This window comes from Pelomonas sp. Root1444 (assembly GCF_001426885.1).
Taxonomy (GTDB): Bacteria; Pseudomonadota; Gammaproteobacteria; order Burkholderiales; family Burkholderiaceae_C; genus Pelomonas.
In genome coordinates this window covers 363,125-419,121 of record NZ_LMFP01000028.1, presented here as the reverse complement: position 1 = coordinate 419,121, position 55,997 = coordinate 363,125, and the positions used below count along the sequence as shown (strand labels likewise).

Genomic DNA, 55,997 nt, shown 5'->3' with positions numbered 1-55,997 from the left:
TCGGCGTTTGACCGCGGCCAGCACGTTGCGAGGCCAGAGCGGCTCGCCAATTGAGCTGGTGCACGATGTTGTTCAAGTGCAGCATCCGCCGTGAACGAGCGAGGGTATGGCCGTCGCCGTCGATCAGCGCCACGTTACAGAGGATGTTCATCGGATCGAACAGGGCAACGACATCAGGCTGGATCTCAGTCCACTCCCAAGCGATCTGGATGGGTTCACCCCCATCGCTCGTAGCCCAGACCTCCTGACCACAGCGCAGGCCAGAACGTGCGTTGTCCACTCGCACGCTGCTGCCGATTTGCCGCAGCTCATGGGTCACCAATTCAAACTCGTTTACAGTCTTCACGACCGTCTCGCACGCCATCAGTTGCCACGCAGCCATCTGCATTCGGTTTCTCCAGTCAATTGGATGGTTCGCAGTTTGCGTTTGTTGGCGCTGCGCTGCGCCTACCAACCCTTGTAGCGCCCGGTGCTTGGATGAATCTCCAGCGGTACGAACAAGTCAGTCAAGCCTCAGATCTCACGACATTTCGGCAGGGGCTGATCGACTTCGCGAACGATCTGGATTTCGGCCTCGTCGTCGGGGTGCTGGCCATCGAACACCGTGGACCGGGCGCGAAGCCCGAATACATCGCGGTCGGCAACACGCCCGAAGCCTTTCTGGAAACGTCCAGGGACAACAGCCTTGCCAAGCGTGATCCCGTCCATCAGCGCCTGACCCATCTCACGAAGCCGCTGATCTACGACCAGGCCTTCTACGTCGAGGCTGGGGCAGGGGAGCTGTGGGAGATGTATGCGCCGTTCGGCTACCGGACCGGTATCGCGGTCGGGGTTCAGATGCCCGGCTATCGCCGACTGCTGCTTGGGGTGGACAGGGAGGCGCCTCTGCCGACCGATTCGATCAAGCTGAATCGGATGATCGCCGACCTGCAGTTGCTCGCCGTTCATGCTCAGGATGCCGCAGCGCGACTGCTGTTGTCTAAAAACCCGGCCCAGCCTGAGGCTCGCCTCCCGCCGCGGCAGTTGGAGATCCTGAAATTGACGATGGAGGGCAAGAGCGCCTGGGTTGTCGGGAGTTTGCTGGGCATCAGCGAGAACACCGTCAACTACCACATGAAGCAGTTGTTCAAGCTGCTTGATGTCTCAACCAAGCACCAGGCGGTGCTCAAGGCGATGGAGCTCGGACTCCTCTAACGTCGCGCATCCGCGCTCCGGACTACCAGGGTTTGTAGTTCCCCATCGCGCGTCGCCACCCCAAACTGCGCGTCATCTCAACGCTGCTTTGTGGATGACGCAAATGGAAAACTTCTCCTTCTGGCAAGTTGTCGCGGAACTGCTGGGCTTCCCTGTTACGGGCAGCTGATAGTCGAAAGATCACCAGGAAAAGCGACTCCTCCATCGCTTTCGTTCGGCGCCCCCCGAACGTCTTGCACCCGCGACCGCCCTGACTCAGGGCCCTCGCGGGTTTTTTTTGGGGGTGGCCGGTTCAGGCGCGGCTGCCGCCTTTGAGCAAGGCCATCGCCGTGCCAATCAGGCCGCCGACTTCGCTCATGTTGCCCGGCACGATCATCGTGTTGTTCTTCTGTGCGAGCTGGGCATAGGCGTCGACAGCCTTTTCCGCGACCTTGAGCTGCACGGCCTGCTCACCGCCCGGCTGCTGAATCGCGGCCGCAATGCGGCCGATGGCATCTGCCGTCGCCACGGCCACGGCGCTGATGGCGGCCGCTTCGCCCTGGGCCTTGTTGATCTCTGCCTGCTTCTCGCCCTCCGATCGGGCAATCGCTGCTTCACGCTCGCCGGTCGCGATGTTGATCTGCTCCTGGCGCCGGCCTTCGGAGGCGGCGATCAGCGCACGCTTCTCGCGCTCGGCGGTGATCTGCGCCTGCATGGAATGCAGGATGGCCGGCGGCGGTGTCAGGTCCTTGATTTCGTAGCGCAGCACCTTGACGCCCCAGTTCAGCGCTGCCTCGTCGAGTGCTTCGACGACGGAGGTGTTGATGAGCGCGCGTTCCTCGAAGGTGCGGTCCAACTCCATGCGGCCGATGACCGAGCGCAGCGTAGTCTGGGCCAACTGGGTGATGGCGACGATGTAGTTGCTGGAGCCGTAGCTGGCTCGCATCGCGTCCGTGACCTGGAAGTAGAGGATGCCGTCGACCGTCAGCTGCGTGTTGTCCTTGGTGATGCACACCTGGCTGGGCACGTCGAGCGGGATCTCCTTCAGCGAATGCTTGTAGGCCAGCCGGTCGACAAAGGGCACCAGGAAGTTCAGGCCCGGTGTCAGCGTCGCGTGGTACTTGCCCAGCCGCTCGACGACCCAGGCGTTCTGCTGCGGCACGACCTTGACCGCGCGGATGATGAAAATGATGGCGACGACGAGGACAACGAGGGCGATCTCAAATCCCATGAAGGGTCTCCTGAAGGTCAGTGGATGGGGTCAACGGTCCAGCAGCAGGCAGCTGCCTTCGACGGCACGGATCACATGCCGGCCGCGCTCCGCCGGTGCGCTGCCGATGAAGCGCGCTTGCCAGGTGGCGCCGCGGTATTGCACCTGTGCGCGTCCATCGGCCGACCAGGCGTCCACCTGGACGCTCTGGCCGATGTCGAGGTTGACGTCGGGGTTGCTCGCCGCCGGTGCTGCCCTGGGTGCCATGCCACGTTGCCGATGCCATGCCGCGACGGCTGCGCCGCCGATGACGGCTGCGACCAGCATTTGCGACGTCAGCGCAAGACCGAAATGAGCCGCCAAGGCGCCCGCCGCTGCACCCACGGCCAGCATCAGCAGATAGAAGGTGCCAGTGGCCAGCTCGACTGCAATCAGCACGCCCGCCACGATCCACCAGACGGTGGCCCAGTTCCAATCCATCTTGCCTCCCGGGGATTTGTTGTCGGGGCAGTTTAGATCGCGGCAGCGGTGGTGACGACGCTGTCGAAACACGCTGCGGCCCTACACTTCGCCGCTTCGATTTTTGATGCCCGCCCGCTGGAGGCCGTGATGATCCGTTTTCACTTTCCCATCGTCATCATCGACGAGGACTACCGCTCCGAGAACACCTCGGGCCTGGGCATTCGCGCGCTGGCCGAGGCCATCCAGAAGGAGGGCATGGAGGTGCTCGGCGTGACGAGCTACGGTGACTTGTCGCAGTTCGCCCAGCAACAGAGCCGTGCCTCGGCCTTCATCCTGTCCATCGACGACGAGGAGTTCACTGCCGGTCCCGAGGTGGATCCGGTCGTGCTGAACCTGCGCAAGTTCATCGAAGAGATCCGCCTGCGCAACCCCGACATCCCGATCTACGTCTACGGCGAGACACGCACCAGCCAGCATTTGCCTAACGACGTGCTGCGTGAACTGCATGGTTTCATCCACATGTTCGAGGACACGCCGGAGTTCGTGGCCCGCCACATCATCCGCGAGGCCAAGAGCTACCTCGACGGCCTGGCACCGCCGTTTTTCAAGGCGCTGATGGACTACGCCCAGGACGGCTCCTACTCGTGGCACTGCCCGGGCCATTCGGGTGGCGTGGCTTTCCTGAAGAGCCCGGTCGGCCAGATGTTCCACCAGTTCTTCGGCGAGAACATGCTGCGCGCCGACGTGTGCAACGCCGTCGAGGAACTCGGCCAACTGCTGGACCACACCGGCCCCGTGGCCGCGAGCGAGAAGAATGCGGCACGCATCTTCAACGCGGACCACTGCTTCTTCGTCACCAACGGCACGTCCACGTCCAACAAGATGGTGTGGCACCACACCGTGGCGCCGGGCGATGTGGTCGTCATCGACCGCAACTGCCACAAGAGCAACCTGCACGCCATCATCATGTGCGGCGCGATCCCCGTCTTCATGACGCCGACGCGCAATCACTACGGCATCATCGGCCCCATCCCGGAGAGCGAATTCAGCCCCGAGGCCATCCGCGCCAAGATCGCGGCCAACCCGCTGCTCGCGCATGTGGATCCGCAGACGGTCCGGCCCGCCATCGTCACGCTGACGCAGAGCACCTATGACGGCGTGCTCTACAACACCGAGACCATCAAGAACAAGCTCGACGGCTACATCCCGACGCTGCACTTCGACGAGGCCTGGCTGCCGCACGCGGCCTTCCACGATTTCTACGGCCAGTTCCATGCGATGGGCAAGAACCGCGTGCGGCCGGTCGAGGCGATGGTCTACGCGACGCAGTCCACGCACAAGCTGCTGGCCGGCATCTCGCAGGCGTCGCAGGTGCTGGTGCAGGATTCGCAGACGGTCAAGCTCGACAAGCACCTCTTCAACGAGGCCTACCTGATGCACACGTCCACGTCGCCGCAGTACTCGATCATCGCGAGCTGCGACGTGGCGGCCGCCATGATGGAGCCCCCCGGCGGCACGGCGCTGGTCGAAGAAAGCATCCGCGAGTCGCTGGACTTCCGCCGCGCGATGCGCAAGGTCCAGGGGGACTACGGCGACGACTGGTGGTTCAAGGTCTGGGGGCCGGACTTCCTGCGTACCGAAGAAGGCAACACGCCGGTGTCTGCGGACTGGATGCTGCATGCCGATGAGGACTGGCACGGCTTCGGCGGTCTCGCCGAAGGCTTCAACATGCTGGACCCCATCAAGTCCACCATCATCACGCCCGGGCTGGACATGGGAGGGCGCTTCGCGTCGACCGGCATCCCGGCGTCCGTCGTCACCAAGTTCCTGGTCGAGCATGGCGTGGTCGTCGAGAAGACCGGCCTGTACTCGTTCTTCATCATGTTCACGATCGGCATCACCAAGGGCCGCTGGAACACGCTGCTGACGGCGCTGCAGCAGTTCAAGGACGACTACGACAAGAACGCGCCGCTGTGGCGCATCCTGCCGGAGTTCGTCGCGCAGTTCCCCAAGTACGAACGCATGGGCCTGCGCGACCTGTGCCAGGCCATACACCAAGCCTATGCCGAGGGCGACATTGCCCGCCTGACGACGGACATGTACCTGTCCAACCTGCAGCCGGCGATGACGCCGACGGACGCCTATGCGCACATCGCGCAGCGCAAGACCGAGCGCGTCGGCATCGACGACCTGGAAGGTCGCATCACCACCTCGCTGCTGACGCCTTATCCGCCGGGCATCCCGCTGCTGGTCCCGGGCGAGCGTTTCAACAAAAAGATCGTCGACTACCTGAAGTTCACGCGCAGTTTCAACGCCAAGTTCCCCGGCTTCGCGACCGACGTGCACGGCCTCGTGCATGAGGTCGAAGAGGACACGGGCCGTGGGTACTACTACGTCGACTGCGTGAAGGCCTGAAGTCGCTGCCCAGTCGAGCTGGCTGTTACAGAGTAAGCGGCGCACGCCTAGAACTAGGGTGTCGACAGGCATGACATCGAAGCGGCGCAGCACGCCCCCAAATCTGGGGTGCGCCGCCAGCCGGTTCGGAAACGCAATCTAGATCAGTGGTTTACAGGAGTTAGGGGGCGGAGTTGGCATGGACTATGCGCCATGCAGCACGTCAGCAACTGCCCTGGAGATACTGATGAAATCGACTTACAAAGTTCTGGCTGCCGCGGCCGCCCTGGCGCTGTCCGCCGCGGGCCAGGCAGTGCCGGTTGCGTTGACGCAACTGACGGGCGTCACCGGTGGCACCATCGCCGGCACGGCCGTCTACAAGGCGGACCTGTCGACCATCGGACTGGCCAGCATCCTGTCCATCGGCATTCGTGACAACAGCAGCATGCTGGGCGGCGCTGGCGGTCAGTTCTCCGGCTTCGACCTCGATGCCATCAAGCTGTCGACAACCGATTGTGCGGATGCGGCTTGCGCGGCGGCGGCGGTCGGTCTGGCGGTGTTCGACTTCACGTCGGGCACCATCTTCGCGCCGGGCACCCAGCGCCTGCCGGCCGACCCCAAGCTTTTCGGCACTGACGGGTCTGGCAGTGCTGTCGACAACAGCATTGCGAGATTGGGACTGTTCGACGGGGAGTCCACGACAGTCACCCCCGATGGCTTCCTCAGCATGGGCGACAACGGCGCGATCGACTTCAACCTGACCGCTGCCACGTCGACCGCAGGCTTGTTCCTGTACATCGGCGAGGTCGGAGACAACGGCGAGGTCGCCGCTGGTTCCATCCTCGTACGCGACACGACCTCGGTGCCGGAGCCGGCCGGCCTGGCGCTGTTCGGCTTGGCCGCCGCCGGCTTGGCCCGCCTGCGCCGCCGTTGCTGAGCCCGGGGACGGGTGGAGCCCTCAGGGCTCCATTGCCATCGCGGTGTGGCTGAATCCGCCATCCACGTAGGTGATTTCAGCGCTGATGCCGGCGGCGAGGTCGGACAGCAGGAAGGCGGCGGTGTTGCCGACGTCCTCGATCGTCACGTTGCGGCGGATCGGTGCCTGGGCTGCGAACTGGCCCAACAGCTTGCCGAAGTCCTTGATGCCCGAGGCGGCCAGCGTCTTGATCGGGCCGGCAGAGATGCCGTTGACCCGCACGCCCTTGCTGCCGAGTGCCTGCGCCAGGTAGCGCACGCTGGCTTCCAGGCTCGCCTTGGCCAGGCCCATGGTGTTGTAGTTGGGTACGACGCGGATGGCGCCGAGGTAGCTGAGTGTCAGAAGCGCGGCGCCGGGGCGCAGCCGTGGCGCCGCCAGTTTGGCCATGGCTGGGAAGCTGTAGGCCGAAATATCGTGGGCGATGCGGAAGTTCTCGCGCGTCATGCCTTCGAGAAAATTGCCGGCAATCGCCTCGCGCGGCGCAAACCCGATCGAATGAACGAAACCGTCAAACTCGGGCCAGACCTCGCCGAGTTGATTGAACAACGCTTCGAGTTGGTCGTCGCTGGTGACATCGCAGTCGTAGACCAGGCTGGAACCGAACTCCGCAGCGAACTCGCTGATGCGCTCCTTGAAGCGTTCGCCTTGGTAGCTGAAAGCCAGTTCGGCGCCTTCGCGGTGGCAGGCCTTGGCAATGCCGTAGGCGATCGAGCGGTTGGACAGCACGCCCGTGATCAGCAGTCGCTTGCCGGCGAGAAAGCCCATTCTTGTCTCCTGTGAGGTCTCAAACAGCCTCAGATTCTGGCACGCGCGGCAGCCGGCGACTTGCCGGCATGGGACTTGCACAGTACAATCCGCGCTTCACCAGAAACGAGGCTAGCCCTCGCGGGCCCCGGACGATATCCCCCGGAGCTGGCTTTGGTGAACGAGTTGGGCGGATTCATCCAGCCCATTTTTTTTGCTTTTTCGATTTTCCTTAGCCCCGAAATCCCCTTCCCTGCATGAGTTGGCAAACCACTGTGGAAACGACCGTGACCGGCCTGGGTTACGAACTCGTGGACTGCGAGCGCAGTGCCAGTGGTGGGACGCTGCGCGTGACGATCGACAAGCTGGAAGCGCAAGCGGATGCCGGCGAGTTGATCAATGTGGATGACTGCGAGAAGGTCACCCGCCAGCTGCAGTATGTGCTGGAGGTCGAGGGTTTGGAATATTCCCGGCTTGAGGTGTCTTCGCCGGGACTGGATCGGCCCTTGAAGAAGGCCGCGCATTACGCGCGCTTCGCCGGCCAGGAGATTGACATCACGCTGAAGCTGCCCTTCCAGGGGCGCAAGAAATACCGCGGCGTCGTCAGCGCGCAGCCGCAAGCCGAGAACGACCAGGCCTGGCGCCTGGTGCTTGACGATGGTGAGCACGAGCAGGCGCTGGACTTCACGCTGGACGAGGTGCGCGAGGCGCGCCTGGTGCCGGTGATCAGCTTCAAGGGGCGCGGCGGCGAGCCGGCGCCGGACCGCAAGCCAGGCCAGCGTGGCGTCATCAAGCCGAAAAAAGCAGCAGCTAAGAAACATGCGGGCGAGCCCACCCAGGCGGCGCCCGGCCAAGACAAGGTTGATGGAGGTCTCAAGCAATGAACCGCGAAATGTTGATGCTGGTGGATGCGATCTCGCGCGAAAAGAGCGTGGAACGCGATGTCGTGTTCGGTGCGGTCGAAGCCGCGCTGGCCTCGGCCACCAAGAAGATTTACGGCGCCGAGGCCGACATCCGCGTCAGCGTCGATCGCGACTCCGGCGAGTACGAGACCTTCCGTCGCTGGCATGTCGTGCCGAACGAGGCCGGCCTGCAGAACGCCGACGCCGAGATCCTGCTGTTCGAAGCCCAGGAGCAGATCGCCGACATCGAGGTCGATGACCATATCGAGGAGCCGGTCGAGTCCGTGCCCATCGGCCGCATCGGCGCGCAGGCCGCCAAGCAGGTCATCCTGCAAAAGATCCGCGACGCCGAGCGCGAGCAGTTGCTGAACGACTTCATGTCACGCGGCGAGAAGATCTTCGTCGGCACGGTCAAGCGCCTGGACAAGGGCGACATCATTGTCGAGAGCGGCCGCGTCGAAGGCCGCCTGAAGCGCAGCGAGATGATCTCGAAAGAGAACCTGCGCACCGGTGACCGCGTGCGCGCCGTCATCCTTGGCGTGGACCCGACCCAGCGTGGCCCGCAGATCATGCTGTCGCGTTCCAGCCCGGAGTTCATGAAGGAACTCTTCGCGCAGGAAGTGCCCGAGATCGAGCAAGGCCTGCTGGAGATCAAGAGCTGCGCCCGTGACAGCGGCTCGCGCGCCAAGATCGCCGTCGTCAGCCATGACCGCCGTGTCGACCCGATCGGCACCTGCGTGGGTGTGCGCGGTTCGCGCGTCAACGGCGTGACGACCGAGCTGGCCGGCGAGCGCGTCGACATCGTGCTGTGGAGCGAAGACCCGGCCCAGTTCGTCATCGGCGCGCTGGCACCGGCCAACGTGCAGTCGATCGTGGTGGACGAAGAGCGCCATGCAATGGATGTCGTCGTCGACGAGGAAAACCTCGCCATCGCCATCGGCCGCGGCGGCCAGAACGTGCGCCTGGCGTCCGAGCTGACCGGCTGGCGCATCAACATCATGTCGGCCGAAGAATCGGCCGCCAAGCACGAGCAGGAAGCCGAGAGCGTTCGCAAGCTCTTCGTCGAGAAGCTCGACGTGGATGCGGAAGTCGCCGACATCCTCATCGCCGAAGGCTTCACCAGCCTGGAGGAAGTCGCCTACGTGCCGATGCAGGAAATGCTCGAGATCGAGGCGTTCGACGAGGACACCGTCAACGAGCTGCGCACCCGTGCCAAGGACGCGCTGCTGACGATGGAAATCGCCCGCGAAGAGAAGGTCGAGGAGGTGTCGCAAGACCTTCGTGACCTGGAAGGCATCACGCCCGAGCTGCTGAGCAAGCTGGCCGAGGGCGGCATCAACACCCGCGACGACCTGGCCGACCTGGCTGTGGACGAATTGGTCGATTTGGCCGGACTGGGCGAGGACAGCGCACGTGCGCTGATCATGAAGGCCCGTGAACACTGGTTCAACGATTGATCGATTTCCACACGCCGCGCCGCACTGAAAGCAATTTGAAGGATCCCCACATGGCCGTGACTACCGTCGCCCAATTCGCCGCCGAGCTGAGCAAGCCGGCGGGCACGCTGCTGGAGCAGCTGCAAGCCGCGGGCGTCAAGAAGTCTTCCGTCGACGACTCGCTTTCCGAGTCCGACAAGGAACGCCTGCTCGACCACCTGCGCTCTTCGCACGGCACTGCCGGCACCGAGCGCAAGAAGATCACGCTCGTCAAGAAGTCGACCACGGAGATCAAGCAAGCCGATGCCAGTGGCAAGGCCCGCACGATCCAGGTCCAGGTCAAGAAGACGCGCACCTTCGTCAAGCGTGACGACGCCACGGACGAGTCCGGCAGCGGCCAGGACGAAGCCGACCTGATCCGCCGCGAGGAAGAAGCGCAGGCCCAGGCCGCCGCACTGCGTCAGCAGGAAGAGGAACTGGCCGTCAAGGTCAAGGCCCGTGAAGACGCCGAGCGCGCCGCCCGCGAGGCTGCCGAGGCGCGCCGTGCCGAGGAGCAGGCCGCCGCTGAAGCCGCCGCCGCTGCACAAGCCGCTGCCGCCGCGGCCGCTCAGGCCGCCGCTGAAGCGGCCAAGCCGGCGCAGGTCGCTGAAGCGCGCCAGCGCAGCTCCGCCGCCGCCTCCGCGGAAGCTGCCGCGATCAACAAGGCCGCCGCCTCCCGGCGCGCCAAGTCCGCACCGGTCGAGGCGCCCGCGCCTGAGCCCGTTGCCGCTGCGCCGGTTGAGGCGCCCGCGCCGGTCATCGCTGCCGCGCCGGTCGAGCCGCCCAAGCCCGCGCTGCGCGTGGTCAAGGCCGTCGATGCCGCTGCCGAAGAGAAGCAGAAGCAGGACGACCTCGTCCGCCGCCGCAAGGCCGCCGAGGCCGAGGCCGCCGCCATCCGCGCGATGATGAACGCGCCCAAGAAGGTGATGGTCGCGGCCAAGAAGGAAGAGCCCAAGCCGGCCGAACCGGCAGCGGGCATCAAGGGCACCATCCACAAGAAGGTCGGCGCGCCTGGCGCACCGGCTGCGCCGGGCAGCACGACCGCCAAGCCGGGCGACAAGAAGTCGGTCAAGTCCGAGAAGCTGTCGTCCAGTTGGGCCGATGACGCCGCCAAGAAGCGTGGCCTCAAGACCATCGGTGCCGGCACGGCTGGTGCACCCGGTCGCGGCGCGGGCGCCAACTGGCGCGCACCGGCTCGCGGCGGTGCCGGTGGCCGTCGCGGCGGCGACCGCGGTGGCAATGGACAGTCCAACTTCCAGGCGCCGGTCGAGATGCAGGCGCAAGAGGTCCACGTCCCCGAGACCATCTCGGTGGCCGACCTCGCGCACAAGATGTCGGTCAAGGCTGCCGAGGTCATCAAGCATCTGATGAAGCTGGGCCAGATGGTCACCATCAACCAGCAGCTGGACCAGGAAACGGCCATGATCGTGGTCGAGGAAATGGGCCACAAGGCGTTCGCCGCCAAGCTGGACGACCCTGACGCCTTCCTGGAAGAAGAGGGCACCGCCGAGCAGCAGCACGAGTCGCTGCCGCGTGCGCCGGTCGTCACCGTCATGGGCCACGTCGACCACGGCAAGACCTCTCTGCTGGACTACATCCGCCGCAGCCGCGTCGCGGCCGGCGAAGCAGGCGGCATCACGCAGCACATCGGCGCTTATCACGTCGAGACGCCGCGCGGCATGATCACCTTCCTGGACACCCCGGGTCACGCAGCGTTCACGCAGATGCGGGCTCGCGGCGCCAAGGCGACGGACATCGTCATCCTGGTCTGCGCCGCCGATGACGGCGTCATGCCGCAGACCAAGGAAGCCATCCACCACGCGAAGGCTGCAGGCGTGCCCATCGTGGTCGCGATGACCAAGATCGACAAGCCCGATGCCAACGCCGAGCGCGTGAAGAGCGAGCTGGTGGCCGAGCAGGTCGTGCCGGAAGAATTCGGCGGCGATGCGCCGTTCATCGGCGTCTCGTCCAAGACCGGCCAGGGCATCGACGAGCTGCTGGAGCAGGTGCTGCTGCAGGCCGAAGTGCTGGAGCTGAAGGCGCCGGTCGAGTCCATGGCCAAGGGCCTGGTCATCGAAGCCAAGCTGGACAAGGGCCGCGGCCCGGTGGCGACGGTGCTGGTGCAGAGCGGCACGCTCAAGCGCGGCGACGTCGTGCTGGCGGGTTCCACCTTCGGCCGCGTGCGCGCCATGCTCGACGAGGACGGCAAGCCGACCACCGAGGCTGGCCCGTCCATCCCGGTCGAGATCCAGGGCCTGACCGAAGTGCCGCAGGCCGGCGACGAGTTCATGGTGCTGTCCGACGAGCGCCGTGCGCGTGAAGTCGCCACCTTCCGTTCGGGCAAGTACCGCGACGTGAAGCTGGCCAAGCAGCAGGCCGCCAAGCTGGAGAACATGTTCAGCGAAATGGGTGCCGGCGACGTGCAGACGCTGCCGCTCATCATCAAGTCCGACGTGCAGGGTTCGCAGGAGGCGCTGGCCGCCTCGCTGCTCAAGCTCAGCAACGCCGAGGTCAAGGTCCAGATCGTCCATGCGGCGGTCGGTGGCATCAGCGAAAGCGACGTCAACCTCGCCATCGCGTCCAAGGCGGTCATCATCGGCTTCAACGTGCGCGCCGACGCCGGTGCGCGCAAGCTGGCCGAAGGTAACGCCGTCGATCTGCGTTACTACAGCATCATTTACGACGCTGTGGATGACGTGACCAAGGCGATGTCCGGCATGCTGGCGCCTGAGCAGCGCGAGGAAGCACTGGGCACGGCCGAGATCCGTGTCGTGTTCGTCGCCTCCAAGATCGGCACGGTGGCCGGCTCCATGGTCACCAGCGGCCTGGTCCGCCGTGGTGCGCGCTTCCGCTTGCTGCGTGACAACACCGTCATCTACACGGGTGAGGTGGACTCGGTGCGTCGCGAGAAGGATGACGTGCGCGAAGTCAAGGAAGGCTTCGAGTGCGGTATCAAGCTCAAGAACTACAGCGACATCAAGGAAGGTGATCAGCTCGAATTCTTCGAAATCAAGGAAGTGGCCCGCACGCTCTGACAGCCTGCTCCTCGGGTTTACCCCGCAGACCCCGCCCAAAAGGGGCGGGGTTTGTCCTTTGTTGGCTGTCCGCGCGTGAACCGCGCAAACAGCCCGATCGGAAACCGCCATGAGACACAAACGCGCCATCCCCAATCGCAGCTTTCGCGTCGCCGACCAGATCCAGCGTGATCTGTCGGAGCTGATCCGCGAGCTGAAGGATCCGCGCATCGGCATGGCGACGATCAATGCGATCGAGGTCACGCCGGACTACGCGCACGCCAAGGTGTTCTTCTCGGTGCTGATCGGCGACCCCGCCGAGACGCAGGAAGCGCTGAACGAGGCCGCAGGTTTCCTGCGCAACGGCCTGTTCAAGCGCCTGCAGATCCACACCGTGCCGACGCTGCACTTCCGGTTCGACCGCACCATCGAGCGCGCGGCGGAACTGAGTGCGCTGATCAACAAGGCCAACGCGACGCGCGCGCTGGAAGACGAGGAACCGAATGACTGAGGCCGTCATCGCGGCGGCCCAGCCGTCTCGCGCCCAGGACGACAAGCGCTCGCTTCGCGTGCGGGTGCAGCGCCGCGCGCTGCACGGCGTGTTGTTGCTCGACAAGCCGCTGGGCTTGTCGAGCAACGACGCGCTGCAAAAGGCCAAGTGGCTGCTGCGCGCCGAGAAGGCCGGTCACACCGGCACGCTGGACCCGCTGGCCACCGGCCTGCTGCCGCTGTGCTTCGGTGCGGCCACCAAGTTCAGCCAGCTCAGCCTGGACGCCGACAAGCGCTACCTCGCGACGCTGGCCCTGGGCGTCCGCACGACCACCGGCGACGCCGAGGGCGATGTGCTGGAACGGCACGACGCCGGCCACATCACGCCCGAGCAGATCGCCGCCGCCTGCGCCGCCTTCGCCGGCGAGATCGACCAGATGCCGCCGATGTACTCGGCGCTCAAGCATGAAGGCAAGGCGCTGTACGAGTACGCACGTGCCGGCATCGAGATCGAGCGCAAGAGCCGCCGCGTGACGATTCATGCCATCGACATCGTCAGCATGCAGGCTGGCACCGTGACGCTCGACGTCCGCTGCACCAAAGGCACCTACATCCGCACGCTGGCCGAAGACATCGGCGCGAAGCTGGGTGTCGGCGCCTCGCTGGCGGCGCTGCGCCGCACCGGCTCCGGCAGCCTGACGCTGGAAGGCAGCATCACGCTGGCGGCGCTCGAAGCGATGCCGGAAGCGCAGCGCGCCGCGTTGCTCACCTCACCCGATCGCCTGCTGGCCGAGGCGCCCGAGCTGCGCCTGCCCGCACAAGAGGCCGCCCGTTTCCTGTCCGGGCTGCGCCGCCGTGTCGACGCGCCCGACGCCGGGCGGGTGCGCGTCTACGGCCCCGAGCCACGCGCCTTCCTCGGCAGTGCCCACATCACCTCTGGCGAATTGATCGCCGACCGCCTGTTGACCCCGCCGGAGGTCCAGGCTCTGCTCTCCGCCTGAACCGGTTTTTTTTAGAAGCAAGTCCCATGACCACCCCGATCCGCAACATTGCCATCATTGCCCACGTCGACCATGGCAAAACCACCATGGTGGACCAGCTGCTGCGCCAGAGCGGCACCTTCGCCGACCATGAAAAGGTCGTCGACACCGTGATGGACAGCAATGCCATCGAACGCGAGCGCGGCATCACCATCCTGGCCAAGAACTGCGCCGTGTCGTGGGGTGGCACGCACATCAACATCGTCGACACGCCCGGACACGCGGACTTCGGCGGCGAAGTGGAGCGAGCGCTGTCCATGGTCGACGGCGTCGTGCTGCTCATCGACGCCCAGGAAGGCCCGATGCCGCAGACGCGCTTCGTCACCAAGAAGGCGCTGGCCCTGGGCCTCAAGCCCATCGTCGTCGTCAACAAGGTCGACAAGCCGGGCGCCAAGCCCGACGCCGTCATCAACGCCGCCTTCGACCTGTTCGACAAGCTCGGCGCCACCGACGAGCAGCTGGACTTCCCGGTCGTGTACGCCTCCGGCATCAACGGCTGGACCTCCCTGACCGAAGGCGCGCCCGGCGAGCAGTGGGGCCCCGACATGTCGGCCCTTTTCGACACCATCCTCAAGCACGTGCCGCCGCAATCCGGCGACCCGGCCGCGCCGCTGCAGCTGCAGATCTCGGCGCTGGACTTCTCCACCTTCGTCGGCCGCATCGGCGTCGGCCGCATCAGCCAGGGCACGATCAAGCCCGGCATGCAGGTCGCCGTCATGGAAGGCCCCGACGGCAAGAGCGTCAACGGCCGCATCAACCAGGTGCTGACCTTCCACGGCCTGGACCGCGTGCAGGTCACCGATGCGGGTCCCGGCGAGATCGTGCTGATCAACGGCATCGAGGACATCGGCATCGGCGTCACTGTGACCAGCGTGACCGACCCGGCCCCGCTGCCGATGCTGAAGGTCGACGAGCCGACGCTGACGATGAACTTCTGCGTCAACACCAGCCCGCTGGCCGGCCGCGAAGGCAAGTACGTCACCAGCCGCCAGATCTGGGACCGCCTGCAGAAGGAACTGCAGCACAACGTGGCCCTGCGCGTGAAGGAGACCGACGAGGACGGCATCTTCGAGGTCTGCGGCCGGGGCGAACTGCACCTGACCATCCTGCTGGAAAACATGCGCCGCGAAGGCTACGAGCTGGCCGTGTCCAAGCCGCGCGTGATGTTCAAGGACGTCAACGGCGAGAAGCACGAGCCGATGGAGCTGGTGACGGCCGATGTCGAAGAAGTCCACCAGGGCGGCGTCATGCAGGCGCTGGGCCTGCGCAAGGGCGAGATGCTGAACATGGAGCCGGACGGCCACGGCCGCGTGCGCCTGGAGTACCGCATTCCTGCGCGGGGCCTGATCGGCTTCAGCAACGAGTTCATGAACCTGACCCGCGGCTCGGGCCTGATTTCGTCGATCTTCGATGGCTACGAGGCCCACAAGGGTGAGATCGGCGGCCGCAAGAACGGCGTGCTGATCTCCATGGACGACGGCGAGATCTTCACCTACGCGCTGGGCAAGCTGGACGATCGCGGCCGCATGTTCGTGAAGCCCAACGACCCGGTGTACGAGGGCATGATCGTCGGTATCCACAGCCGCGACAACGACCTCGTCGTCAACGCGACGCGCACCAAGCAGCTGACCAACTTCCGCGTGAGCGGCAAGGAAGACGCGATCAAGATCACGCCGCCGATCGACCTGACGCTGGAGTACGGCGTGGACTTCATCGACGACGACGAGCTGGTCGAGATCACGCCGAAGTCTGTCCGGCTGCGCAAGCGCCACTTGTCGGAGAACGAACGCAAGCGTGCATCGCGCGCTTAGGCGTGCGAAGCACGCTCGCGTTCCGCGGGAACGTTGAGCTCCCCCCGTCCCCTCCGCGAGGGGGCTCTAGCCAGTTGATTGCCCGCGCCCCTTTTCAGGGGCGCTCGTTCATGAGCCACCGTAGCGCCGTCTTGTTGATGCTGCTGGTCACGCTGATGTGGAGTTCGGCGGGCGTCGTCACGCGGCATCTGGATGCGGCGCGCGGCTTCGAGATCACGTTTTGGCGCAGCGCGTTCAATGCGCTGGCCCTCGTGGCGATCCTTGGCGTCATGCGGGGCAGGGCACTGCTGGGCAGCCTCAAGGGCCTGGCGGTCTGGGCCTCGGGTTTGTGCTGGGCCGTCATGTTCACGGCCTTCATGGTGGCGCTGTCGCTGACGACGGTGGCCAACGTGCTGGTCACGATGTCGCTGTCGCCGTTGTTCACGGCCATATTCGCGCGGGTCTTCCTGCACCAGCCGGTCCCGGTGCGGACCTGGGCGGCGATCGCCGTGGCGGGTACCGGCATCGCCTGGATGTTCAGCGGCCAGATCGGCGGGCCGCTGCTGGGCGTTGTGATCGCGCTCGGCGTGCCGCTGGCCGCTGCCAGCAACTGGTGCCTATTGCAGAAAGTCGGCCGCGGCGGCGACATGCTGCCCGCTGTGCTCATCGGCGCGCTGCTATCGATGGCCGCCACGTTGCCGCTGGCTTGGCCGCTGCAGGCCAGTGCGCACGACCTCGGCTTGCTCGCCTTTCTCGGCGTCTTCCAGCTCGCCGTGCCCTGCCTGCTGGCGGTGCGCCTCGCGCGCGAGCTGCCCAGCCATGAGATCGCGCTGCTGGGTCAGGCGGAAACGCTGCTCGGCGTGCTGTGGGCCTGGCTCTTTGCGGGCGAACACCCAGGCGGCGCGGCGCTGATTGGCGGTAGCCTTGTGCTCGTTGCACTGATCGCCAACGAGGCGCTGGCACCTCCCTCCGTCAAATCCGTCCTGAAGAACGCATGAACGACCTGATCCCGCCCTTGGTCTCCGACGGCCACATCCTGGCCGAGGTCAATGGCTGCCTGGGCCTCATCACGCTCAACCGTCCGCAGGCGCTGAACGCGCTGTCGCTGGCCATGATCCGTGACATCACGGCGCTGCTGACGCACTGGGCGCGGCGCCCCGAGATACAGGCGGTGGCCGTGCTCGGTGCCGGCCGCGAAGGCAAGCCGCCGGCCTTCTGCGCGGGCGGCGACATCCGCTTCTTTCACCAGGCCGCGCATGCGGGCGACCCGGCACTGGCCGATTTCTTCACCGAGGAATACCGCCTCAACCACCTGATCCACGCCTACCCCAAGCCCTACATCGCGTTGATGGACGGCATCGTCATGGGCGGCGGCATGGGCATCAGCCAGGGCGCCAAGCTGCGCGTGCTCAGTGAGCGCTCCAAGCTCGCCATGCCCGAGACCGGCATCGGCCTGTTTCCCGATGTCGGCGGCGGCTGGTTCCTGGCGCAATGCCCCGGCCACGTCGGTGAATGGCTTGCGTTGACCGGGCATCCCATTGCCGCCGGCGACGCCATCGAATGGGGCCTCGGCGATGTCTTCGTGCGCGCCGAGCAGTGGCCGGCCTTGGTCGAGGACCTGCGCCACGACGCCCAGCCCAGCGCCGAGCATGTGGTCGCGACCGTCATGGAACGCGCCGACCTCGCCCCGGTGTCTGCCCCCAAGGCGACCACCGATCGCATCGACCGCCATTTCGGCCTGCCCAGCGTGGCGGCCATCCTCGACTCGCTGGCGCGGGCTGACGACGACTGGGCGCGGCAGACGCATGCGACGCTGTGCCAGCGCTCGCCGACGATGATGGCCGTGACGCTGGAACTGGTGCGCCGCGGCCGCAAGCTCAGCCTGGCCGACGACCTGCGCCTGGAGCGCGACCTCGTGCACCACGCCTTCCACCTGCGTGGCGCGGCGCGCAGCGAGACGGTGGAGGGCATACGCGCGCTGGCCATCGACAAGGACCATGCGCCGCGCTGGAACCCGGCCACGGTCGCTGAAGTCGACCCCGCCGAAGTGGCCGCCTTCTTCACCAGCCCGTGGCCGGCGGCGGAGCATCCGCTCAAGGATCTGGCGTGAGCGCTACAAGCGCATCGTTGGCGCTGGGGGCGCAGTCGCATCCGGGCGGCGTGCTTGCGACCACCCGTTTCAACCCTGGGCTTCAGGGCATGCGCGGCGTCGCGATCCTGCTGGTGTTGCTGAACCACGCCGCCGTACCGGGGTTTGGCGGAGGTTATGTCGGTGTCGACGTTTTCTTCGTCATTTCGGGTTATCTCATTGGCGGACTGCTGCTGAGAGAACTGGAGACGAAGAGCGGGCTCGACTTGTGGGCGTTCTACGCGCGCCGTGTGCGACGTCTGTTGCCTGCCGCGGCGCTGGTGTTGGCGGTCACCGTGGTGGGCATCCGCTTGCTGTACGCACCGCAGGAGCAAGACGAGTTGTTGTCGTCAGCGCGTGCCGCGGCGCTCTATGCAGGGAACCTTTGGTTTGCCAGTCGACCGACGGATTACTTCGGCGGGCATACCGAGGCCAACCCGGCCTTGCATCTTTGGTCCCTCGCAGTGGAAGAGCAGTTCTATCTCTTCTGGCCTTTGCTGATGCTCTTGGCCGTACGCCTTTTCCGTGGCACGCCGCGGGCGGTGACCGGTGGGTTGCTTCTCGTCCTCGGCGGCCTCAGCTTTGCGGCCTGCGTGGTCGTCTCACTGATCAACTTCAAGTACACCTTCTTCCTCACGCCGTTCCGGATCTGGGAATTCGCCGTCGGCATGGCGATCTCCGTCTGGCCGGGCCTGGCGGCTCGCTGGAGCGGCCGGGCGGTTGCTGCCATGGGCTGGGTCGCCGTGGGCACGCTGTGTGCGGTTTCGCTGCTGTTTGACGGCCGCATGCGGTTCCCCGGTTTCTGGGCGGCATTCCCGGTTGCTGCCGCTGCCCTGTTGCTCGTCGTCGTCCAGCATGGCCGGCAGTCCATGGTTGGCAGGCTGCTGCAGTCCAGTGGCATCCGCCAGTTGGGCGATTGCTCGTACTCCGTCTACCTCTGGCATTGGCCGGTGTTGATCGGCGCGGCCGTGATCGTGCCGGAGCCCGCGGCGTGGATGACGGTCTGCCTGCTCGCGCTGTCCGTCGGCTTGGGGTGGTTGTCATACCGCTTCGTCGAGCAGCCTTTCATGCATGCCCTGTTCCCGGCCCTCTCCGCGCGCCAGGTCGTCCTGGCCGGGCTCGGCCTGTGCGTGGCCGTCGCTGCGGGTGCCCAATTTACGCGCAAGTTCATCCATGTGGGGCCAGAACAGGAGCGCTTCGAACGCGCCGCCCGCTGGGACCTCACGGAGGCAACCGGTTGCCTGACGCTCGCGGACGCCGTTGACCAACCTGCATGCGAATACGGGGCCGACCAGCCCACGGCGACGGTGGTCCTGTTTGGCGATTCCCACGCCTCGCAGTGGTTCGTCCCCTTGCAGCAATTGGCGTTGAAGCATCAATTGCGGCTGGTGGTATTGACGAAATCGGCCTGCCCGTCGGTTGACGTCCCGGTCGCGGTCTACACGACGCTCGGTGACTATCGCGAATGCACCCTCTGGCGCGATCGCATGCTTCAGCGCATCGAGGCCATGCGGCCCGCGGTGGTGGTCATGGCGAGTTCCTCGGGCTACAGCATCGAGCCGGGCCGTTGGCAAGCCGGGCTGGACCGAACGGTGATGCGGTTGCAGCGTGCAGGCGTCCAGGTGGGCTATTTGAAGGACATCCCGTTCCCCGGCTTCAACGTGCCTGGATGCCATGCGCGTGCGGCCTGGCGCTCGTGGTCCATCGGCGGTGCCTGCACCTACCGGGCCGATGATGAGGAGGCGCGCATTGCGCCACTGGCGACCGCGGAAGAGGCCGTTCTGATGCGCCGTGGCGCAACATTCATCAACCTGTCCCGCGCGATTTGCAACGAGCCGGTGTGCAGGACCGCGCGTGATGGGCTGGTCATGTTCAAGGACCGGAACCACTTGACGGAAGAGTTTGCGCTCAGCCTGGCGCCGGACCTCGAGAAGCCGCTGCTCCAACTGTTGAAGCAGAGCGCTGCAACCAGACAAGCTTCGCCGTCGTAGCCGGGCCTTCGTCCCCGCCGTATTCCGCAGGGCGCGGCCTCAGCGGCCACCCGCCGGTCGGATATCCGCCTTCAACGCCTGCCGCATCCACCCCAGCGCCTGGTCGCGCTGCTCGGGTGATTCAGCCGCCGTGCAGTCGCTGGGTACCCACAGGTCGTAGCCGCGCACATAGGCGTCCATCGCCGTGCACATGACGCAGTAGTCGGTGGCCAGCCCGGCGATGACCAGCTTGCGCGCGCCAAGCTGCTGCAGCAGCAACTCCAACGGCGTGGCGTGAAAGCCCGAATGCCGCGGCTTCAACACCATCAGGTCACCCTTTCCGGGCGGCAGCTGGCGCACCAGGCCGGCCGAGGTGCCCCGCTGATGGCGACAATGAGCCACCAGCGTGCGGAAGTCCGAGCGCCACTGGCCGAAGTTGTCGTTGACGTAGATGACGCGCTCCCCCGCCGCATCGAAGCGTTTCTTCAGCGCCGCGGTGGCGCGTGCGGCCTCCAGCGCCCAGGGGGCCAGCGCCTCGGCGCCGACGAACTGCAGCGGGTTGATGAAGTCGACCAGCAGCAGCACGCGCCGCGACGGCGCCAGCTCCTCGTTGTTGGCGACCGGCGTGGCGCCTGCGCGGCGGTGGGCCCGGGCTGCCATCGCTCAGCGCTCGGCCTGTGGAAAAAGCTGCGGCAAGGTCGGGTGTGCGGTCATGGTGGCTTTCCTCTTTGCACGGTACGCCGCCCGCCGGCAAGCGCGGTTCCCGCCGGGCACAATGGCGGGCGCAGGGCCGATGGATGGCGAATGTGGGATGAATTTCGATACTGAACAAGAACTTCGCGCCGGCTTCTCGCCCTGGCGCCTGTCGGTCGCGCCGATGATGGATTGGACGGACCGGCATTGCCGCTATCTGCACCGCCTCATCACCCGCCGCACGCTGCTCTATACCGAGATGGTGACGACCGGCGCCTTGCTGCACGGCGACCAGGCCCGCCACCTCGACTTCAACGCCGAGGAGCACCCGGTCGCGCTGCAACTAGGCGGCAGCGAACCGGCCGACCTGGCCGCCTGCGCGAAGCTGGCCGAGCGCTGGGGCTACGACGAGGTCAACCTGAACTGCGGCTGCCCCAGCGAGCGGGTGCAGAAGGGGGCGTTCGGCGCCTGCCTGATGGCCGAGCCGCAGCTGGTGGCGGACTGCGTGAAGGCGATGCGCGACGCGACGGCGCTGCCCGTCACCGTCAAGCACCGCATCGGCATCGACAAGATTGAAAGCTACGAGTTCGTGCGCGATTTCGTCGGCACGGTGGCCGAGGCCGGTTGCGAGGTCTTCATCGTGCATGCCCGCAACGCCTGGCTGCAAGGCCTCTCGCCCAAGGAGAACCGCGAGATCCCGCCGCTGCGCTATGCGCTGGTCGCGCAGCTCAAGCGCGAGTTCCCGCAGCTGACCATCGCCATCAACGGCGGCCTGAAGAACGCCGACGAGATCGCCGAGCAGCTCACGCAGGTTGACGGCGTCATGGTCGGCCGCGAGGCCTACCACGAGCCCTGGAGCATGGCGCAGTGGGACTCGCGCTTCTTCGGCCAGCCCGACCCCGCCAGCTCGCGCGAGCAGGTGGAAGCCGCCTGGCTGGACTACCTCGACCGTGTGCACGCCAGCGGCCGCTCCTGGGCGCATGCGATGCGCCATGCGCTGGGCCTGTGGAACGGCACGCCGGGCGCGCGTCGCTGGCGCCAGGTCTGGAGCGACCATCGCCTGAAGACGCTGCCGCCGCGCGAGGTCGCGAAGCAGGCGACCGCGGCCCGCGTGTCGGGCCTCGCCGTCACCGCCTGAGCCATGACGACCGGCCGGCGGGCCGGCATCCGCGAGCATCGGGCGATGCATGCGCTGTTCCTGCTCGTGTTCGCCCTGCTGTGCGGCGCCGCCCAGGCCCAGCAGACGCTGGCGCCCGGCGTCGTCCTCGTGCCCGGCGGTTTCGAGGCCGGTCGCCAGCCCGACGGCAACAGCCTGTTGCTGCAAGGCGAGGGCGGCGGCTGGCTGCTGATCGACAGCGGCCGCCACCGCGCCCACACCGAAGCCGCGCTCGCGGCCGCCGGCGGCGACGTGCGCGCGGTGCTGAACACGCACTGGCATCTGGACCATCTCGGCGGCAATGCCTGGCTGCGGGCGCAGCGGCCCGGCGTGCAGGTCTGGGCCTCGGCGGCGGTCCGCCAGGCGCTGGCGCCCGATGGCTGGCTGGACCGTTACCGCCGCCAGCTCGTCGAGGCCCTGCCATCGGCGGCGCCCGCGCAGGCCGCCGTCATGCGAGTGGATGTCGAGCTGCTGGGCCAGCCCGATGCACTGCGCCCCGACCACGAGGTCATATCGGCCTCCGCGCTGACGCTAGCCGGCCGCCCGCTTCAAGTGGGCGTGGAGACGGCGGTCAGCGGCGGCGACCTGTGGGTGCTGGACCGCGCGAGCGGCACGCTGGCCGCCGGCGACCTCGTCACGCTGCCCGTGCCCTTCCTCGACACCGCCTGCCCGCCGGCCTGGCGTGAGGCGCTGGCGCGGTTGTCGGCCCAGCCCTTCCAACGCCTGGTGCCGGGCCACGGCCCGGTCATGAGCCGGGCCGATTTCGAACGCTGGCGCGGCGGCTTCGAAGCCCTGCTGGACTGCGCCGGCCAGGGCCTGCACCCGGCCGCCTGCGCCGCCGTCTGGCGCACGCACGCCGCGCCCTGGCTGGACGAGGCCGGCCAAGCCCGCGCGGGCAGCATGGTTGGCTACTATTTCAAGACCCTGCTGCAAGCCCCGCCCGAGCAACGTGAACGATTCTGTCGACGCCCCTGAAGCCGCCATCCCGCCCGGCGAGCCGCTGTGGAGCCACAGCTTCGACACGGCGCTGGGCCGCTGCGGCGTGGTGTGGAGCGAGCGCGGCATCGTCGCGTCGCTGCTGCCGGACGCCAGCCCGGCACGACTGGCGCGCCGCCATCCCACGGCGCAGCTCGTGACCGGGCTGCCGCCGGAGATCGCCCGTGCCGTCGACGGCATCCGCGCGCTGCTGGCCGGCGAAGTGCGCGACCTCAGCGACATCCAACTCGACGAGCGCGGCATCCCCGAGTTCCGCCGCCAGGTGCATGCGCTGACGCGGGCCATCCCGCCCGGCCAGACGCGCACCTACGGCGAGATCGCCGCGGCGCTGGGCCAGCCGGGCGCTGCGCGCGCCGTCGGTCGGGCCGAGGGCGACAACCCGTTCCCGCCCATCGTGCCCTGCCACCGCGTGATGGGCGTTGGCGGCGAGCCGACCGGGTTCTCTGCGCCCGGCGGCGTCGAGACCAAGCGCCGCATGCTGCTGATCGAGGCGCGCGCCGCCGGGCAGCTCGCGGGCGACCAGCAGCCGCTTTTCTAGTCAGCCGGGACAGCGCTGCTCGATTCGCTCGGGCGGTCTGTCCTGCAACTTCTTCAGACCTCGCGACAATCGCGCATGTCCTTCGCATCCCTGGGCCTCACGCCCGCCCTGCTGCGTGCCGTGCGCGCGCTGGGCTATCACGCGCCGACCGCCATCCAGTCGGCCGCGCTGCCGCCCATCCTGGCCGGCTCCGACGTGCTTGCGCTTGCGCAGACCGGCTCTGGCAAGACGGCCGCCTTCGCGCTGCCGCTGCTGCAGCGGCTGGTCGCGTCGCCACCCCGGCCGGGGCCGCGCGCGCTGGTGCTGGCGCCCACCCGCGAGCTGGCCGCGCAGACGGCCGAACTGCTGCGCGAACTGGCTGCCACGCTGCTGCACCGGCCGAAGGTCGCGCTCGCCTTCGGCGGCGTGTCCATCAACCCGCAGCTGATGGCGTTGCGCGGCGGTTGCGACGTGATGGTGGCCACGCCGGGGCGGTTGCTGGACTTGCTGGACCACAACGGCCTGCAGCTCTCCGGCGTGCAATGCCTGGTGCTCGACGAGGCCGACCGGCTGCTCAGCCAGGGCTTCGCCGATGAACTGCAGCGCGTGCTGGCGCTGCTGCCGGCGCAGCGCCAGTCGCTGCTGTTCTCCGCCACCTTTGAACCCGCCGTGCAGGCGCTGGCCGCGCAGCTGCTGCACGACCCGGTGCACATCACGATCGAGGAGGCGCCGCCGCAGATCACGCAGCGTGCCATCCAGCTCGACCGTGCCCAACGCCTGCCGGCCCTGCGGCAACTGCTCCGCGACGCCGCCTGGCCCCGGGCGCTGGTGTTCGTCGCCAGCCGCTACACGGCCGAGCTGGTGTCGGACAAGTTGTTCGCCCATGGCTTCAAGGCCGGTGTGCTGCATGGCGAGCTGAGCCAGGGCGCGCGGCGCGACGTGCTGGAAGCGCTGAAGGCCGGCAGGGTCGAAGTGCTGGTGGCCACCGACGTCGCCGCCCGCGGTCTGCACATCGATGCGCTGGACGCCGTCATCAACTACGAGCTGCCGCGCTCGGCGGCCGACTACGTGCACCGCATCGGCCGCACCGGCCGCGCGGGCGCGCCAGGGACGGCCGTCAGCTTCATCTGCGCGGACAGCGCCGAGAACGCCGAGAGCCATTTCCGCCTGATCGAGAAACGCCAGGGCCAGCGCGTGCCGCGTGAGCGGCTGGCCGGCTTCGAACCCACTGCCGTGGCCACGGAGGCCCAGGCCGCAGGCGGCATCAAGAGCACGACGCGCAAGAGCAAGAAGGACAAGCTGCGTGAGGCCGCGGCCCGCGCAGGAGGGGCCGGCGATGGGCATTGAGATCGAACGCAAGTTCCTCGCCACGGGCGACGGCTGGCGCCTGCAGGCCGCGACGCAGACACGCTTCAGCCAGGGCTACCTCAGCCGCGACCCGGCGCGCACGGTGCGCATCCGCATCGCGGGCGACGTGGCCTTCCTGACGATCAAGGGCCTCACGCGGGGTGCGACGCGGGCCGAATTCGAGTACCCCGTGCCGCTGGCCGACGCGCAGGCGCTGCTGACGATGTGCGACGGACCCGTGGTCGAGAAGGTCCGCCACCTGTGCCCGCATGCGGGCATGACGTGGGAGGTTGACGAGTTCCTCGGCGCCAATGCCGGCCTGGTGCTGGCCGAGATCGAGCTCGAATCCGAGGGCCAGTCCTTCGTCCCTCCAGCCTGGCTGGGCGCCGAGGTCACGGGCGATGGCCGCTACGTCAACGCCAACCTGGCGGTTCGGCCGTTCACGAGCTGGGTTGCCCCGAGCGGCGCATCCGGCGGAGCAGAAACTGGTTCCTGATCTGCAGCAGACGTGCCAAGCCCTTGACCCCGCGCATCGCTCTCGCTGACCGCCTTCCTACACCGCGGATATGCGATGCAATCCTGTACTCCACGGCCGCAAGCCGCAGCCCTCCATCGGGCGGCCATCGCTGCGGTGCCCATCACACTGCCCCGGCGCTAGGCCTGCGATTGCTGGCGGTGGCGCCACATTGAAGCGCTCATGCACGCGGCCCGGCCCGGGCAATGCACCGGAGTCATGCGCCTTCTGAAGGCACGAATGCCGGATCGGTATTCGTGCCGGTGCGTTTCTCGCATCTACTCGCGCTGGTTTCTTTACAACCAGAGGAGAACCCTGCATGAAGCCCATGACCTTAGGCCTGCGCGCCGCCTGCGCCGCGCTGCTGGCGGCGAGCGCCTTCGCCGGCTTGCCGGCGCTGGCCCAGCCGGCCAAACCCACCGTGGTGATCGTCGCCACCGGCGGCACCATCGCCGGTGCCGGCGCCTCGGCGCTGAACAGCGCCACCTACCAGGCCGCCAAGGTGCCGGTGGACAAGCTGATCGCCGGCGTGCCCGAGCTGGCCAGCGTGGCCAATGTGCGCGGCGAGCAAGCTTTCCAGATCGCCTCCGAGAGCTTCACCAACGACAAGCTGGTGGCCCTGGGCAAGCGCGTCTCCACGCTGCTGAAGGACCCGGAAGTGGGCGGCGTGGTCGTCACCCATGGCACCGACACGCTGGAGGAGACGGCCTACTTCCTGAACCTGGTGATCAAGAACGACAAGCCCATCGTGGTGGTCGGCTCAATGCGGCCGGGCAGCGCGATGTCGGCCGACGGCATGCTGAACCTGTACAACGCGGTGGTGGTGGCGGCTTCGCCCAGCGCCAAGGGCAAGGGCGTGCTGGTCACCATGGCCGACGACATCCTGTCCGGCCGTGACGCAGCCAAGCGGGTGAACATCAAGACCAGCGCCTTTGGCAGCCAATGGGGGCCGCTGGGCCTGGTGGTGGAGGGCAAGACCTTCTGGTTCCGCAGCCTGGCCAAGCGCCACACCGTCAACTCCGAGTTCGACATCGACACCATCGACGCGCTGCCGGACGTGTCCATCGTCTACGGCTCCGGCAGCATGAACATGGCGCTGTACGACGCGGCGGCCACGCCGGGCGTCAAGGCCATCATCAACGCCGGCACGGGCAATGGCTCGGTGCCCAACTACGCGGTGGACAAGCTCAAGTCCATCCGCGACAAGGGCGTGCTGGTCATCCGCTCCAGCCGCGTGGCCGACGGCATCGTGCTGCGCAACGCCGAACAGCCCGACGACAAGTACGACTGGGTGGTGGCCCACGACCTGAACCCCCAGAAGGCCAAGATCCTGGCCGCCGTGGCTCTGACCAAGCCCCAGACCACCGCTGAGCTGCAGCGGATCTTCTGGGAATATTGATCGACGACGACGCTGAGCAAGCCCTCGCGCACAGCGCATCCCTGCGCTGGACGTGGCGGCGTTGCAGGCGCCGCCTGGCGTCTCACCAGGGTGGTGACTCGCTGAGGGCTTCTTCCGGCACGTTGGCGGGCAGGGCGACCGGTGCGGGTGCAGCGCCGCCGGCAGCGGCGAAGTCGTGCTCGCCGCCGAGCCCCTCGATCAGCGCCGGGATCAGCCCGCCCAGCTCGCCGGTGGCCAGGGCCATGTCGGCGTCGAAGGCCTCGTCGCCGCTCGCCTCGGACCGGCCCTCGAAGGCGAGGTCCAGGAAGCTGATCTTCTTGATCGCGAACCCTTCGGTCAGCGTGAAGGCGACGCGATCCTTCCAGCTCAGCGCCAGGCGAGTCGGCATCTTGCCGCTGGTCAGGTGGGCGCGCACCTCGTCGATGTCCAGCGGGTGGCGGGCGTAACGCACGACGGGTTTTTCGTCGTCGCTGCCCTTGAGCTCGCACTCGCGCTCGATCTGGAAGCCCTCGGGCGTCACGCCGTCCAGCAGCCAGGCGGCCATGCAGGCAGCGGGGCTTTCAGCCGTCTGCACCAACTGCAGCGATAAACCCGGGCTGGCCTGGATGAGCAGCGTGACGACCTCGTCCGCGCGGCTGCTGGAGCCGGCGTCGACGAACAGCAGGCCTTGCGCGGGCGCGATCCACACCTGCGTCGCCGAGGTCTTGGTGAAGGCGCGCGGCAGCAGCTCGTGCTGGGCCTGCTCCTTCAGTTCCTTCTTGGCCTTCTTGCCAGGCTTGCGCCCGGTGGTCGCCTCGATGTGCTCGGCCAGTTCGTCCACGCGCTCCTGCACGACGGAGGAGGGCAGCAGGCGCTGCTCGCGCTTGAGCTTGACCAGCCAGTGGCCGTCGACCACTTCGACGAGCGGCGCGTGCTCGATGCCGCGCGGCGGCGTCCAGCCGACGGCCAGCGGCTGCGTCGGCGCGCAGGGCAGGAAGGTTTCCTTGGCGAGCTGTTCGGCCAGCAGTTTGGCGTCGGCCGTCCAGCCTTCGCCGATGCGGTAGGTGATGAGATTCTTGAACACGGGAAAACAAGCTCCAGAGAAACGCGAAGCCCGCCAGCGGCGGGCTTTCAGGGTGCTGGGGCGGATTGTCTCAGGCTTGCCGGCGGCGCCATGTCAGCAACGCGGCAGCACCCGCCAGCCACAGCGCCCAGGTGGCCGGCTCGGGGATGGCTTCCACCGTGATCGCCTGCATGGTGCCGGTGAAGTTGCCCTCGGCCACGAAGCTCAGGCCGGTGACGAAGCCGGTCACGTCGAAGGCATTGACGTTGGCCGAGGCCTCGATGCCGCGGATCTGGAAGCGGTCCACCCCCGCCGCGAAGCCATGGGCCGTGAAATCGAAGCTGGTGCCCGCAGCGATGGCATCGGCGCTCTTCTGCCAGGCGCCGCCATCCCAGGTCCAGACCTCGTACAGCCCGTCGCCGACATTGCTGGCCACCTGCACGGCCTTGAAGTTGGGGTCGGTCCCGCCGATGGCGTAGCTGAAGCCGGTGGCAACGACCGGGTCGATGAAGGTGATGTGCTCGGGGCCCACATCGGCCACGTTGAAGCTGTAGACGGGGCCGGCGAGCAGGCCGCTGGTGGTGGGGACGGGCTTCATCGTGGGCAGAGCGATGTTGCCGACGCCGGCCGGCAGCGTGGCCGGATTGATGGGAGTGAAATCGAAGTACGAGCTGGACCGCGAATCCACCGTGCCGGCGAAGGTGCCGCCGCTGCGCGTGTGCGCGAGATCGATGCTGATGGCGTAGCTCGTGCCGTACTGCAGCACGCCCTCGGGCAGCATGAAGCCGGGGCTGCTCAACACGGGGCTTTGCCAGATGAGGTTGGCCTGCTGGAAGCTGTAGTCGGCGCCGGCGCGCGATTCGACAGTGATGGGGTGGCTGGTGTCCTGCACGCGGACGCGCATCTGGTTGATGCCGTCTGGCGTGCTGGTCGGCAGTGTCCAGCTGATGGTGGGCGTGAGGCCCGCACCGCTGACCGTCATGGACGCCACGAAGGGCATGGCGCCCACGTTGCCCAGCGTGGGCGTGGTGAGGTTGATGGCACCGCTGAAATTGGCGTTCGTCGACAGCAGCAGCCGCCAGTTGCCGGTCAGTGCGGGGTCATAGGGCCTCGACGCATAGTACTGATGCGGCAGCAGCGTCCAGTCACGCTCGAACAGGCGCTGCTTGAGCCAGTCGGGGTCGCTCGCGAAGGAGTCGCAAACCTTGCCTGATGGGCAGATGCCCGACGTGCCGTAGACATAGGCCGACGGCGTGTCGGCCGGTGGCTTCACGTTCTGTATGCCCCAGACGATCAGGTCGCCAGTGGCATGGTTGCCGCTGTTGGCGCTGTTGTTCTGTCGCAGGTAGAACGGCGCTTCGGCGGTGGGTGTGGCGGCCAGCACTTGGGACGCAGCGACCAAGGCGACCAGGAGGGGCAGGGCGAGGCGGCGGTTCATCATCGCGGGGCTCCCGAAAGGTGGAAGCCAGGCTAGCGGCCGATGGGGGCCAGGCGCATCCCCATTGCTGTGGAGGCCGGGGCTCAGGCCGGCTCGGCCATCACTTGCCGCAATATCTGCTCGAACACCTCGACCGACTGCCCGCCCTGGATCAGGTGGCGCTGGTTGACGATGATCGCCGGCACGGCGTGTATGCCCTGTGCCTGTACCTCGCGCTCGGCCGCCGCCACCTCGGCCGCGTAGCGGTCGCCCGCCAGCAGCTCGCGCGCCTCGGTCTCCGGCAGGCCGGCGGCGGTGGCGACGTCCAGCAGCACGGCGGGGTCGGACACATCGCGGCCCTCGGTGAAGTAGGCCTTCAGCAGCGACACCTTGAGCGTGCGCTGCACGGCGGCGCCGAAGGCTTCATCGGCCCAGTGCAGCAGGCGGTGGGCGTCGCGGGTGTTGTAGATGCGGCTGCGCGCCGCCATGCTGAAGGTGAAGCCCAGCGCCGCGCCGCGCTCGCGGATGGCCTGGCGGGTGCCGGCGAGCTGGGCCGGGCTGGCGCCGTACTTCTCGGCCAGGTGCTCCTCGATGTCCTGGCCCTGCGGCCCCATGCCGGGGTTCAGCTCGAAGGGATGAAAGTGCAGGTCCAGCGTCAGTCCGGGGATGCGGGCGGCGGCGGCCTCGAGGGAGTACAGGCCAATGGCGCACCACGGGCAGACGACGTCGGAGATGAAATCGATACGCATGCGCGGCATTTTCACGGCCGCCGAGAAGCCCCGTCCCAGCAGGGTGGCGGGAAGCGTGATGGGGTTGCGGCTTGCGGCTGGCGAAGGCCGTGACGCAGCGGGGCATCGCACCAATAATGGGCCAAGCAGTCGCCGATGCCATGTTGTCCCTGACCACACCCCGACCCGCCCGCCGCAAACGCGAACTGCTTGCGGGCCTGACCGCCGCGGTCCTGGCAGCGGGCAGCTGGGCTGGCGAGGCCGACACCGCTGCCGGCGGCACCGGCTTGCGCATGAGCGGGTTCGGCAGCCTGGGGCTGAGCCGCGTCGACGCGCCGGCTGGCTGGGGCTACCGCCGTGAATTGACCCAAGGCGGCAGCGACGCGAGTTGGCGGCCCGACGTCGACACCCGGTTGGGCGTGCAGGTGAACTACAGCCTGGGCAGCCGGTTCGAGCTGGTCGCGCAGGTCATTGCGAAGAAGCGCGGCACGTATGCGAGCGACGGCGACGCGCTGGAGTGGGCCTATGCGGCCTACCGTCCAAATGCCGACTGGACGCTGCGCGCGGGCCGCGTCAACCTCGACGCCTTCCTGATGGCCGACTACCGCAACGTCGGCTATGGCTTCATGGCGGCGCGGCCGCCGGTCGAGCTGTACGCCATGCTGCCGACGTCGCTGGACGGCGCCGACCTCGCGCGCGGCTGGTCCCATGGCGATGCGCACTGGCGCGCCAAGCTGATGGTCGGCACCGCCCAGATCGGCGACTTCCATACCGCCGAGCCCGGCCGCGTGCGTGATGTCGTCGGCCTCATGCTGTCGCGCGAAGAGGACGGGCTGCTGCTGCGCGGCAGCGCGTCGCGCACCCGCATCGAGCTGGCCATGGGCGGTTTGCAGCCCGCCGTCGACGCGCTGGGCCAGCTCAGCGCCTTGCCCATCCCGGTGGTGGCCGACCAGGCCAGGCAGCTGCGCGCCCGCCTCGGTGTGGCTGACATCTGGGCCACGTTCCTGGAGCTGGGGCTGCGCCATGAAATGGGGAACTGGCAGTGGAGCGCTGAGCTCGTGCGCATGTCGGCCGCGCCGTTGATCAAGCAGTCGTCGGCCTATGCGACCGTCGGCTACCGACTGGGCGACTGGACGCCCTACATCGCCCACGGCCGCACGCGCGACGCCATGCCGGTGACGCCGGTGCCGGCCTGGGCTGCCGCTCTGACGCCGGTGCTCGGCCCCGCCGCCGCGGCCCAGTCGCAGATGCTGGGGGTGGTGATCACGGACGCGGTCAACCGCTCGCGCGTGCACCAGTCCGGCTGGTCGCTGGGGGCCCGCTGGGATTTGCATCCGCAGGCGGCACTCAAGCTGCAATGGGACCGCATCCGCGTCGATGCCGGCGGCCCCGGCTTGTGGACCGGCGCCGACGGCTCGGCCGCCAAAGCGAACGTCGCGACGGCGGTCGTGGACTTCATCTTCTGACGCCATGGGCCTGGGCAAAATCTTCCTGCTCGCCCTGCTGGCCTGCGCCTTGCCGGCGCGGGCGGACTTCTACGTCGTCGTCCACGCCAGCAACGCGCAACGCGCGCTCACGCAGAAGGAAGCCGTCGATCTCTTCATGGGCCGCACCAGGGCGTTCACGAACGGCGAGTTCGCGCTGGTGTTCGACCTGCCACGTGACAACCCGCGCCGCGCGGCCTTCTACCAGGCGCTGACGGGCATGAGCGTGGCCCAGGTCAACAGCTACTGGGCGCGGCTGATGTTCTCCGGCCAGAGCGCGCCGCCGCAGGCGCTGCCGGACGAGACCGCCATGGCGGGCATCCTGCGGCGCAACCCGAGCGCGCTGGGCTGGCTCAGCAGGGAGCCGACCGACGCGGGCCTGCGCACGGTGCTGGTCCTCAAAGAGCCTCCCGCCCCATGAGCCAGGCCCCCCGCGTGCGCGGTGCGGACAGCCTGCAGCTGCGTTTCATGCTGCTCGTGTTCGTCTGTGCCACGCTGCTGGCGGTCGTCGCGGCCACCGTCGCCTACCAGCTCGGCCAGGCGCGCGCCCTGGCCAGCGGCCGCAGCAGCGTCGAGGCACTGGCGGCGGCCGTCGACAAGACGCTGGCCATCGGCGCCTATGCGAACGACGCGGTGCTGCTGCAGGAGGTGGCGGGCGGCTTGGCGCGCAACGAGCTCGTCGACGAGGTGGAGGTGGTGGCCGCTGATGGCCGCGACCTGGCCCGGGTGCGTCGCGCGGGCGCCTTGGAGCGCAGCGACGCGACGCTGGTGACGCGCCCGCTGGTGTCGCCGTTCGATGCCAGCGAGCGGCTGGGGCAGTTGCGCATCCACCTGAACGACGCCAAGGTGCAGGCCGACGCCGACCGCGAGGCGTACACGCTGGCGGCCGTGATGGCCGGCCAGGCGGCGTTGCTGGCCGTGGTGCTGTATCTGCTGGCCGCGCGCATGGTGTCACGGCCCATCGTGCGGCTGGCCAGCGCGCTGCGGCGCATGACGCCCGGCTCCGGCGAACGGCTGGAGGTGCCCGAGGGGCATGCGGACGACGAGATCGGCGTGCTGATCGCCGGCGCCAACACCTTGCTGGAGGCCAACGAGCGCCAGCTTCAGACCGAGCGCCGCCTGCGCGCCGAGGTCGAGGCGATGGAGGCGCAGTACCGCCAGATCTTCGACTCCAGCAGCGCCGGCATCTTCGTGCTCGACGAGGGCGGCCGCCTCATCAACGGCAACCCGACGGTGTCGCGTGTGGTGGGCCTGTCGATGGACGAGCTGCGCACCCTCAGCGTGGACGACTTCATCGCCCGCGTCTTCAACCGGCCGGAGCAGGTGCGGCAGATGATCGACGAGGCTACGGCCCGTGGCGAGACGGTGTCGGCCGACCTGGAGCTGGTGCAGCTGGGCGAAGTCAGGCGCTGGGTGCATTGCCTCATCTCCGTGCAGCAGGTGGACGGCCAGACGGTCGAGGGCGTCATCTACGACATCACCGAGCGCAAGAGCAACGAGAACGCCGTGCGCCACCGTGCCGAGCATGACGCGCTGACGCAGCTGAAGAACCGCGCGGCGGGCCAGGCGACGCTGGAGCGCTTCGTCACCGAGACGCAGGCGCGCAACGCGGCGCTGTCGGTGGCGTGCGTAGACCTGGACGGCTTCAAGCAGATCAACGATGCCCACGGCCACGCCTGCGGGGACGAGGTGCTGGTGGCCAGCGCGGAGCGCATGCGCAGGGCGGTGCGGCGCTCGTCGGACCTCATCGCGCGCCTGGGTGGCGATGAGTTCCTCGTCGCGCTGCGCGACGTGGGGCCGGGCGACAACGTGCTGGGCCAGGTGATGCGCGACCTCGTCGACAGCCTGTCCCAGCCGATCACGCTGTCCAGCGGCCGGGTCGTCAGCGTCGGCGTGAGCATCGGCGTGGCCTGCCTGCCGCTGCATGGCAGCGAGCCGCTGCGCCTGGTGCGCATCGCCGACGAGGCGCTTTATCACGTCAAGCGAAACGGGAAATCGGCTTTTGCGCTAGCGTTGCCAGGGTTGGACCCTCCGCAACTCACGCTTGGCCTGCATGACCGACCCGACGCCTGACTACACCCCGCCCCAGGTCTGGACCTGGAATCGCAACAACGGCGGCCAGTTCGCCAGCATCAACCGACCCGTGGCGGGTGCCACGCACGACAAGCCGCTGCCCGTCGGCCGCCATCCGCTGCAGCTGTATTCGCTGGGCACGCCCAACGGCATCAAGGTGACCGTGATGCTGGAGGAGCTGCTGGCCCTCGGCCACGTAGGCGCCGAGTACGACGCCTGGCTGATCCGCATCAACGAGGGCGAGCAGTTCGGCAGCGGCTTCGTCGCGGCCAACCCGAACTCCAAGATCCCGGCGCTCGTCGACCGCAGTGGCCCGGAGCCGGTGCGGGTGTTCGAGTCGGGCGCCATCCTCGTCTACCTCGCCGAGAAGTTCGGTGGTGCCTTCCTGCCGACGGGCGGGGCGGAGCGTGCCGAGTGCTTGAGCTGGCTGTTCTGGCAGATGGGCAGCGCGCCCTTCCTGGGCGGCGGCTTCGGGCACTTCTATGCCTATGCGCCGACCAAGCAGGAATACCCCATCGACCGCTACGCGATGGAGGTCAAGCGCCAGCTCGACGTGCTGGACCGGCTGCTGGCGGAGCGGCCCTACCTGGCCGGCGGGCATTACACGATCGCCGACATGGCCGCCTGGCCCTGGTATGGCGCACTGGCCAAGGGCCAGCTCTATGGCGCTGGCGAGTTCCTGTCGGTCCACGAGTACCGTCACGTGATCCGCTGGGCCGACGAGATCGCCCAGCGCCCGGCCGCACAGCGCGGCCGCAAGGTCAACCGCACCTGGGGCGAGCCGAGCAGCCAGCTGCACGAGCGCCATGACGCCAGCGACTTCGACACGAAGACGCAGGACAAGGTCGCCTCGTGATCACCCTCTACGACTGCGCCACCGCCCCCAGCCCGCGCCGCGCGCGCATCTTCCTGGCCGAGAAGGGCGTGCCGCATGAAACGGTGCAGGTGGACCTGCGCAGCGGCGAGCAGCTGGGCGAGGCGTTCCGGCGCATCAACCCGCACTGCACGGTGCCGGCGCTGGTGACGGACGAAGGGCCGGTATTGACCGACAACGCCGCCATCGCCGCCTACATCGAGGCGCGCTTCCCGCAGCCGCCGCTGCTGGGTCGCACCCCGCTGGACAAGGCCGATGTCGCCAGCTGGCAGTCGCGCATCGAGTTCGACGGCCTGCTGGCGATTGCCGAGGCCTTTCGCAACAGCAGCCCGGCGATGGCGAATCGGGCGCTGACCGGGCCGGTCGACTATGCGCAGATCCCCGAACTCGCCCAGCGCGGCCTGGCCCGCGTGAAGTTGTTTTTCGCGACGCTGGATGCGCACCTGGCGGGGCGGGACTTCATCGCGGCCGGGCAGTTCAGCATCGCCGACATCACGGCCGTCGTGGCGGTGGATTTCGCGCGCGTCGTGAAGGTCAAGCCGGGTGACGAGCACCCGCACCTCGTGCGTTGGCGCGAGGCCATGCAGGCACGCGGCACGATGGGCTAACGGGCGGTGTGAGCGGCCTTTTCCAGCGCGACGATGGCGTCCAGCAGGTAGGGCTTGTCGCGCTCGAAGAAGCTCTTGTCGATGTTGGTGTTGGGCACGTGGAAGACCTTCAGCCGCTTGTTCTTCAACAGCTTCAGGCTGTCGCCGAAGACGCGGTTGAAGAGCCGGTCCAGCTGGCCGTTGGCATGGGCCTTCTTCAGACCGTAGGTCAGTCGCTCGGCCAGTCGTGGCTGGTCCTTGGCGACGAAGAAGTACATAGGCATGTAGGTGTAGACCGCGAAGTTGTCGACAACGCGCAGGTCGGGATAGGCGTGCTGCTGCGCGCGCAGCTCCGGCTCGACCTCGTAGACGCCGCGCATCAACAGCTGGAAGCGCCCGGAGTGCAGCATCGGGATCAGCGTGGCGTGCGCGCCGCCGTAGACCACCTTGAAGCCGTTGTCCTCCAGGATCCTGGCGGTGGACCAGCCGGGACCCTGGCCGATGCTGAGCGCCTTCAGATCGTTGACGGTCCTGACCGATTCGAGCAACGGCAGGTCGCCCTGGCGGCCGAGGAAGAACCGGAAGCTGGCCAGCCCGCGCATGATGGGCACGCGCACCGGCAGGGCGCCGTCCAGCCATTCCTGGGTCGGCATGGCGACGGCGACGGACAGGCCGCCGCCTTTCTCCAGCTGCAGCAGCTGGCGGCGGATGACGGTCTCCTCGCGCTGCTGGACGACGCGGTAGGGGCCGTACCGGTCGCGCGACAGCTCCAGCGCGATGGTCAGCAGCTGGTCGGCGTAGACGCGGTGCGGCGCCTCGCGCTCCATGTAGGGAATCGTGACGACCTGCGTTGCAGGCGCCGTCTCTTCGGCGACGGCCGGCAGCATGGCCGCCAGCATCAGCAGCGCCGGGAACAGTCTCATCGGCTCAAAGTTGGCGGTCGCTGGGCCGTGCCAGGTAGAACCATTCGGTGCCGGGCAGGGACTTCACGTTCGGGAACACGATGCGACCCTCGCTGGGCGCCAGCACGGGCTCGCCGCTGGCGCGGGTGCCGATGCGCTGGCCCTTCTCGATGGCGTCGAAGCTGGCCCATTCGCGCTCGAAGCTGTCGCCCATGTCCTCGCGGTCGATGACGTCGTAGAGCTGCAGCAGCTCGGGCGGCTGCGCCGGGCGGTGCGGTTCGACGGCGATTTCATCGAGCATGCCCAGGAACACCAACGCACGCAGGATGGCCAGCCGTGCGACCTCGGGGCCGTTGGGATCCAGGTGCTGGCCGCATTCCAGCGTGATGGCCCAGCCACCGGTGGAGCGCATGTACTCGGTGGTGCCGACGCCGTAATGCGGGTCGGAGATCAGCGCGGCGCGGCGCGAGCCGTCGTGCACGCGCTGCTGGCGGCGCTGCAGGCCTAAGGCGTAGGTGGACAGCCAGCCCTCGACGATGCGGCCTACCCCCAGGCGTGCGGCCAGCGCCGATTCGGTCGCCTCCTGCGAGAAGGGCTCCAGCTCGCCGCTGTTGTCGCGTGGGCCGATCATCGCGAAGGCGGGGCCCTGGCCCTGGAAGCTGTGCAGGTCGAGGATGCCGTCGTGCTGGGCGATCAGCGGGCACAGCACGCGGGCGATGCGGTCCTCGAAGTCGTGCGCGATGACGGGCGGGCGCAGGTTGCGGTTGAGGTTGCGGTCGCCTTCGCGGCGGTTCAGCTGGTGGGCCAGCGGGTTGACGATGGGCACCAGCGTCAACGTGCCGCGCCGCAGCGCCAGCTCGCCGGCGTCGAGCTGGCGAATGATCTCGGCCATGGCTTTCGTGCCGTGGATCTCGTTGCCATGCACCGCACCGGTGACGAGCACCCTGGGGCCGGGCTGCAGGCCGGCGAACTGGTGGACACGGAGGTGGGTGGGCTGGCTGGACATGTGGATCAGGGCGTGAACAGGACGGAAGACGACAGCGGCTGGTCGGCAGGGAAGACGCGTCGCGGCAGCTCGGCGATGGGTTGGCCGGCGCGGTAGGTGACGAAGCGGTAGAGCGTGGCGAAGGCGAAGTCGGGCGGCGTCGCGCCGGCGCCCAGCACCAGCTCGCCGCCGCGGCGCACGGCGTCGGCCAGGAAGGCGGGCAGGCGCAGGTGGTAAGGGTTGCGCGCGATCTCGCCAGCGTGGCGCTCCAGCGCGGCGATCAGCCGGGCCGTGTCGGCGATGCTGGTCTGCACCAGCGCGTTCGGTGCCGGCTGCGTGGCCCAGAACTCGGTGTGGGCCAGCACCGTGTCCAGCCGCGCTGCGGCGATCGCTTCGACGACAAGGCGGTGCACGCCGCGGTGGCTGGGGTTGTCGTCCAGCGCATGCGGTGCCAGCACGAGTCCTGGGCGGTGCTTGGCCAGCAGCGCGGCGATGGCTTCGACATGGACCTGCCACAGCCGCGGCAGGCGCTCGGCGGTGTCGGCGCGCACGTCGGACAGGCCGTCCTCGCCGACGCGGATGCAATCGAAGCCCAGCACCGTGCAGGCGTCCTGCAGTTCGGCCCAGCGCGACGCGCGGCGGACCGGGTTACTGCCCAGCGTCACGGCAACGTTGCTGACGCGCCAGCCGGCCTCCTGGCGCAGCCGCAGCGGCAGCGCGCCGACGATGCATTCATCGTCGGGGTGGGGCGCGAAGATCAGGCAGTGGCCCTGTTGCGCCTCCGGCGCGGGCGCCGTGTGGCGGTCGGGCGGGCCGCCCAGCAGGGCGGCGAAACGGCTGAGGTGCTCGCGCCAGCGCGTGAGATCGGCTTCCAGGGACATGGGCGTCATCCTACCGAGAGGCCGACGGAGACGGCCATGTCGCCAGCAGCACACCCGATAAGGCCAGGCCATAGGCCAGGGCCTGCATGGCCGACAGCCGCTCGCCCAGCAGCAGCCCGACCAGCGCCGTGCTGACGGGCAGGAAGACCATGAAGACGCCCGCCTTCGCCGCTGGCAGGCGCTCAAGCCCGGCCATCCACAGCCAGACGGTGATGATGCTGGCCACGGCCGAGTAGTAGCCCAGCAGCGCCCAGTCCAGCACGCCGGGGGCGCCGAAGTCGAAGCTGGCGGCCTGCCAGATCGCCAGCGGCGACACGAGCACCAGGCCCCACAGGTTGATCAGCGCGCTGATGCGCTGGGGCCCGAGGCCGGCCGTCAGCTTCTTGCCGATGACGACATAGCAGCCCTCGCAGAACACGGCCGCGATCAGCAGCAGGGCGCCCAGCAGCGTGGTTTCGGCGCCGCCTTGCTTGCCGGTGGCCACCAGCGCGATGCCACCGACCGCGCAGCCGATGCCGGCCAGCACGCGGCGGCTCAGCTGCTCCTTCAGGAACAGCCAGCTCAACAGCGCGACCGCGGCCGGAATGCCCGCCAGGATGACGCCCGCGACGACGGCCGAACTCTGCTTGAGCCCAAACAGCATGCAGATCGAGAACAGGAAGTTGCCGAGGAAGGATTCGAGGAACAGCAGCCAGCGCGCGCGCGCATCGAGTGGCGCTTCGTGCGCCGGCTTCTTCAGCCACGGCAGCATCAGCACGGCCGCGAAGCCGAAGCGCAGGCCGGCGAGCAGGAAGACGGGAAAGGCCGCGACCAGCAGCTTGGACAGGCCGACGTAGCTGCCGACCAGGCTGGTGCTGGCCGTCAGCAGCAGGTAGGCGCGCCAGGGAATGGGAGGCATGAGCCGTGGTCTTTCAACCGCAGGCCGAGCACCGGGCCGCTCCCAGCCGGCCGGCGTTCAGCCGGTGCAAGGATGGGCGGCTAGTCAATAGACAACGCGATGAACTGCGTGAACTGCGCCGGATTGAAGTTGTTGTCGGAAACCAGCACCAACGTGCGCTTGCCGTCGACGACCGGGCCGAAGGTGATGCCCTCGACGTTGTCCAGCGCCAGCACGCTGCCGTCGTCGTTGCGCAGCGTGGAAAGGTCGAGCAGCAGCGTGCGCTTGACGGGCACGACGTCGCGGCCCTTGATGGTGGGCCAGCCGGACACGTCGGTCGCACCGCGCGTGTCGATGCGGTAGAGCCGGATGGTGTTGCTGGTGGGCTGCCGCGTGTGGGCCGCGACGCCGGGCGTGTCGGCACCGACGGCGTAGGCGCGCTCGATGACGATGAACTCGGTACCCGACAGGGCCAGCATGTCGGGTACGCCGTTGGTCGAGAAGTCGCCCGGGCGTGCCGGTGCGAAGGGCACGGGGCCGACCTCGTAGATGTACTCGGCGCCGGGTTTGCCCGTGTCGAGGTCGAACGACAGCATGCGGGCGCGGCTGCCGCGGCCGACCGCCGCGGGCGGGCTGTCCTGGGCCAGGCCGTTCTCGGCCATGGTCCACAGCGTCTGGCCGTCCGGTGTGATGGCCACGCTCTCGAAGGCGAGGTTGTTGTAGACGCCCGTGTCGCCAGCCGCGAGGCCACCGGCGCTGCCCGAGGGGTTGAAGTAGGCCGGCACCGCGAACTCGCCGGCCGGCTTGCCGTCGGGCTGCATGCGCCGCATCGTCGGGTTCTGGGTCGATGCGGAGGTGCGCTGGCCCTCGTTGCTCCAGTAGATGAGGTTGCGCTTGGCGTCCAGGCGCAGGCTCTCGGGGTCGACCTGGTTGCGGCCGAAAGGCTGGCCGTCGAGGTCGAGCATGGTCGTCATGTCGACCCAGCCGACCCCGGCGTCGCCCGGGTCGGCACTGCGGCGGAACTTGCTGATGTCCAGCGTCAGCTCGTAGAAACGCGCCGGCCCGCGGTCGCTGCGGTCATCGCAAATGGCCAGATAGTGGCCGTTAGAGGCCACGTAGTCGATGCTGGACAGGCCGCCCAGGAGCAGGCCGCGAAAGCTCGCGCCGGTGGGCACGATCTGCTGGCCGATGTAGGTGAGAGTTTGGGCGAGGCCGGGCAGGGCGGCCAGCGTCAGGCTGGCGGCCAGGGCGTACTTGGCGTACCGGCCAGGCCGGGTGAAGGGAGCGAACAACGTCATCGAGGTCCTTGGCGGCGGCGGGCCGCGGCGGGCGCGCAGTCTAGTGCAGCGGTTTCAGGCCGCCCTGCGCAGCGCGCCGCGCAGCGTGTCGATGATGCGTTCGATATGCGCGCTTTCGATGATCAGCGGCGGCGACAGCGCGATGGTGTCGCCGGTGGTGCGGATCAGCAGGCCCTTGTCCCAGCAGTCCAGGAAGATGTTGAAGGCGCGCTTGGCCGGCTCGCCGGGCAGGGGCTTGAGCTCGATGCCGCCGACCAGGCCGATGTTGCGCACGTCGATGACGTTGGGCTCCTCGCGTAGCGAGTGCAAGGCCTTGGCGAACTCGTCCTGCATCCGGGCTGCACGTGTCAGCAGGCCGTCGTCGGCATAGGTGTCCAGCGTGGCGATGCCGGCGGCGCAGGCCAGCGGATGCGCGGAGTAGGTGTAGCCGTGGAAGAACTCGATCAGGTGCTCGGGCCCGGTCATGAAGGCATCGTGGATCTTCTGCAGCGCGAACACCGCGCCCATGGGCACGCAGCCGTTGGTGATGCCCTTGGCCACCGTCATCAGGTCGGGCGTGACGCCGAAGGTCTGCGCGCCGAACGGGTTGCCGGTGCGGCCGAAGCCGGTGATGACCTCGTCGAAGATCAGCAGGATGCCGTGCTTGTCGCAGATGTCGCGCAGGCGCTGCAGGTAGCCCTGGGGCGGGATCAGCACGCCGGTGGAGCCGGCGACGGGTTCGACGATGACGGCGGCGATGGTCGATGCGTCATGCAGCGCGACGAGGCGCTCCAGGTCGTCGGCGAAATCGGCGCCGTGCTGGGGGATGCCGACCGAGAACGCGTTGCGTACCGGGTCATGGGTGTGGCGGATGTGGTCGACACCGGCCAGCAGGCTGCCGAACATCTTGCGGTTGGCGACCATGCCGCCGACCGAGATGCCGCCGAAGTTGACGCCGTGGTAGCCGCGCTCGCGCCCGATGAGGCGGGTGCGCGCGCCTTCGCCGCGCACGCGGTGGTAGGCGATGGCCATCTTCAGCGCGGTCTCGACGGATTCCGAGCCGGAGTTGGTGAAGAAGACGCGGTTCATGCCGGCGGGCGCGATGGCCGCCAGCCGTTCGGCCAGTTCGAAGGCCTTGGGATGGGCCATCTGGAAGGGCGGCGCAAAGTCCAGCTCGGCCGCCTGGTCCTGGATGGCCTTGACGATCTTCGGCCGGTTGTGGCCGGCGTTCACGCACCACAGGCCGGCGATGCCGTCGAGCACCTCGCGGCCCTTGTCGTCGCGGAAGAACATGCCGTCGGCCTGGGTCAACAGGCGCGGTGCCTGCTTGAACTGGCGGTTGGCCGTGAACGGCATCCAGTAGGCGTCAAGCTTGGAAACGTCAGCGCTCATGCGGGGCTCCTCGGAAGCAACGCCAAAGTCTAGAGCGAGTTTGACGGGGTGGTCAGAATTTGGCGGTGGCCAAGGGTTCTCACTAGGGGCGCTTCATGGCGCGGTCAGTGCGGCCAGCTCCGCCTCGTCGAAGCCGGCGGCGCGGCGGGCTTCGAGGTTGAACGGCGCGCGCAGCTTGGGCGCCCGGTAACGCGTCGTCAGCTCGGCATAGGTCGTGATCGGGTCCAGGCCGCGTTGCTGGCAGACGAAGCGGTACCAGCGGTTGCCGGCCGCCACGTGGCCGATCTCGTCACTCAGGATGACGTCGAGGATCTCGCCCGCACGATGGTCGCCGGCGCCGACCAGCTTGGCGCGGACGGCGGGCGAGGCGTCCAGCCCGCGCGCCTCCAGCGTGCGCGGCACCAGCGCGATGCGGGCCAGCAGGTCTTGCCGGGTGCGCTCGGCCATGTCCCACAGCGCGTTGTGGGCGTCGAAGTCGCCGTAGTCGAAGCCCAGGCTCAAGAGGTGGTCACGCAGCAGCGTGAAGTGCTTGGCCTCCTCCTGCGCGATGCGCAGCCAGTCGCGGTAGAAGGCCTCCGGCATGCCGGCGAAGCGCCAGCAGATGTCCAGCGCCAGGTCGATGGCGTTGAGCTCGATGTGGGCGATGGCATGCACCAGCGCGGCGATGCCGGCGGGTGTGCGCATCGACGGCGGTTTGAGCTTGATGTGCTCGACCATCCGCGGCCGCGCGGGGCGGCCGGGGATGCCGGCAGGCTCTGCGATGACGGCGGTCGTGTCGATCGGCAAGGTGGCAGCGAGCGCCAGCGTGGCCGCGGCCTTGGCGGGCGCTTCGGCCATCAACAAAGGGCCGAGCGTGGTCAGGCGGAGTTCGGACATCGACCGGATTCTAAAATTCACCGTTTTGACGGGGAGGGCCCGCGATGGCGATCTACCAGCTCGACGAGCACATTCCCGACGTGGCGGAGTCCGCGTGGGTGGCCGACAGCGCCGAGGTCATCGGCCGCGTGACTCTTGGGCAGGACGTCAGCGTCTGGTTCAACGCCGTGCTGCGTGGCGACAGCGACACGCTGACGATCGGCGCCGGCAGCAACATCCAGGACGGCTCGGTGCTGCATGCCGACCATGGCTCTCCGCTGGTCATCGGCCAGCACGTGACGGTGGGCCACCAGGTCATGCTGCACGGCTGCACGGTGGGTGACGAAAGCCTCATCGGCATTGGGGCCGTGGTCTTGAATGGCGCCCGCATCGGCCGCAACTGCATCGTCGGCGCCGGCGCGCTGGTGACCGAAGGCAAGGAGTTCCCCGACGGCAGCCTCATCGTCGGCGCGCCGGCCAAGGTCGTGCGCCAGCTCAACGAGGCGCAGATCGCCGGCCTGAAGGCCAGCGCGGCCCATTACGTCAACAACGGCCGCCGCTATCGCGAAGGCCTGAAAAGAATCCGATGAGTGAATTGCACAAGTTCCTGTTCGACGGCCTGCCGGTGCGCGGCATGCTGGTGCGCCTGACCGATGCCTGGCGTGAGGTGCTGAGCCGCCGCGAACCCGGGCAGGAATACCCGCCGGAGCTTCGCGACATGCTCGGCGAGATGAGTGCCGCGGCCGTGCTGATGCAGGCCAACATCAAGTTCAACGGCGCGCTGGTGCTGCAGGTGATGGGCGACGGCCCTGTGAAGCTGGCGGTGGCCGAGGCGCAGCCTGACCTGGCGTTCCGCGCCACGGCCAAGTGCATTGGCGCGGTGGAGCCCGGAGCGACGCTGGAGGCCATGGTCAACCTGCGTGGCCAGGGCCGCTGCGCGATCACGCTGGACCCGAAGGACAAGTTCCCCGGCCAGCAGCCCTATCAGGGCGTCGTGCCCCTGCACGGCGACCAGCGCGAGCCGCTGCAGAAGATGAGCGAAGTGCTGGAGCACTACATGCTGCAGTCCGAGCAGCTGGACACCAAGCTGGTGCTCGCCGCCAACGGCGACATCGCCGCCGGCCTGCTGATCCAGCGCTTGCCGGTCGAGGGTGAGGGCAACCTGGAAGGCAGAAGCGGCGCCGGGCCGTCCCAAGCCGCGGAGCGCCCCCTCGGGGGGCAGCCGGCTTTGCCGGCGTGGGGGCAGCGTTCCAGCAATGAGGACGACATCGGCCTGTCCGACGCCTTCAACCGCATCAGCATCCTCGCGGCCACGCTGACGGCCGAAGAGTTGCTGACGCTGGACGCCGACACCGTGCTGCGCCGCCTGTTCTGGGAGGAGACGGTGACGCGCTTCGAACCGCAGGCGCCGTGCTTCGCCTGCACCTGCTCGCGCGAACGCGTGGGCCAGATGCTGCGCGGCCTGGGGCGCGAGGAGGCCGACAGCGTGCTCGCCGAACGTGGCGAGATCGAGATCGGTTGCGACTTCTGCGGCCGGCATTACCGGTTCGACGCCGTGGATGTGGGCGCGCTGTTCGCGCCGGGCGGCGCGCAGGCACGCCCCGACGGCAGCCTGCAGTAGCCGGGGCGCAACGCGGGCCTCATGCGTTCTGAGGATGAGGCGGCCCCTGCTGCTTGACGTCGCCCCGCCGAGCTGAGACTTTGTCGGCTGGCCTTGTGTGCAAGGGCCAGGAGTGAGCGATGGCGGACTCCAAGGGCGGCTTCGGCGGTTTCCCATGGGCAAGCGCGGCGGTGCTGGTGGCTTTCGTGGCCAGTACGCAGCTGGTGCCGCATGCCTTCGAGCCGCTGCGCCCGCCCGAGAAGCCGCGCGCCCAGGCGCCGGTCGATTCGGAACTGGAGGTCAACGCGCGCCTCTGGGAAGACCCGTTTGCCGCATTGCGCCGTTACGAGGCCGAGCGGGCCGACCGCTGCGAGCGCTTCCGCAAGCAGGCGAGCCGCGAGGTGGACGTGGACTGCCGCGACGGCGTGGCCGAGGCGCGCAACCCGCGCAACATGCTGGCCAAGCTGGACCGTGACCACGACCAACGGCTGGACGACACGCTGCTGGTGCTGGGCCTTCTGCCCGGCGCGGATTTCGTCGGTGCGGAGGAGGCGCGCCGGCGCGTGCGCTACGCGGCGCTGGCCGGGCTGCTGGCCAAGGACTACGTGCCGGACAACGCCGAGCGGCTCAGCCTGCTGGAGTTCGACCTGTTGAACCCGGCGCCGGCAGTGCCGGCCAAGACACCGCCGGCCCCGGCCAGCGCCGCTTCGGCCGCAGCCAAGGCCAAGGCGCCCTTCGTGGTGCCGTACGAGCTGCTGACGCTGCGCACCGGCCACCGCGACAGGCCCGGCCGGGCTGGGCATGGCGGCCGCTATGCCCAGGTGGCCGTGCTGTGGGTGGACGAGAACTCGCTGCCCAACCGCAAGCTGGACGCGCTGGCGCTGCTGGTGCAGCAGCTGATGGGCAGCAAGGCGCGCGTCAATGCCAGCTTCAAGGGCAGCTCCAGCAGCGAGGCGGACGACGGCCTGCCCAGCCTGGCCGTCATCGGCCCCTCGTCCACCGATGCGCTGCGCCTGGCCCTGTCCGACCTGCGCTGCGCGGCCGACCGCTACAACATGCCCGCAAGCAGCGCCGTCGCCACCGCGGCAGCGACGGCGCTGCGCTGCGCCAGCCTCGGCAACCAGGGCGGGCCGGCGCTGGAAGCCGAGGTGCTGGAGGGCTACCGGCTGCTGTCCGGCGCGGAGTTCTACAACTCGGCCTCCACGGCACCCAACCGCATGCTGGCCGAGCTGAACCGTCAGGACCTGGACGCCTTCATCACCGAACAGTTCAACCGCATCACGGGCGACCAGCGCCAGGTGGCGCTGCAGCGCACGGTGGGCAACGATGGCGACCTGATCCGCAAGCTGGACGCCGAGATCCGGCTGCGCCTGCCGCATGACAGCAAGCGCCGCGTCGTCGTGGTGGCGGAGCGCGATTCCCTCTATGCCCAGTCGCTGGTGGCCGAGCTGAAGCACCGCCTGGGGGGCGACGAGAAGGGGCTGTTGCTGGAGGTGGTGTATTTCTTCCGCGGCATCGACGGCGTGACTTCGCGGGAAATCCAGGCCGCCGCGGGGACGGCCGGCAAGACGGCGCCGACGCTGGAATGGCCCGAGAGCCGCGACCAGCTCGACTACCTGCGCCGGCTGGGCGCCGACCTCAAGCGCAGCGAGACCAACCCGCAGCTCCCGCCCATCGGCGCCATCGGCATCTTCGCCAACGACGTGCACGACAAGCTGCTGGTGCTGCAGGCCCTGCACGAGGACTTCTCGGACAAGATGTTCTTCACGACGGACATGGACGCGCGCTACCTGCACCCGCGCACGCAGGCCTTCACGCGCAACCTGGTCGTCGCGAGCAGCCTGCCGCTGGCTTTCTACCCGCCGCCGCCCTCGACCACGACGGACAAGGGGGAGGGGCCGGTCAACCTGCAGGCCGGCACGCCGCCGCTGCGCGACATCTACCAGACCAGCACCTATGCCGCCGCGCGCCGCGCGGGCTGCCGCGACGAGGGCTGCAAGCAGCGCGAGCGCGCGGCGCTGGACCAGGCGCTGCAGAACACCTCGCTGTACGAGATCGGGCGCAGCAACGCCGTGCCCTTGGCCGGCTATGCGCTGGACGCCCGCCCGCCGGTCAACAGCGCGGGGCGCATCTTCGTGGCGGTGCTGATGATCGGGCTGACGGGCACGATGCTGCTGGTCTGGCCGTCCACGCCCGCCATCCGCCAGGCGCGGCGCGTCTTCCTGCGCGAGCCGACGATGAACAACCAGCCGCAGATGGACATGACGGCCATCGTGCTGGTGGCTTTGCATGCGGGCCTGTTCTCGTACGTGCTGGCCAGCCTGATCGAGTTCGTGCTGCCCAGCCGGCTCGACTTCATCCATGCGCTGCTGCTGGCCAGCCTGGCCGCCTTCGGCGCGTTGCTGGCGGTGCTGCCGGCCCTGCTGTCGGCACGGCGCGAGCAGCCGCTGCCGCCCGACCAGCCCGCGGGTGTGGACCGCCTGCACCTGGTCGTGCTGCTGATGGTGGCGGGCGTGTGGCTGTGGCTGGCCTGGCCGGCCGCGGGCTGGCGTGGCAGCGTCAACTGCAGCACCTGCGAGCCGGTGACGTGGCTGGAGGGCGTCAGCGCCTGGCCTTCGCACCTCATCCATCTGCTGGCCTTGTTCGCCATCTTCTGGACGCTGGACTGGGCCTGGGCCTGCACGCTGCAGCTGCTGCGCGATGACTCCGACTGGCTGCGCCTGCCGCGCCCGGTGCCACGGCCGGTCGTGCGCAGCACCGTGCGGGAGCTGGTGCGCGGCTGGTTCGAGCAGATCAGCGTGCTGTTCTGGAAACCCGGCGTGGGCTTCAGCTGCGACTTCGCCCAGCTGTGGCAGGAGTACGGCGAACGCGGCGAGGCGCGGCCGCGCGCGGCGCGCACGCTGGTGTGGTTCGTACTGACCATCGGGCTGGTCGGCCTGATGTTCCTGGGTTTGTCGGAAGGCCAGATCCCCGAAGTGCCGGTGCGCGGCGACGAGCACCGCCAGATCGTCAAGGCCACGCTCTACGTGATCCTGCTGATGCTGCCGCTGCTCATCGTCGCCGTGGCCGATGCGACCGTGCTGCTGCTGCGTTTCGTGCGCCACCTGAACGCGGGCCGCAGCTTCTACCCGGACGCGACCATCGAGATGTTCGCCAAGTCCCTCGGCGAGGAGCACCAGGCGCTGTGGTCGCAGCGCTTCAACGCCCGGCCCGAGGAACGAACCAAGGACGGCGGCGGCTTCGCGATGCACACGCTGCTGGACGACTGGATCGACGTGCAGGTGGTGGCGCAGCGCAGCGCGCCGGTCGCGCGCCTGGTCATCGGGCCATTCGTCGTGCTGGCGCTGCTGGTCGTGGCGCGCAGCCGGCTGTTCGACAACTGGGCGCTGACGCCGGCCATCGCGGTGGGCGTGAGCTTCTATGTCGTCGCGCTGATCGGCCTGACCGTCATGCTCAAGCGCTCGGCCGAGCACACGCGCCGGCGGGCCCTGGAATCCATGCAGGCAGACCTGCGCTGGATGGCCGGCAGCGGCAAGCCCATGAGCGACCTCGTCGAGCCCTTCAAGCGCCTGATCACCCAGGTGGAGAACAACCAGAAGGGCGCGTTCGCGCCGTTCTTCGACCAGCCGCTGCTCAAGGCCATGCTGGTGCCGCTGGGCGGCGCCGGCGGCACCCAGCTGTTCGACTACCTGCTGCTGGGGCGTTGAAGCGCGCGGACCGCCGTCGCCCGGCGTTCGTCATCGCTGCCGGCGATGTCGATCCAGCGGATGCCGCTGGCCGACAGCGCCGCCCGCAGCCGCGCATCGAAGGCGGCCCGCACACCGGGGCCGTCGCGCAGGAAGCCATCGGCCTGCCAGGGCAGGTCGGGTGCGCACAGCAGCGTCAGCTCGCAGCGGCGCTGGAACGCCAGTGCACCGGCCAGCAGCGCGTCGTCGTTGAAGTAATGCTGGCTGCACAGTGCCGTGATCAGCGGCGTCGTGTCGCAGATGACGAGGTCGTGTTGCCGCGATGCCGCCTCGATGCGCGCGGCCTGCTCAGCGGCGATGTGGGCCTGCTCATGCCGCAGCGGCGTGCGGCCATGGGCGTCGCACCACTCGCGCAGGTATTCCGTGACGAGGCCGGCGTTGAACTCGGCGGCCAACGCTTCGGCCAGCGTGGACTTGCCGGTGCACTCCGCGCCGAGCAGCGCGATCAAGCGGCCCAAGCCTGCCTCCACGCGCGCCAGCCGATGACGCTCATCGGAATGAAGCCGGCATACAGGATGACCGTCAGCCAGTAGCCCTTGAACCCGAACAGCACGACGCTGACCGCGTTGACGACGATCCAGGTCGGCCAGTTCTCCTCGTACTTGCGCGCCAGCAGCCATTGGCCCAGCAGGCTGGCGACGGTCGGGAAGGCGTCCCAGTAGGGCAGGGGGCTGTCGGTGACACGGTCCAGGAAGAGCCCCAGCAGCGGCCACGCCGCCAGCGTCAGCAGCACGGGCCGGGCGAGGCCTTGCCAGCCCAGCCGGCGCACCTTCAGCGCCTCGCCCTCGCGGGTGCGGCCGAAGCGCCATTGCCACCAGCCCCAGACGGCCAATGCGGCAAAGACGAGCTGCAGCGCCGCCTCGCCATACAGCTGGCCGTCCCAGAAGAGGGCGAAGTACATCAGCGAACTGACGAGGGCCAGCGGCCAGGCCAGCAGCTTCACCCGCATGTTGCAGACGACCATCCAGACGGCCAGCACGAAGGCGACCAGTTCCAGCCAGGAGATCGGGCTGCCGAAGGCGGTGAAGGCCGGCGCCAGCAGCGCCGCCCAGGCCTGGGCCAGCATCAGCGCTGGCCAGCCGCCGAGGCCGCAGGTGGGGCTGCAGGTGCGGCGAGTGGCACGAAGACCTCGTCCGGCTTGATCATGCCGAGCTCGAAGCGGGCCTTCTCTTCCACCATCTCCAGGCCTTCGCGCAGGTCGCGCAGCTCGGCCTGCAGCTGGTTGTTGCGGGCGCGCGCCTCGTCGTTCTCGGCGCGCGCGGCGGCCACTTCCTCCCGGAGGTGGGCCACGTACGGAAGACTGCCCCGGCCCACCCACAGTTGGGCCTGGATGGCGATCAGGAAGACCGCCAGGACCAGGGCAAGCGCCTTCAAAGGCTTACTTCAGGTTGTAGAAGGCGGCACGGCCGGGGTACACGGCCACGTCGCCCAGGTCTTCCTCGATGCGCAGCAGCTGGTTGTACTTGGCCATACGGTCCGAGCGCGACAGCGAGCCGGTCTTGATCTGGCCGGCGTTCAGGCCGACGGCAATGTCGGAGATCGTGCTGTCCTCGGTCTCGCCCGAGCGGTGCGAGATGACGGCCGTGTAGCCGGCGCGCTTGGCCATCTCGATGGCGGCGAAGGTCTCGGTGAGCGTGCCGATCTGGTTGATCTTGATCAGGATGGAGTTGGCGATGCCCTTCTCGATGCCTTCCTTCAGGATCTTGGTGTTGGTGACGAACAGGTCGTCGCCGACGATCTGCACGTTCTTGCCCAGGCGGTCGGTCAGGATCTTCCAGCCGTCCCAGTCGCCTTCGGCCATGCCGTCTTCGATGGAGATGATGGGGTACTTGTCGACCCAGGTGGCCAGCATGTCGGTCCACTCCTGCGACGACAGCTGGATGCCGCCTTCGCCTTCGAGCACGTACTTGCCGTCCTTGTAGAACTCGCTGGCGGCGCAGTCCAGGCCGATGGCGATCTGCGAGCCGGCCATGTAGCCGGCCTTGTCGATGGCCTGCAGGATCAGCTGGATGGCGGCCTCATGGCTCTCGACGCTCGGCGCGAAACCGCCTTCGTCGCCCACGGCGGTGGAGATGCCCTTGTCGTGCAGGATCTTCTTCAGCGCGTGGAAGACTTCGGCGCCCCAGCGCAGCGCTTCGCGGAACGACGGCGCGCCCACGGGGATGATCATCAGCTCCTGCAGGTCCAGCGAGTTGTTCGCATGGGCGCCGCCGTTGATGACGTTCATCATCGGCACCGGCAGTTGGTTGCCGTTCATGCCGCCGAAATAGCGGTACAGCGGCAGGCCCGATTCTTCAGCCGCTGCGCGGGCGACGGCCATGGAGACCGCCAGCATCGCGTTGGCGCCCAGGCGGCTCTTGTTCTCGGTGCCGTCGAGGTCGATCAGCGTCTTGTCCAGGAAAGCCTGCTCGGCGGCATCCAGGCCCAGCACGGCCTCGGAGATCTCGGTGTTGATGTGCTCGACGGCGCGCAGCACGCCCTTGCCGAGGTAGCGGCCCTTGTCGCCGTCGCGCAGCTCGATGGCTTCGCGCGAACCGGTGGAGGCACCCGACGGCACGGCCGCGCGGCCCATGACGCCCGATTCCAGCAGGACGTCGCATTCGACGGTGGGATTGCCGCGGCTGTCGAGGATTTCTCGGCCGACGATGTCAACGATGGCGCTCATTCAGTGTCTCCAGGGAAGTGAAAAATTCGGGCGGGCGCAAGTGTGCCAAGTGGGTGTTACCGCGTCACATCAATCGGCAGGATCAGACACCTTCGATCAACACCATGCGCATGACGGCAATGCCCTCGCGGGCTTCGCGCGCGGCGCCGTACTCCGGCGAGTCGTAGAAGGCCTGGGCGGCTTCAGCAGTCGGGAACTTCAGCAGCACAACGCGCTCGGGTGTCCAGTCGCCTTCGAGCACGGTCGTCTTGCCGCCGCGCACCAGCACCTCGGCGCCGTGCTCCTTCATGGCGAGCGTCGACAGGCGCCGATAGTCCTCGTATTGCTCGGGGTTGGTGACTTTGACGTTGGCGAGGATGTAGGCGGCCATGGCTCTCAGCAGGAGAAGTCGTTCTCAAGCAGCGGCTGCTGCTTGACGACGCGGTCCAGCGCCACCAGTTGCTCCAGCAGCGTCTTCATGTGCCTGAGCGGCACCGCATTCGGGCCGTCGCTGAAGGCTTCGGCAGGGTTCGGGTGCGTCTCCATGAACAGGCCCGCCACGCCGACGCCGACACCGGCCCGGGCCAGCACCGGCACCATCTCGCGCGCGCCGCCGCTGGAGCCGCCCAGGCCGCCGGGCTTCTGCACCGAATGGGTGACGTCGAACACCACCGGCGCGCCGCTGTTGCGCATCTCGGCCAGGCTGGTCATGTCGGCCACGAGGTTGTTGTAGCCGAAGCTGACGCCGCGTTCGCAGGCCAGGAAGCGGTCCTCCGACAGGCCCACCTCGTGTGCGGCGGCGCGGGCCTTGTCGATGACGTTCTTCATGTCCCAGGGCGCGAGGAACTGGCCCTTCTTGATGTTGACCGGCTTGCCGCTTTGGGCGACGGCGCGGATGAAGTCCGTCTGGCGGCACAGGAAGGCCGGTGTCTGCAGCACGTCGACGACGCTGGCGACCTCGGCCACCTGGGTGGTGTCGTGCACGTCGGTCAGCACCGGCAAGCCGGTCTGGCGGCGCACCTCGTCGAGGATCTTCAGGCCGGCTTCCATGCCGACGCCGCGCTTGGTGGTGCCGGACGAGCGGTTGGCCTTGTCGAACGAGCCTTTGTAGATCAGGGGAATGCCAAGCGTCGTGCACGCCTCTTTCAACAGGCCAGCGACGTCGAGCGACATCTGCAGGCCCTCGATCGAGCAGGTGCCGGCGATCAGGAAAAACGGCTTGTCGATGCCGACGTCGAATCCGCAGAGCTTCATGACGATTGACCTCAGGCCTTCTTGTGGCCCAGCGCGGCCTTGATGAAGGCCGTGAACAACGGGTGGCCGCCCCAGGGCGTGGACTTGAACTCGGGATGGAACTGCACGCCGACGAACCAGGGATGCACCTCGCGCGGCAGCTCGACCATCTCGGTCAGCTTCTCGCGTTGGGTGATGGCCGAGATGACGAGACCGGCTTCCTGCAGGCGGTCCAGGTAGTGTTCGTTCGCCTCGTAGCGGTGGCGGTGGCGCTCGGTGACCACCTTGCCGTAGATGTCCGAAGCCAGCGTACCGGGCTTGACGTCGGAGCTCTGGGCACCCAAGCGCATGGTGCCGCCGAGGTCGCTCTTCTCGTCGCGCTTCTGGATGCTGCCGTCGGCGTCCTGCCACTCGTCGATCAGCGCGATGACGGGGTGCGGCGTCTCGGGGTCGAACTCTGTGGAGTTGGCGCCTTCCAGGCCGGCCAGGTGGCGGGCCACCTCGATGGTCGCCACCTGCATGCCCAGGCAGATGCCCAGGTAGGGCAGCTTGTGCTCGCGGGCGTACTGGGCGGCCAGGATCTTGCCCTCTACGCCGCGCTTGCCGAAGCCGCCGGGGACGAGGATGGCGTCGAACTTGCCGAGGCTGTCGACCGTCTCGGGCGTCAGCGTCTCGCTGTCGACGTACTCGATCTTCACGCCGGCGTGGTTGTGGATGCCGGCGTGGCGCAACGCCTCGTTGAGCGACTTGTACGAGTCCGACAGGTCGGTGTACTTGCCGCACATGGCGATGGTGACCTCGGTCTTGGGGTTCTCGACCTCGTAGACCAGCGTGTCCCAGCGTTTCAGGTCGGCGCTCTTGGTGTTGAGCTGCAGCTTGGTGCAGATGAGCTGGTCCAGCCCCTGCTCGTGCAGCAGGCGCGGCACCTTGTAGATGGTGTTCACGTCCCACATCGAGATCACGCCGTACTCCGCGACGTTGGTGAACAGCGAGATCTTCTCGCGCTCATCGTCGGGGATGCGGCGGTCGGCGCGGCACAGCAGCGCGTCGGGTTGGATGCCGATCTCGCGCAGCTTCTGCACGGTGTGCTGCGTCGGCTTGGTCTTGAGCTCGCCCGCGGCAGCGATCCACGGCACGTAAGTCAGGTGCACGTAGGCCGTGTTCGTCGGGCCGGCCCGCAGGCTCATCTGGCGCACGGCCTCCAGGAAGGGCAGGGACTCGATGTCGCCCACCGTGCCGCCGATCTCGACGATCGCCACATCGACGCCTTCGGCGCCGCGCTTGATGAATTCCTGGATCTCGTTGGTGATGTGCGGGATGACCTGCACCGTCTTGCCGAGATAGTCGCCGCGGCGTTCCTTCTCCAGCACGGTCTTGTAGATCTGGCCGGTGGTGAAGTTGTTGGCCTTCTTCATCCGCGTCGTGATGAAGCGTTCGTAGTGGCCGAGGTCGAGGTCGGTTTCGGCGCCGTCGTCGGTGACGAAGACTTCACCGTGCTGGAAGGGCGACATCGTGCCGGGGTCGACGTTGATGTAGGGGTCCAGCTTGATCAGGGTGACTTTGAGGCCGCGCGATTCGAGGATGGCAGCCAGGGAGGCCGACGCGATGCCCTTGCCCAAGGAGGACACCACACCGCCGGTGACGAAGACGTATTTGGTCATGTCTTGCAGCACGCCAGAACAGCATGCTGTGGTGGGAAATTGCGATTGTAGATTGATAGCCCTCGGGCTGGCTTCGGGCCCCGGCGCTCGCCGCGGTCAGCTCAACAAGTCGAGCACCAGCTCTGCCGTTTCGTCCGGCTTCTCGAACGGGAAGAGGTGTGAGCCTTCCATCCAGCGCCAGTTGTCGCCGGCAAGCCTCTTGGACGCCGCAGCGCCCGCCTGGCGCAGCTCGGCCGACCGTGTGCCGCCGACGAAGGCCACCGGGCATTGCGGCGGCCGCAGGCGCAGCAGCAGCGGCAGGTGGTGGGGCAGCGTACGGTAGATGTGCGCTTCCACGTCCCGCGTGAAGCGCAAGCGCACCTGGCCGTCGGCCTCCTCGAAGCCGGCTTCGATGTAGTCGGCCAACACGCGTGGGTCCCAACGGGCGAACAATTTCTTGGCTGAAAAATGCTTGTAGACCGCCTCGCGGTCCGGCCAGAGGTGGCGGCGCTCGCGAGCGATCTTGGACGGGCCGTAGCGGTGGATCAGCCCCGTGGTCTTTGCCACCGCGACGGCGGCGGCCTTCCAGCCGGTGACGACTGGCGAGTCCAGCATGACGAGCCGCGACACCAGTTCCGGCCGCCGGCAGGTCGCCAGCAGGCTCACCATGCCGCCCAGCGAATGGCCGACCAGCGCGACCTGCCCCTGCGGCTTCACCTCGGTGTCGATGAAATGCAGCAGCTGGTCGCGCAGCTTGCGCCAATCGCCGGTGACCGGAAAGCGCGGGTCATGCCCGAAGCGGTCCAGCGCCTCGACGCGCCAGCCCGCCGCGCGCCAGCGCTCGAACAGCACCCGGTAGCAGCCGGCGGGGTAGCTGTTGGCGTGGGAGAAGACAAGGACTCTTTCGCTCATGGCTTGGCCAGCTTCTTCAGCTTGTAGAGCGCCTCCAGGGCCTCGCGCGGCGACAGGGCGTCGGGGTCGATGCCGTCCAGCGCGGCCACCAGCTCGCTCGGCTCGGGCAGCGGCGGCGGGGCCGGCGGCGCGGCGAACAGATCGAACTGGTCGTCAGCCGCGTTCTGCCGCGCCTCCAGCGCCTCCAGCGTGGCGCGCGCCTGCCGCACCAGGCTGGCCGGCATGCCCGCCAGCTTGGCCACCTGCACGCCGTAGCTGCGGCTGGCGGGGCCGGCCTGCAGCTCGTGCAGGAAGACGATGTCCTCGCCGCTCTCCACGGCCGACACATGCCAGTTCTGCGCCATCGAGTGCTTGGCCGGGAACTCGGTCAGCTCGAAGTAGTGGGTCGCGAACAGCGTGAAGGCACGCGTCTTGTCGTGCAGGTGGCTGGCGATGGCGCTGGCCAGCGCGAGCCCGTCGAAGGTCGACGTCCCCCGCCCGATCTCGTCCATCAGCACCAGCGACTGGTCGGTCGCCGAATGCAGGATGGCCGCACCCTCGGTCATCTCCAGCATGAAGGTGGACTGCGCGTTGGCCAGGTCGTCGGCCGCGCCGATGCGGGTGTGGATGGCGTCCATGTGCCCCAGCCGGCAGCGCGTGGCCGGCACGTAGGAGCCGATCGCGGCCAGCAGCGCGATCAGCGCGACCTGGCGCATGAAGGTGCTCTTGCCGCCCATGTTGGGGCCGGTGATGACCAGCATGCGCGTGCGCGCGTCCAGCCGGCAGTCGTTGGGCATGAACTCCGCGCCGCCGGTCTCCGCCAGGCGCGCCTGCACGACCGGGTGGCGGCCGGCCTCGATCTCCAGGCAGGGCTGCGCCACGAACTCGGGCCGGCACCAGTTCAGCGTGACGGCGCGCTCGGCCAGCGCAGCCAATGCGTCCAGCCCGGCCAGCGTGCGGCCCAGCGCCGTCAATGGTTCCAAGCGGCTGATGAGGGCATCGATGACCTGCTCGTAAAGCAGCTTCTCGCGCGCCAGCGCCCGCTCGTTGGCGGACAGCGCCTTGTCCTCGAAGGCCTTCAGCTCGGGCGTGATGTAGCGCTCGGCGTTCTTCAGCGTCTGGCGGCGCTGGTAGTCCATCGGCACCTTGTCGACCTGGCCCTGCGTGACCTCGATGTAGAAGCCGTGCACCCGGTTGAACTGGACGCGCAGGTTGGCGATGCCGGTGCGGGCGCGCTCGCGGGTTTCGAGGTCCAGCAGGAAGCCGTCGCAGTTCTGCTGGATGCCGCGCAGCTCGTCCAGCTCGGCGTCGAAGCCGTCGGCGATGACGCCGCCATCGCGCGCCAGGATGGCCGGCTCCAGCGCGATGGCTCGTTCCAGCAGTTCGAGGATGTCGCTGGGCGGCGTCAGCGTCGCATCACGCAGCGCGGCGGGCGTCACGGCGCGCAGCTGCGGCAGCACCTGCAGCGTCGCACGCAGGCCCGTCAGTTCACGTGGCCGCACCTGGCGCAGCGCGATGCGGGCGGAGATGCGCTCCACGTCGCTGACCGACTTCAGCGCCTCGCGCAGCGGCTCGAAGCCTTCCGCGTGCAGGGCCGCAATCGCGTCGTGCCGCGCCGTCGCTTCGGCGCGATCGCGCTTGGGGTGCAGCAGCCACTGCCGCAGCGTGCGGCTGCCCATGCCGCTCTTGCAGGTGTCCAGCAGCGAGAACAGCGTCGGGCTGGCCTCGCCGCGCAGTGTCTGCACCAGCTCCAGGTTGCGTTGCGTGGCGGGCGGCAGGTCCAGCAGGTCGCTGGCGCGCTGCACGCGCAGCGAGCGCACGTGGGACAGCGCGCGGCCCTGCGTGTGCTCGGCAAAGGCCAGCAGTGCGCTGCCCGCGGCATGGGCCAAGGTGAGCTCATGCGCATTGAAGCCCTGCAGGCTGGCGACGGCCAGTTGTTCGCACAGCTTGCGGTTCCCCAACGCGCCGTCGAACTGCCAACTCGGCCGGTTCGTGACCGGGAAGCGCGCCTTCATGACGCCCGCCGGCTGCTGCTCTCGGTTGACCAGCACCTCGGCGGGCGACAGGCGCGCCAGCCAGGCGGGCAACTCCATGTCGCTGCACTCGGCCAGGCCGATCTCGCCCTGGGTCAACGACAGCCACGCCAGCCCGTGCCTGCGGCCGTGGCCGGAGACGGCCAGCAGCACGGCGTCCTGCTTGTCGGCCAGCAGTTCGGTGTCTGTGATGGTGCCCGGAGTGACGACGCGCACCACCTTGCGTTCCACCGGCCCCTTGCTCGCGCCGACCTCGCCGACCTGCTCGGCAATCGCGACCGCTTCACCCAGCTTGATGAGCTTGGCGAGATAACTCTCCAGCGCGTGCACCGGCACACCGGCCATGACGACCGGCTGGCCGGCGCTCTGGCCGCGCTGCGTCAGCGTGATGTCCAGCAGCGCGTTGCACTTGCGCGCGTCGTCGTAGAAGACCTCGTAGAAGTCGCC

Annotated in this window: 50 protein-coding genes (1 of these 50 cut by a window edge); 26 read left to right on the top strand and 24 right to left on the bottom strand. The window is 68.2% G+C overall.

The window, feature by feature from the left end; genetic code table 11:
• Nucleotides 1–388: the 5' portion of a hypothetical protein gene (locus ASD35_RS19695; protein ID WP_056876653.1), read on the bottom strand. 14 nt of this gene lie to the left of the window's left edge; the window shows 388 of its 402 coding nt (coding positions 1–388); its start codon is at nt 386–388; its stop codon lies off the left edge, out of view.
• An 89-nt stretch (nt 389–477) separates the two neighbouring features.
• On the opposite strand from ASD35_RS19695, the gene ASD35_RS19690 reads away from it, so the two are divergent.
• On the top strand, nt 478–1,194 hold the full coding sequence (locus ASD35_RS19690; RefSeq protein ID WP_056876652.1) for an autoinducer binding domain-containing protein: 717 nt from the start codon (nt 478–480) through the stop codon (nt 1,192–1,194).
• A gap of 292 nt (nt 1,195–1,486) precedes the next feature.
• Here the strand turns inward: ASD35_RS19690 and ASD35_RS19685 are convergent, their stop codons facing one another.
• Both ASD35_RS19685 and ASD35_RS19680 read right to left on the bottom strand, forming a co-directional pair.
• Entirely contained in the window at nt 1,487–2,404 is a 918-nt protein-coding gene (locus ASD35_RS19685; protein WP_056876651.1) for an SPFH domain-containing protein, read from the bottom strand.
• Between the two features lie 30 nt (nt 2,405–2,434).
• A complete protein-coding gene (locus ASD35_RS19680) occupies nt 2,435–2,863 on the bottom strand; it encodes an NfeD family protein (protein WP_056876650.1) in 429 nt (142 codons plus the stop codon).
• Between the two features lie 129 nt (nt 2,864–2,992).
• Here ASD35_RS19680 and ASD35_RS19675 point away from each other — a divergent pair, with 129 nt between their 5' ends.
• Complete coding sequence (locus ASD35_RS19675) at nt 2,993–5,260, top strand: arginine/lysine/ornithine decarboxylase (protein WP_056877441.1); 2,268 nt, start codon at nt 2,993–2,995, stop codon at nt 5,258–5,260.
• A 178-nt stretch (nt 5,261–5,438) separates the two neighbouring features.
• Nucleotides 5,439–6,176, top strand: a complete 738-nt coding sequence (locus ASD35_RS19670) for a PEP-CTERM sorting domain-containing protein (protein ID WP_082580297.1) — start codon at nt 5,439–5,441, stop codon at nt 6,174–6,176.
• A gap of 21 nt (nt 6,177–6,197) precedes the next feature.
• Here the strand turns inward: ASD35_RS19670 and fabI are convergent, their stop codons facing one another.
• On the bottom strand, nt 6,198–6,980 hold the full coding sequence (gene fabI / locus ASD35_RS19665; protein ID WP_056876648.1) for an enoyl-ACP reductase FabI: 783 nt from the start codon (nt 6,978–6,980) through the stop codon (nt 6,198–6,200).
• A 236-nt stretch (nt 6,981–7,216) separates the two neighbouring features.
• Here fabI and rimP point away from each other — a divergent pair, with 236 nt between their 5' ends.
• The 9 genes from rimP (at nt 7,217) to ASD35_RS19620 (ending at nt 19,788) form a co-directional block, all read left to right on the top strand.
• Entirely contained in the window at nt 7,217–7,843 is a 627-nt protein-coding gene (gene rimP / locus ASD35_RS19660) for a ribosome maturation factor RimP (protein ID WP_082580296.1), read from the top strand.
• Complete coding sequence (nusA, locus tag ASD35_RS19655; protein ID WP_056876647.1) at nt 7,840–9,318, top strand: transcription termination factor NusA; 1,479 nt, start codon at nt 7,840–7,842, stop codon at nt 9,316–9,318. The genes rimP and nusA overlap by 4 nt, the downstream gene beginning before the upstream one ends.
• 50 nt (nt 9,319–9,368) lie before the next feature.
• Entirely contained in the window at nt 9,369–12,371 is a 3,003-nt protein-coding gene (infB, locus tag ASD35_RS19650) for a translation initiation factor IF-2 (protein ID WP_056876646.1), read from the top strand.
• A gap of 109 nt (nt 12,372–12,480) precedes the next feature.
• Nucleotides 12,481–12,861, top strand: a complete 381-nt coding sequence (gene rbfA, locus ASD35_RS19645; protein ID WP_056876645.1) for a 30S ribosome-binding factor RbfA — start codon at nt 12,481–12,483, stop codon at nt 12,859–12,861.
• The gene (truB, locus tag ASD35_RS19640; RefSeq protein WP_056876644.1) at nt 12,854–13,840 is read left to right on the top strand and encodes a tRNA pseudouridine(55) synthase TruB; all 987 of its coding nucleotides are present in this window, start codon (nt 12,854–12,856) and stop codon (nt 13,838–13,840) included. The genes rbfA and truB overlap by 8 nt, the downstream gene beginning before the upstream one ends.
• 26 nt (nt 13,841–13,866) lie before the next feature.
• Entirely contained in the window at nt 13,867–15,690 is a 1,824-nt protein-coding gene (typA, locus tag ASD35_RS19635) for a translational GTPase TypA (RefSeq protein ID WP_056876643.1), read from the top strand.
• A gap of 110 nt (nt 15,691–15,800) precedes the next feature.
• Entirely contained in the window at nt 15,801–16,667 is an 867-nt protein-coding gene (locus tag ASD35_RS19630) for a DMT family transporter (protein WP_056876642.1), read from the top strand.
• Nucleotides 16,664–17,779 carry an enoyl-CoA hydratase/isomerase family protein gene (locus ASD35_RS19625; RefSeq protein ID WP_056876641.1) on the top strand — a complete coding sequence of 372 codons (1,116 nt, stop codon included), beginning with the start codon at nt 16,664–16,666 and terminating at the stop codon, nt 17,777–17,779. Before ASD35_RS19630 ends, ASD35_RS19625 begins: the two co-directional genes overlap by 4 nt.
• Nucleotides 17,776–19,788 (top strand): acyltransferase family protein, encoded by a 2,013-nt coding sequence (locus ASD35_RS19620; protein WP_157275667.1) that lies wholly within the window; start codon nt 17,776–17,778, stop codon nt 19,786–19,788. Before ASD35_RS19625 ends, ASD35_RS19620 begins: the two co-directional genes overlap by 4 nt.
• 39 nt (nt 19,789–19,827) lie before the next feature.
• On the opposite strand, the gene ASD35_RS19615 is transcribed toward ASD35_RS19620, so the two are convergent.
• The gene (locus ASD35_RS19615) at nt 19,828–20,427 is read right to left on the bottom strand and encodes a cysteine hydrolase family protein (RefSeq protein WP_056876639.1); all 600 of its coding nucleotides are present in this window, start codon (nt 20,425–20,427) and stop codon (nt 19,828–19,830) included.
• A gap of 151 nt (nt 20,428–20,578) precedes the next feature.
• Here ASD35_RS19615 and dusA point away from each other — a divergent pair, with 151 nt between their 5' ends.
• The 6 genes from dusA (at nt 20,579) to ASD35_RS19585 (ending at nt 26,389) form a co-directional block, all read left to right on the top strand.
• Nucleotides 20,579–21,598, top strand: coding sequence for a tRNA dihydrouridine(20/20a) synthase DusA (dusA, locus tag ASD35_RS19610; RefSeq protein ID WP_056876638.1), 1,020 nt, complete (start codon nt 20,579–20,581; stop codon nt 21,596–21,598).
• A gap of 3 nt (nt 21,599–21,601) precedes the next feature.
• Nucleotides 21,602–22,591: an MBL fold metallo-hydrolase gene (locus ASD35_RS19605; protein WP_082580295.1), complete on the top strand. Its 990-nt coding sequence runs from the start codon at nt 21,602–21,604 to the stop codon at nt 22,589–22,591.
• On the top strand, nt 22,566–23,150 hold the full coding sequence (locus ASD35_RS19600; RefSeq protein WP_235538400.1) for a methylated-DNA--[protein]-cysteine S-methyltransferase: 585 nt from the start codon (nt 22,566–22,568) through the stop codon (nt 23,148–23,150). The genes ASD35_RS19605 and ASD35_RS19600 overlap by 26 nt, the downstream gene beginning before the upstream one ends.
• Before the next feature lie 75 nt (nt 23,151–23,225).
• On the top strand, nt 23,226–24,476 hold the full coding sequence (locus ASD35_RS19595) for a DEAD/DEAH box helicase (protein ID WP_056876636.1): 1,251 nt from the start codon (nt 23,226–23,228) through the stop codon (nt 24,474–24,476).
• Nucleotides 24,466–24,972: a CYTH domain-containing protein gene (locus tag ASD35_RS19590; protein WP_056876635.1), complete on the top strand. Its 507-nt coding sequence runs from the start codon at nt 24,466–24,468 to the stop codon at nt 24,970–24,972. Before ASD35_RS19595 ends, ASD35_RS19590 begins: the two co-directional genes overlap by 11 nt.
• A gap of 346 nt (nt 24,973–25,318) precedes the next feature.
• Nucleotides 25,319–26,389, top strand: coding sequence for a type II asparaginase (locus tag ASD35_RS19585; protein ID WP_200956091.1), 1,071 nt, complete (start codon nt 25,319–25,321; stop codon nt 26,387–26,389).
• Nucleotides 26,390–26,471: 82 nt separating this feature from the next.
• On the opposite strand, the gene ASD35_RS19580 is transcribed toward ASD35_RS19585, so the two are convergent.
• From ASD35_RS19580 to ASD35_RS19570, 3 genes are all read right to left on the bottom strand, one after another.
• Nucleotides 26,472–27,452, bottom strand: a complete 981-nt coding sequence (locus tag ASD35_RS19580; protein WP_056876633.1) for a recombination-associated protein RdgC — start codon at nt 27,450–27,452, stop codon at nt 26,472–26,474.
• Nucleotides 27,453–27,522: 70 nt separating this feature from the next.
• Nucleotides 27,523–28,872: a PEP-CTERM sorting domain-containing protein gene (locus ASD35_RS19575; RefSeq protein ID WP_056876632.1), complete on the bottom strand. Its 1,350-nt coding sequence runs from the start codon at nt 28,870–28,872 to the stop codon at nt 27,523–27,525.
• An 80-nt stretch (nt 28,873–28,952) separates the two neighbouring features.
• Nucleotides 28,953–29,606, bottom strand: a complete 654-nt coding sequence (locus tag ASD35_RS19570; RefSeq protein ID WP_056876631.1) for a DsbA family oxidoreductase — start codon at nt 29,604–29,606, stop codon at nt 28,953–28,955.
• A 131-nt stretch (nt 29,607–29,737) separates the two neighbouring features.
• Here ASD35_RS19570 and ASD35_RS19565 point away from each other — a divergent pair, with 131 nt between their 5' ends.
• Genes ASD35_RS19565 through ASD35_RS19545 form a run of 5 tightly spaced genes read left to right on the top strand, consistent with a single transcriptional unit; the run spans nt 29,738 to nt 34,615 of the window.
• The gene (locus ASD35_RS19565; protein WP_157275666.1) at nt 29,738–31,042 is read left to right on the top strand and encodes a hypothetical protein; all 1,305 of its coding nucleotides are present in this window, start codon (nt 29,738–29,740) and stop codon (nt 31,040–31,042) included.
• Between the two features lie 4 nt (nt 31,043–31,046).
• A complete protein-coding gene (locus tag ASD35_RS19560) occupies nt 31,047–31,481 on the top strand; it encodes a hypothetical protein (RefSeq protein WP_056876629.1) in 435 nt (144 codons plus the stop codon).
• Complete coding sequence (locus ASD35_RS19555) at nt 31,478–33,133, top strand: sensor domain-containing diguanylate cyclase (RefSeq protein WP_056876628.1); 1,656 nt, start codon at nt 31,478–31,480, stop codon at nt 33,131–33,133. The genes ASD35_RS19560 and ASD35_RS19555 overlap by 4 nt, the downstream gene beginning before the upstream one ends.
• The gene (gene yghU / locus ASD35_RS19550; RefSeq protein ID WP_056876627.1) at nt 33,114–33,989 is read left to right on the top strand and encodes a glutathione-dependent disulfide-bond oxidoreductase; all 876 of its coding nucleotides are present in this window, start codon (nt 33,114–33,116) and stop codon (nt 33,987–33,989) included. The genes ASD35_RS19555 and yghU overlap by 20 nt, the downstream gene beginning before the upstream one ends.
• Nucleotides 33,986–34,615, top strand: a complete 630-nt coding sequence (locus tag ASD35_RS19545; RefSeq protein ID WP_056876626.1) for a glutathione S-transferase family protein — start codon at nt 33,986–33,988, stop codon at nt 34,613–34,615. Before yghU ends, ASD35_RS19545 begins: the two co-directional genes overlap by 4 nt.
• On the opposite strand, the gene ASD35_RS19540 is transcribed toward ASD35_RS19545, so the two are convergent.
• From ASD35_RS19540 to ASD35_RS19510, 7 genes are all read right to left on the bottom strand, one after another.
• Nucleotides 34,612–35,517, bottom strand: a complete 906-nt coding sequence (locus ASD35_RS19540; protein ID WP_056876625.1) for an ABC transporter substrate-binding protein — start codon at nt 35,515–35,517, stop codon at nt 34,612–34,614. The genes ASD35_RS19545 and ASD35_RS19540 overlap by 4 nt on opposite strands.
• Before the next feature lie 4 nt (nt 35,518–35,521).
• Nucleotides 35,522–36,502, bottom strand: coding sequence for a succinylglutamate desuccinylase/aspartoacylase family protein (locus ASD35_RS19535; protein WP_056876624.1), 981 nt, complete (start codon nt 36,500–36,502; stop codon nt 35,522–35,524).
• 5 nt (nt 36,503–36,507) lie between these two features.
• Complete coding sequence (locus tag ASD35_RS19530; RefSeq protein WP_162254497.1) at nt 36,508–37,362, bottom strand: PIG-L deacetylase family protein; 855 nt, start codon at nt 37,360–37,362, stop codon at nt 36,508–36,510.
• A 10-nt stretch (nt 37,363–37,372) separates the two neighbouring features.
• Nucleotides 37,373–38,260, bottom strand: a complete 888-nt coding sequence (locus ASD35_RS19525) for a DMT family transporter (RefSeq protein ID WP_056876622.1) — start codon at nt 38,258–38,260, stop codon at nt 37,373–37,375.
• Nucleotides 38,261–38,340: 80 nt separating this feature from the next.
• Nucleotides 38,341–39,537 (bottom strand): esterase-like activity of phytase family protein, encoded by a 1,197-nt coding sequence (locus tag ASD35_RS19520; protein ID WP_056876621.1) that lies wholly within the window; start codon nt 39,535–39,537, stop codon nt 38,341–38,343.
• A 54-nt stretch (nt 39,538–39,591) separates the two neighbouring features.
• Nucleotides 39,592–40,908, bottom strand: coding sequence for an aspartate aminotransferase family protein (locus tag ASD35_RS19515; protein WP_056876620.1), 1,317 nt, complete (start codon nt 40,906–40,908; stop codon nt 39,592–39,594).
• A 93-nt stretch (nt 40,909–41,001) separates the two neighbouring features.
• Nucleotides 41,002–41,784 (bottom strand): ferritin-like domain-containing protein, encoded by a 783-nt coding sequence (locus ASD35_RS19510; RefSeq protein WP_056876619.1) that lies wholly within the window; start codon nt 41,782–41,784, stop codon nt 41,002–41,004.
• A gap of 44 nt (nt 41,785–41,828) precedes the next feature.
• Between ASD35_RS19510 and ASD35_RS19505 the strand changes: the two genes are divergently transcribed.
• The 3 genes from ASD35_RS19505 to ASD35_RS19495 all read left to right on the top strand — a co-directional run bounded on the left by ASD35_RS19505 (nt 41,829) and on the right by ASD35_RS19495 (nt 47,070).
• Entirely contained in the window at nt 41,829–42,353 is a 525-nt protein-coding gene (locus ASD35_RS19505) for a gamma carbonic anhydrase family protein (RefSeq protein WP_056876618.1), read from the top strand.
• Nucleotides 42,350–43,384, top strand: coding sequence for an Hsp33 family molecular chaperone HslO (locus ASD35_RS19500; RefSeq protein ID WP_056876617.1), 1,035 nt, complete (start codon nt 42,350–42,352; stop codon nt 43,382–43,384). Before ASD35_RS19505 ends, ASD35_RS19500 begins: the two co-directional genes overlap by 4 nt.
• A gap of 119 nt (nt 43,385–43,503) precedes the next feature.
• Nucleotides 43,504–47,070 carry a hypothetical protein gene (locus tag ASD35_RS19495; RefSeq protein WP_056876616.1) on the top strand — a complete coding sequence of 1,189 codons (3,567 nt, stop codon included), beginning with the start codon at nt 43,504–43,506 and terminating at the stop codon, nt 47,068–47,070.
• On the opposite strand, the gene ASD35_RS19490 is transcribed toward ASD35_RS19495, so the two are convergent.
• The 9 genes from ASD35_RS19490 to mutS form a co-directional block, all read right to left on the bottom strand.
• Complete coding sequence (locus tag ASD35_RS19490; protein ID WP_056876615.1) at nt 47,049–47,567, bottom strand: AAA family ATPase; 519 nt, start codon at nt 47,565–47,567, stop codon at nt 47,049–47,051. The two genes, ASD35_RS19495 and ASD35_RS19490, sit on opposite strands and share 22 nt — an antisense overlap.
• Nucleotides 47,555–48,175 carry a nicotinamide riboside transporter PnuC gene (pnuC, locus tag ASD35_RS19485; protein ID WP_056876614.1) on the bottom strand — a complete coding sequence of 207 codons (621 nt, stop codon included), beginning with the start codon at nt 48,173–48,175 and terminating at the stop codon, nt 47,555–47,557. The genes ASD35_RS19490 and pnuC overlap by 13 nt, the downstream gene beginning before the upstream one ends.
• Nucleotides 48,175–48,483, bottom strand: a complete 309-nt coding sequence (ftsB, locus tag ASD35_RS19480) for a cell division protein FtsB (RefSeq protein ID WP_056876613.1) — start codon at nt 48,481–48,483, stop codon at nt 48,175–48,177. The genes pnuC and ftsB overlap by 1 nt, the downstream gene beginning before the upstream one ends.
• A gap of 4 nt (nt 48,484–48,487) precedes the next feature.
• Nucleotides 48,488–49,774, bottom strand: coding sequence for a phosphopyruvate hydratase (gene eno, locus ASD35_RS19475; protein ID WP_056876612.1), 1,287 nt, complete (start codon nt 49,772–49,774; stop codon nt 48,488–48,490).
• Nucleotides 49,775–49,856: 82 nt separating this feature from the next.
• Complete coding sequence (locus ASD35_RS19470; RefSeq protein WP_056876611.1) at nt 49,857–50,144, bottom strand: DUF1330 domain-containing protein; 288 nt, start codon at nt 50,142–50,144, stop codon at nt 49,857–49,859.
• Nucleotides 50,145–50,149: 5 nt separating this feature from the next.
• The gene (gene kdsA / locus ASD35_RS19465) at nt 50,150–51,007 is read right to left on the bottom strand and encodes a 3-deoxy-8-phosphooctulonate synthase (RefSeq protein WP_056876610.1); all 858 of its coding nucleotides are present in this window, start codon (nt 51,005–51,007) and stop codon (nt 50,150–50,152) included.
• A gap of 11 nt (nt 51,008–51,018) precedes the next feature.
• The gene (locus ASD35_RS19460) at nt 51,019–52,647 is read right to left on the bottom strand and encodes a CTP synthase (RefSeq protein WP_056877439.1); all 1,629 of its coding nucleotides are present in this window, start codon (nt 52,645–52,647) and stop codon (nt 51,019–51,021) included.
• A 96-nt stretch (nt 52,648–52,743) separates the two neighbouring features.
• Nucleotides 52,744–53,538, bottom strand: a complete 795-nt coding sequence (locus ASD35_RS19455) for an alpha/beta fold hydrolase (RefSeq protein WP_056876609.1) — start codon at nt 53,536–53,538, stop codon at nt 52,744–52,746.
• On the bottom strand, nt 53,535–55,997 hold a 2,463-nt coding region (gene mutS, locus ASD35_RS19450), incomplete at its 5' end, for a DNA mismatch repair protein MutS (protein ID WP_082580292.1). The genes mutS and ASD35_RS19455, both read right to left, overlap by 4 nt.

What these genes read in the sequence shown, in the direction of transcription:
- ASD35_RS19690 (WP_056876652.1), top strand. Translation starts at nt 478, where the DNA reads ATGAATCTCCAGCGGTACGAACAAGTCAGTCAAGCCTCAGATCTCACG.
- ASD35_RS19685 (WP_056876651.1), bottom strand. Translation starts at nt 2,404, where the DNA reads ATGGGATTTGAGATCGCCCTCGTTGTCCTCGTCGTCGCCATCATTTTC.
- ASD35_RS19680 (WP_056876650.1), bottom strand. Translation starts at nt 2,863, where the DNA reads ATGGATTGGAACTGGGCCACCGTCTGGTGGATCGTGGCGGGCGTGCTG.
- ASD35_RS19675 (WP_056877441.1), top strand. Translation starts at nt 2,993, where the DNA reads ATGATCCGTTTTCACTTTCCCATCGTCATCATCGACGAGGACTACCGC.
- ASD35_RS19670 (WP_082580297.1), top strand. Translation starts at nt 5,439, where the DNA reads ATGGACTATGCGCCATGCAGCACGTCAGCAACTGCCCTGGAGATACTG.
- fabI (WP_056876648.1), bottom strand. Translation starts at nt 6,980, where the DNA reads ATGGGCTTTCTCGCCGGCAAGCGACTGCTGATCACGGGCGTGCTGTCC.
- rimP (WP_082580296.1), top strand. Translation starts at nt 7,217, where the DNA reads ATGAGTTGGCAAACCACTGTGGAAACGACCGTGACCGGCCTGGGTTAC.
- nusA (WP_056876647.1), top strand. Translation starts at nt 7,840, where the DNA reads ATGAACCGCGAAATGTTGATGCTGGTGGATGCGATCTCGCGCGAAAAG.
- infB (WP_056876646.1), top strand. Translation starts at nt 9,369, where the DNA reads ATGGCCGTGACTACCGTCGCCCAATTCGCCGCCGAGCTGAGCAAGCCG.
- rbfA (WP_056876645.1), top strand. Translation starts at nt 12,481, where the DNA reads ATGAGACACAAACGCGCCATCCCCAATCGCAGCTTTCGCGTCGCCGAC.
- truB (WP_056876644.1), top strand. Translation starts at nt 12,854, where the DNA reads ATGACTGAGGCCGTCATCGCGGCGGCCCAGCCGTCTCGCGCCCAGGAC.
- typA (WP_056876643.1), top strand. Translation starts at nt 13,867, where the DNA reads ATGACCACCCCGATCCGCAACATTGCCATCATTGCCCACGTCGACCAT.
- ASD35_RS19630 (WP_056876642.1), top strand. Translation starts at nt 15,801, where the DNA reads ATGAGCCACCGTAGCGCCGTCTTGTTGATGCTGCTGGTCACGCTGATG.
- ASD35_RS19625 (WP_056876641.1), top strand. Translation starts at nt 16,664, where the DNA reads ATGAACGACCTGATCCCGCCCTTGGTCTCCGACGGCCACATCCTGGCC.
- ASD35_RS19615 (WP_056876639.1), bottom strand. Translation starts at nt 20,427, where the DNA reads ATGGCAGCCCGGGCCCACCGCCGCGCAGGCGCCACGCCGGTCGCCAAC.
- dusA (WP_056876638.1), top strand. Translation starts at nt 20,579, where the DNA reads ATGAATTTCGATACTGAACAAGAACTTCGCGCCGGCTTCTCGCCCTGG.
- ASD35_RS19605 (WP_082580295.1), top strand. Translation starts at nt 21,602, where the DNA reads ATGACGACCGGCCGGCGGGCCGGCATCCGCGAGCATCGGGCGATGCAT.
- ASD35_RS19595 (WP_056876636.1), top strand. Translation starts at nt 23,226, where the DNA reads ATGTCCTTCGCATCCCTGGGCCTCACGCCCGCCCTGCTGCGTGCCGTG.
- ASD35_RS19590 (WP_056876635.1), top strand. Translation starts at nt 24,466, where the DNA reads ATGGGCATTGAGATCGAACGCAAGTTCCTCGCCACGGGCGACGGCTGG.
- ASD35_RS19585 (WP_200956091.1), top strand. Translation starts at nt 25,319, where the DNA reads ATGACCTTAGGCCTGCGCGCCGCCTGCGCCGCGCTGCTGGCGGCGAGC.
- ASD35_RS19575 (WP_056876632.1), bottom strand. Translation starts at nt 28,872, where the DNA reads ATGATGAACCGCCGCCTCGCCCTGCCCCTCCTGGTCGCCTTGGTCGCT.
- ASD35_RS19570 (WP_056876631.1), bottom strand. Translation starts at nt 29,606, where the DNA reads ATGCCGCGCATGCGTATCGATTTCATCTCCGACGTCGTCTGCCCGTGG.
- ASD35_RS19565 (WP_157275666.1), top strand. Translation starts at nt 29,738, where the DNA reads ATGTTGTCCCTGACCACACCCCGACCCGCCCGCCGCAAACGCGAACTG.
- ASD35_RS19560 (WP_056876629.1), top strand. Translation starts at nt 31,047, where the DNA reads ATGGGCCTGGGCAAAATCTTCCTGCTCGCCCTGCTGGCCTGCGCCTTG.
- ASD35_RS19555 (WP_056876628.1), top strand. Translation starts at nt 31,478, where the DNA reads ATGAGCCAGGCCCCCCGCGTGCGCGGTGCGGACAGCCTGCAGCTGCGT.
- yghU (WP_056876627.1), top strand. Translation starts at nt 33,114, where the DNA reads ATGACCGACCCGACGCCTGACTACACCCCGCCCCAGGTCTGGACCTGG.
- ASD35_RS19540 (WP_056876625.1), bottom strand. Translation starts at nt 35,517, where the DNA reads ATGAGACTGTTCCCGGCGCTGCTGATGCTGGCGGCCATGCTGCCGGCC.
- ASD35_RS19535 (WP_056876624.1), bottom strand. Translation starts at nt 36,502, where the DNA reads ATGTCCAGCCAGCCCACCCACCTCCGTGTCCACCAGTTCGCCGGCCTG.
- ASD35_RS19530 (WP_162254497.1), bottom strand. Translation starts at nt 37,362, where the DNA reads ATGTCCCTGGAAGCCGATCTCACGCGCTGGCGCGAGCACCTCAGCCGT.
- ASD35_RS19525 (WP_056876622.1), bottom strand. Translation starts at nt 38,260, where the DNA reads ATGCCTCCCATTCCCTGGCGCGCCTACCTGCTGCTGACGGCCAGCACC.
- ASD35_RS19520 (WP_056876621.1), bottom strand. Translation starts at nt 39,537, where the DNA reads ATGACGTTGTTCGCTCCCTTCACCCGGCCTGGCCGGTACGCCAAGTAC.
- ASD35_RS19515 (WP_056876620.1), bottom strand. Translation starts at nt 40,908, where the DNA reads ATGAGCGCTGACGTTTCCAAGCTTGACGCCTACTGGATGCCGTTCACG.
- ASD35_RS19510 (WP_056876619.1), bottom strand. Translation starts at nt 41,784, where the DNA reads ATGTCCGAACTCCGCCTGACCACGCTCGGCCCTTTGTTGATGGCCGAA.
- ASD35_RS19505 (WP_056876618.1), top strand. Translation starts at nt 41,829, where the DNA reads ATGGCGATCTACCAGCTCGACGAGCACATTCCCGACGTGGCGGAGTCC.
- ASD35_RS19500 (WP_056876617.1), top strand. Translation starts at nt 42,350, where the DNA reads ATGAGTGAATTGCACAAGTTCCTGTTCGACGGCCTGCCGGTGCGCGGC.
- ASD35_RS19495 (WP_056876616.1), top strand. Translation starts at nt 43,504, where the DNA reads ATGGCGGACTCCAAGGGCGGCTTCGGCGGTTTCCCATGGGCAAGCGCG.
- pnuC (WP_056876614.1), bottom strand. Translation starts at nt 48,175, where the DNA reads ATGCTGGCCCAGGCCTGGGCGGCGCTGCTGGCGCCGGCCTTCACCGCC.
- eno (WP_056876612.1), bottom strand. Translation starts at nt 49,774, where the DNA reads ATGAGCGCCATCGTTGACATCGTCGGCCGAGAAATCCTCGACAGCCGC.
- ASD35_RS19470 (WP_056876611.1), bottom strand. Translation starts at nt 50,144, where the DNA reads ATGGCCGCCTACATCCTCGCCAACGTCAAAGTCACCAACCCCGAGCAA.
- kdsA (WP_056876610.1), bottom strand. Translation starts at nt 51,007, where the DNA reads ATGAAGCTCTGCGGATTCGACGTCGGCATCGACAAGCCGTTTTTCCTG.
- ASD35_RS19460 (WP_056877439.1), bottom strand. Translation starts at nt 52,647, where the DNA reads ATGACCAAATACGTCTTCGTCACCGGCGGTGTGGTGTCCTCCTTGGGC.
- ASD35_RS19455 (WP_056876609.1), bottom strand. Translation starts at nt 53,538, where the DNA reads ATGAGCGAAAGAGTCCTTGTCTTCTCCCACGCCAACAGCTACCCCGCC.